At 59.7% G+C, this 55,177-nt stretch carries 61 protein-coding genes (2 of these 61 cut by a window edge); 29 read left to right on the forward strand and 32 right to left on the reverse strand.

Translation table 11 applies throughout. The annotated features are described in order from the left end of the window. The 3 genes from QE432_RS16480 to QE432_RS16490 form a co-directional block, all read left to right on the forward strand. On the forward strand, positions 1-944 hold the 3' portion of the coding sequence (locus QE432_RS16480; RefSeq protein WP_013635587.1) for a hybrid-cluster NAD(P)-dependent oxidoreductase. It extends 139 nt beyond the left edge of the window; only the last 944 of its 1,083 coding nucleotides appear in the window; the start codon falls outside the window, past its left edge; the stop codon is at positions 942-944. A 181-nt stretch (positions 945-1,125) separates the two neighbouring features. Beyond that, positions 1,126-1,590, forward strand: coding sequence for a BA14K family protein (locus QE432_RS16485; protein WP_003511718.1), 465 nt, complete (start codon positions 1,126-1,128; stop codon positions 1,588-1,590). 224 nt (positions 1,591-1,814) lie between these two features. Beyond that, a complete protein-coding gene (locus QE432_RS16490; RefSeq protein WP_003511720.1) occupies positions 1,815-2,339 on the forward strand; it encodes a BA14K family protein in 525 nt (174 codons plus the stop codon). A gap of 103 nt (positions 2,340-2,442) precedes the next feature. Here QE432_RS16490 and QE432_RS16495 read toward each other — a convergent pair whose 3' ends face one another. After that, positions 2,443-3,438 carry a transporter gene (locus tag QE432_RS16495; RefSeq protein ID WP_306624986.1) on the reverse strand — a complete coding sequence of 332 codons (996 nt, stop codon included), beginning with the start codon at positions 3,436-3,438 and terminating at the stop codon, positions 2,443-2,445. Positions 3,439-3,660: 222 nt separating this feature from the next. Between QE432_RS16495 and QE432_RS16500 the strand changes: the two genes are divergently transcribed. From QE432_RS16500 to QE432_RS16510, 3 genes are all read left to right on the forward strand, one after another. Then, positions 3,661-5,445, forward strand: a complete 1,785-nt coding sequence (locus QE432_RS16500) for an acyl-CoA dehydrogenase (RefSeq protein WP_080799261.1) — start codon at positions 3,661-3,663, stop codon at positions 5,443-5,445. Between the two features lie 10 nt (positions 5,446-5,455). Then, positions 5,456-6,214, forward strand: coding sequence for a crotonase/enoyl-CoA hydratase family protein (locus QE432_RS16505; protein WP_019564207.1), 759 nt, complete (start codon positions 5,456-5,458; stop codon positions 6,212-6,214). Positions 6,215-6,304: 90 nt separating this feature from the next. Continuing rightward, the gene (locus QE432_RS16510; RefSeq protein ID WP_111788323.1) at positions 6,305-6,619 is read left to right on the forward strand and encodes a hypothetical protein; all 315 of its coding nucleotides are present in this window, start codon (positions 6,305-6,307) and stop codon (positions 6,617-6,619) included. Here the strand turns inward: QE432_RS16510 and QE432_RS16515 are convergent, their stop codons facing one another. Both QE432_RS16515 and QE432_RS16520 read right to left on the reverse strand, forming a co-directional pair. Beyond that, positions 6,620-7,870 (reverse strand): class I SAM-dependent RNA methyltransferase, encoded by a 1,251-nt coding sequence (locus QE432_RS16515; protein WP_111783287.1) that lies wholly within the window; start codon positions 7,868-7,870, stop codon positions 6,620-6,622. Continuing rightward, positions 7,867-8,619: a TlyA family RNA methyltransferase gene (locus QE432_RS16520; protein WP_038490049.1), complete on the reverse strand. Its 753-nt coding sequence runs from the start codon at positions 8,617-8,619 to the stop codon at positions 7,867-7,869. The genes QE432_RS16515 and QE432_RS16520 overlap by 4 nt, the downstream gene beginning before the upstream one ends. A 276-nt stretch (positions 8,620-8,895) precedes the next feature. Between QE432_RS16520 and QE432_RS16525 the strand changes: the two genes are divergently transcribed. Together QE432_RS16525 and QE432_RS16530 are read left to right on the forward strand one after the other, a co-directional pair. Then, positions 8,896-10,917 carry a methyl-accepting chemotaxis protein gene (locus QE432_RS16525; RefSeq protein WP_111783286.1) on the forward strand — a complete coding sequence of 674 codons (2,022 nt, stop codon included), beginning with the start codon at positions 8,896-8,898 and terminating at the stop codon, positions 10,915-10,917. 126 nt (positions 10,918-11,043) lie between these two features. Beyond that, positions 11,044-11,427 (forward strand): ACT domain-containing protein, encoded by a 384-nt coding sequence (locus QE432_RS16530; protein ID WP_003511736.1) that lies wholly within the window; start codon positions 11,044-11,046, stop codon positions 11,425-11,427. Between the two features lie 80 nt (positions 11,428-11,507). Here the strand turns inward: QE432_RS16530 and QE432_RS16535 are convergent, their stop codons facing one another. After that, positions 11,508-11,963, reverse strand: coding sequence for an Lrp/AsnC family transcriptional regulator (locus QE432_RS16535; RefSeq protein ID WP_065661582.1), 456 nt, complete (start codon positions 11,961-11,963; stop codon positions 11,508-11,510). A 119-nt stretch (positions 11,964-12,082) separates the two neighbouring features. Here QE432_RS16535 and QE432_RS16540 point away from each other — a divergent pair, with 119 nt between their 5' ends. Continuing rightward, positions 12,083-13,045, forward strand: coding sequence for a nucleoside recognition domain-containing protein (locus QE432_RS16540; protein ID WP_306624990.1), 963 nt, complete (start codon positions 12,083-12,085; stop codon positions 13,043-13,045). Here the strand turns inward: QE432_RS16540 and QE432_RS16545 are convergent. Beyond that, entirely contained in the window at positions 13,026-13,379 is a 354-nt protein-coding gene (locus tag QE432_RS16545; RefSeq protein ID WP_306624992.1) for a putative quinol monooxygenase, read from the reverse strand. The two genes, QE432_RS16540 and QE432_RS16545, sit on opposite strands and share 20 nt — an antisense overlap. 6 nt (positions 13,380-13,385) lie before the next feature. Further along, entirely contained in the window at positions 13,386-14,180 is a 795-nt protein-coding gene (locus QE432_RS16550) for a helix-turn-helix domain-containing protein (RefSeq protein ID WP_306624994.1), read from the reverse strand. 107 nt (positions 14,181-14,287) lie between these two features. Between QE432_RS16550 and QE432_RS16555 the strand changes: the two genes are divergently transcribed. Further along, positions 14,288-14,650, forward strand: coding sequence for a nuclear transport factor 2 family protein (locus QE432_RS16555; RefSeq protein ID WP_111783283.1), 363 nt, complete (start codon positions 14,288-14,290; stop codon positions 14,648-14,650). A 43-nt stretch (positions 14,651-14,693) separates the two neighbouring features. Here QE432_RS16555 and dxs read toward each other — a convergent pair whose 3' ends face one another. From dxs to QE432_RS16590, 7 genes are all read right to left on the reverse strand, one after another. Continuing rightward, positions 14,694-16,613 carry a 1-deoxy-D-xylulose-5-phosphate synthase gene (dxs, locus tag QE432_RS16560; protein WP_003511745.1) on the reverse strand — a complete coding sequence of 640 codons (1,920 nt, stop codon included), beginning with the start codon at positions 16,611-16,613 and terminating at the stop codon, positions 14,694-14,696. 98 nt (positions 16,614-16,711) lie between these two features. Then, complete coding sequence (locus tag QE432_RS16565) at positions 16,712-17,635, reverse strand: pirin family protein (RefSeq protein ID WP_003511747.1); 924 nt, start codon at positions 17,633-17,635, stop codon at positions 16,712-16,714. Between the two features lie 102 nt (positions 17,636-17,737). Further along, positions 17,738-17,992 carry an exodeoxyribonuclease VII small subunit gene (locus QE432_RS16570; protein WP_003503059.1) on the reverse strand — a complete coding sequence of 85 codons (255 nt, stop codon included), beginning with the start codon at positions 17,990-17,992 and terminating at the stop codon, positions 17,738-17,740. A gap of 2 nt (positions 17,993-17,994) precedes the next feature. Further along, positions 17,995-18,930: a histone deacetylase family protein gene (locus QE432_RS16575; RefSeq protein ID WP_003511750.1), complete on the reverse strand. Its 936-nt coding sequence runs from the start codon at positions 18,928-18,930 to the stop codon at positions 17,995-17,997. Between the two features lie 26 nt (positions 18,931-18,956). Next, entirely contained in the window at positions 18,957-19,520 is a 564-nt protein-coding gene (locus tag QE432_RS16580; RefSeq protein ID WP_035197936.1) for a biotin transporter BioY, read from the reverse strand. Positions 19,521-19,551: 31 nt separating this feature from the next. Further along, entirely contained in the window at positions 19,552-20,157 is a 606-nt protein-coding gene (locus QE432_RS16585; RefSeq protein ID WP_306624997.1) for an energy-coupling factor transporter transmembrane component T family protein, read from the reverse strand. Further along, complete coding sequence (locus tag QE432_RS16590; RefSeq protein ID WP_306624999.1) at positions 20,154-20,834, reverse strand: energy-coupling factor ABC transporter ATP-binding protein; 681 nt, start codon at positions 20,832-20,834, stop codon at positions 20,154-20,156. Before QE432_RS16590 ends, QE432_RS16585 begins: the two co-directional genes overlap by 4 nt. A 115-nt stretch (positions 20,835-20,949) precedes the next feature. On the opposite strand from QE432_RS16590, the gene QE432_RS16595 reads away from it, so the two are divergent. After that, the gene (locus tag QE432_RS16595) at positions 20,950-22,143 is read left to right on the forward strand and encodes a winged helix-turn-helix domain-containing protein (RefSeq protein WP_306625001.1); all 1,194 of its coding nucleotides are present in this window, start codon (positions 20,950-20,952) and stop codon (positions 22,141-22,143) included. Positions 22,144-22,311: 168 nt separating this feature from the next. Here QE432_RS16595 and ribB read toward each other — a convergent pair whose 3' ends face one another. The 3 genes from ribB to QE432_RS16610 all read right to left on the reverse strand — a co-directional run bounded on the left by ribB (position 22,312) and on the right by QE432_RS16610 (position 24,935). Then, positions 22,312-23,412 (reverse strand): 3,4-dihydroxy-2-butanone-4-phosphate synthase, encoded by a 1,101-nt coding sequence (gene ribB / locus QE432_RS16600; RefSeq protein WP_003511757.1) that lies wholly within the window; start codon positions 23,410-23,412, stop codon positions 22,312-22,314. A gap of 12 nt (positions 23,413-23,424) precedes the next feature. Further along, entirely contained in the window at positions 23,425-24,522 is a 1,098-nt protein-coding gene (aroC, locus tag QE432_RS16605; protein ID WP_003511758.1) for a chorismate synthase, read from the reverse strand. A 137-nt stretch (positions 24,523-24,659) separates the two neighbouring features. Next, positions 24,660-24,935, reverse strand: a complete 276-nt coding sequence (locus tag QE432_RS16610) for a hypothetical protein (RefSeq protein ID WP_162686617.1) — start codon at positions 24,933-24,935, stop codon at positions 24,660-24,662. Between the two features lie 40 nt (positions 24,936-24,975). On the opposite strand from QE432_RS16610, the gene QE432_RS16615 reads away from it, so the two are divergent. Next, the gene (locus QE432_RS16615; RefSeq protein ID WP_003511760.1) at positions 24,976-25,236 is read left to right on the forward strand and encodes a DUF1344 domain-containing protein; all 261 of its coding nucleotides are present in this window, start codon (positions 24,976-24,978) and stop codon (positions 25,234-25,236) included. Between the two features lie 199 nt (positions 25,237-25,435). Here QE432_RS16615 and QE432_RS16620 read toward each other — a convergent pair whose 3' ends face one another. The 4 genes from QE432_RS16620 to QE432_RS16635 form a co-directional block, all read right to left on the reverse strand. Further along, entirely contained in the window at positions 25,436-26,029 is a 594-nt protein-coding gene (locus tag QE432_RS16620) for a histidine phosphatase family protein (RefSeq protein WP_003511761.1), read from the reverse strand. A gap of 31 nt (positions 26,030-26,060) precedes the next feature. Further along, the gene (gene fabI / locus QE432_RS16625) at positions 26,061-26,879 is read right to left on the reverse strand and encodes an enoyl-ACP reductase FabI (protein ID WP_003511762.1); all 819 of its coding nucleotides are present in this window, start codon (positions 26,877-26,879) and stop codon (positions 26,061-26,063) included. Between the two features lie 131 nt (positions 26,880-27,010). Next, positions 27,011-28,120, reverse strand: coding sequence for a DnaJ C-terminal domain-containing protein (locus QE432_RS16630; RefSeq protein WP_306625004.1), 1,110 nt, complete (start codon positions 28,118-28,120; stop codon positions 27,011-27,013). Positions 28,121-28,332: 212 nt separating this feature from the next. After that, positions 28,333-28,782, reverse strand: a complete 450-nt coding sequence (locus tag QE432_RS16635; protein ID WP_003511767.1) for an RT0821/Lpp0805 family surface protein — start codon at positions 28,780-28,782, stop codon at positions 28,333-28,335. A gap of 56 nt (positions 28,783-28,838) precedes the next feature. Here QE432_RS16635 and pdxH point away from each other — a divergent pair, with 56 nt between their 5' ends. Further along, positions 28,839-29,459: a pyridoxamine 5'-phosphate oxidase gene (gene pdxH / locus QE432_RS16640; RefSeq protein ID WP_003511768.1), complete on the forward strand. Its 621-nt coding sequence runs from the start codon at positions 28,839-28,841 to the stop codon at positions 29,457-29,459. 31 nt (positions 29,460-29,490) lie between these two features. On the opposite strand, the gene QE432_RS16645 is transcribed toward pdxH, so the two are convergent. Then, entirely contained in the window at positions 29,491-30,270 is a 780-nt protein-coding gene (locus QE432_RS16645) for a sulfite exporter TauE/SafE family protein (protein ID WP_162686620.1), read from the reverse strand. Between the two features lie 150 nt (positions 30,271-30,420). Between QE432_RS16645 and QE432_RS16650 the strand changes: the two genes are divergently transcribed. Next, the gene (locus QE432_RS16650) at positions 30,421-30,726 is read left to right on the forward strand and encodes a MazG nucleotide pyrophosphohydrolase domain-containing protein (protein ID WP_111783277.1); all 306 of its coding nucleotides are present in this window, start codon (positions 30,421-30,423) and stop codon (positions 30,724-30,726) included. Between the two features lie 267 nt (positions 30,727-30,993). On the opposite strand, the gene QE432_RS16655 is transcribed toward QE432_RS16650, so the two are convergent. The 5 genes from QE432_RS16655 to QE432_RS16675 form a co-directional block, all read right to left on the reverse strand. Further along, entirely contained in the window at positions 30,994-31,668 is a 675-nt protein-coding gene (locus QE432_RS16655; protein WP_111783276.1) for an HAD family hydrolase, read from the reverse strand. A gap of 6 nt (positions 31,669-31,674) precedes the next feature. After that, complete coding sequence (locus QE432_RS16660) at positions 31,675-32,112, reverse strand: bleomycin resistance protein (RefSeq protein WP_003511773.1); 438 nt, start codon at positions 32,110-32,112, stop codon at positions 31,675-31,677. A 275-nt stretch (positions 32,113-32,387) separates the two neighbouring features. Beyond that, positions 32,388-33,803 (reverse strand): metalloprotease TldD, encoded by a 1,416-nt coding sequence (gene tldD / locus QE432_RS16665; protein WP_111783275.1) that lies wholly within the window; start codon positions 33,801-33,803, stop codon positions 32,388-32,390. A gap of 79 nt (positions 33,804-33,882) precedes the next feature. Further along, positions 33,883-34,191 carry a hypothetical protein gene (locus QE432_RS16670; RefSeq protein ID WP_038490085.1) on the reverse strand — a complete coding sequence of 103 codons (309 nt, stop codon included), beginning with the start codon at positions 34,189-34,191 and terminating at the stop codon, positions 33,883-33,885. Positions 34,192-34,260: 69 nt separating this feature from the next. After that, entirely contained in the window at positions 34,261-34,785 is a 525-nt protein-coding gene (locus tag QE432_RS16675; RefSeq protein ID WP_003511775.1) for an invasion associated locus B family protein, read from the reverse strand. A 441-nt stretch (positions 34,786-35,226) separates the two neighbouring features. Here QE432_RS16675 and coxB point away from each other — a divergent pair, with 441 nt between their 5' ends. The 12 genes from coxB to QE432_RS16735 all read left to right on the forward strand — a co-directional run bounded on the left by coxB (position 35,227) and on the right by QE432_RS16735 (position 45,171). Then, a complete protein-coding gene (gene coxB, locus QE432_RS16680) occupies positions 35,227-36,090 on the forward strand; it encodes a cytochrome c oxidase subunit II (RefSeq protein WP_236762567.1) in 864 nt (287 codons plus the stop codon). A 17-nt stretch (positions 36,091-36,107) separates the two neighbouring features. Further along, complete coding sequence (gene ctaD / locus QE432_RS16685) at positions 36,108-37,817, forward strand: cytochrome c oxidase subunit I (RefSeq protein WP_003511781.1); 1,710 nt, start codon at positions 36,108-36,110, stop codon at positions 37,815-37,817. A 381-nt stretch (positions 37,818-38,198) separates the two neighbouring features. Beyond that, positions 38,199-39,152, forward strand: a complete 954-nt coding sequence (gene cyoE / locus QE432_RS16690; RefSeq protein ID WP_113555957.1) for a heme o synthase — start codon at positions 38,199-38,201, stop codon at positions 39,150-39,152. Beyond that, on the forward strand, positions 39,152-39,283 hold the full coding sequence (locus QE432_RS16695) for a hypothetical protein (protein WP_013635615.1): 132 nt from the start codon (positions 39,152-39,154) through the stop codon (positions 39,281-39,283). Before cyoE ends, QE432_RS16695 begins: the two co-directional genes overlap by 1 nt. Before the next feature lie 42 nt (positions 39,284-39,325). Beyond that, positions 39,326-39,955, forward strand: coding sequence for a cytochrome c oxidase assembly protein (locus tag QE432_RS16700; protein WP_003511786.1), 630 nt, complete (start codon positions 39,326-39,328; stop codon positions 39,953-39,955). 63 nt (positions 39,956-40,018) lie between these two features. Then, positions 40,019-40,894 carry a cytochrome c oxidase subunit 3 gene (locus QE432_RS16705; RefSeq protein WP_003511788.1) on the forward strand — a complete coding sequence of 292 codons (876 nt, stop codon included), beginning with the start codon at positions 40,019-40,021 and terminating at the stop codon, positions 40,892-40,894. 100 nt (positions 40,895-40,994) lie between these two features. Further along, the gene (locus QE432_RS16710) at positions 40,995-41,381 is read left to right on the forward strand and encodes a DUF983 domain-containing protein (protein ID WP_019564184.1); all 387 of its coding nucleotides are present in this window, start codon (positions 40,995-40,997) and stop codon (positions 41,379-41,381) included. A gap of 10 nt (positions 41,382-41,391) precedes the next feature. Next, on the forward strand, positions 41,392-42,126 hold the full coding sequence (locus QE432_RS16715; protein ID WP_306627079.1) for an SURF1 family protein: 735 nt from the start codon (positions 41,392-41,394) through the stop codon (positions 42,124-42,126). 63 nt (positions 42,127-42,189) lie between these two features. After that, entirely contained in the window at positions 42,190-43,236 is a 1,047-nt protein-coding gene (gene ispH / locus QE432_RS16720) for a 4-hydroxy-3-methylbut-2-enyl diphosphate reductase (RefSeq protein ID WP_019564182.1), read from the forward strand. 92 nt (positions 43,237-43,328) lie between these two features. Further along, positions 43,329-44,297 (forward strand): homoserine kinase, encoded by a 969-nt coding sequence (locus tag QE432_RS16725; protein ID WP_111789476.1) that lies wholly within the window; start codon positions 43,329-43,331, stop codon positions 44,295-44,297. Continuing rightward, entirely contained in the window at positions 44,294-44,734 is a 441-nt protein-coding gene (rnhA, locus tag QE432_RS16730) for a ribonuclease HI (protein WP_003511799.1), read from the forward strand. Before QE432_RS16725 ends, rnhA begins: the two co-directional genes overlap by 4 nt. 128 nt (positions 44,735-44,862) lie before the next feature. Next, positions 44,863-45,171 (forward strand): Dabb family protein, encoded by a 309-nt coding sequence (locus QE432_RS16735; protein WP_013635620.1) that lies wholly within the window; start codon positions 44,863-44,865, stop codon positions 45,169-45,171. 66 nt (positions 45,172-45,237) lie between these two features. On the opposite strand, the gene QE432_RS16740 is transcribed toward QE432_RS16735, so the two are convergent. Together QE432_RS16740 and QE432_RS16745 are read right to left on the reverse strand one after the other, a co-directional pair. Next, positions 45,238-45,723, reverse strand: coding sequence for a peroxiredoxin (locus QE432_RS16740; protein WP_003511803.1), 486 nt, complete (start codon positions 45,721-45,723; stop codon positions 45,238-45,240). Positions 45,724-45,846: 123 nt separating this feature from the next. Then, positions 45,847-46,695, reverse strand: a complete 849-nt coding sequence (locus tag QE432_RS16745) for a protein-disulfide reductase DsbD domain-containing protein (RefSeq protein WP_111798846.1) — start codon at positions 46,693-46,695, stop codon at positions 45,847-45,849. A 162-nt stretch (positions 46,696-46,857) separates the two neighbouring features. Between QE432_RS16745 and QE432_RS16750 the strand changes: the two genes are divergently transcribed. The 3 genes from QE432_RS16750 to QE432_RS16760 all read left to right on the forward strand — a co-directional run bounded on the left by QE432_RS16750 (position 46,858) and on the right by QE432_RS16760 (position 49,036). Then, the gene (locus QE432_RS16750) at positions 46,858-47,463 is read left to right on the forward strand and encodes a YqgE/AlgH family protein (protein ID WP_003511807.1); all 606 of its coding nucleotides are present in this window, start codon (positions 46,858-46,860) and stop codon (positions 47,461-47,463) included. A gap of 107 nt (positions 47,464-47,570) precedes the next feature. Further along, the gene (locus QE432_RS16755; RefSeq protein WP_003511808.1) at positions 47,571-47,762 is read left to right on the forward strand and encodes a CsbD family protein; all 192 of its coding nucleotides are present in this window, start codon (positions 47,571-47,573) and stop codon (positions 47,760-47,762) included. Between the two features lie 167 nt (positions 47,763-47,929). After that, entirely contained in the window at positions 47,930-49,036 is a 1,107-nt protein-coding gene (locus tag QE432_RS16760; protein ID WP_111803536.1) for a zinc-binding metallopeptidase family protein, read from the forward strand. 123 nt (positions 49,037-49,159) lie between these two features. Here the strand turns inward: QE432_RS16760 and QE432_RS16765 are convergent, their stop codons facing one another. The 4 genes in view from QE432_RS16765 to thrC are tightly spaced (at most 33 nt apart) and all read right to left on the reverse strand, a layout consistent with a single transcriptional unit that may run on beyond the window. Then, positions 49,160-52,075 carry an EAL domain-containing protein gene (locus QE432_RS16765; protein WP_003511812.1) on the reverse strand — a complete coding sequence of 972 codons (2,916 nt, stop codon included), beginning with the start codon at positions 52,073-52,075 and terminating at the stop codon, positions 49,160-49,162. Then, positions 52,072-52,671 carry a GNAT family N-acetyltransferase gene (locus QE432_RS16770; protein WP_003511814.1) on the reverse strand — a complete coding sequence of 200 codons (600 nt, stop codon included), beginning with the start codon at positions 52,669-52,671 and terminating at the stop codon, positions 52,072-52,074. The genes QE432_RS16765 and QE432_RS16770 overlap by 4 nt, the downstream gene beginning before the upstream one ends. Positions 52,672-52,704: 33 nt before the next feature. Then, positions 52,705-54,003 carry a M16 family metallopeptidase gene (locus QE432_RS16775; RefSeq protein WP_003511816.1) on the reverse strand — a complete coding sequence of 433 codons (1,299 nt, stop codon included), beginning with the start codon at positions 54,001-54,003 and terminating at the stop codon, positions 52,705-52,707. Between the two features lie 19 nt (positions 54,004-54,022). Then, positions 54,023-55,177 carry the 3' portion of a threonine synthase gene (thrC, locus tag QE432_RS16780; RefSeq protein WP_306625012.1) on the reverse strand. 243 nt of this gene lie beyond the right edge of the window, so the window shows 1,155 of its 1,398 coding nt (coding positions 244-1,398); its start codon lies off the right edge, out of view; it ends in the stop codon at positions 54,023-54,025.

The raw sequence follows: 55,177 nt of genomic DNA on the forward strand, positions 1-55,177 counted from the left end.
GGTTCCGTTATCTGCCGGGCCAGTTCGTGACGCTGGAATTGCCGGTAGGCAAGGAGCCGCTCTACCGCACCTACACATTGTCCTCCAGCCCGTCGCGGCCCTATGCGCTGTCGGTCACGGTCAAGGCGCAGGCCACCAGCATCGGCACGCGCTGGATGTTCGACAATCTGAAGCCCGGCATGAAAATCCGGGCACTCGGCCCGCTCGGCGATTTCTCTTATGTCCGGCATCCCGGCGACAAATACCTGTTCATCTCGGCCGGCTCCGGCGTGACGCCGATGATGTCGATGGTGCGCGACATGAGCGACCGCGCGCCGCAGAGTGACATCGCCTTCATCAATTGCTCGCGCTCGCCATCCGATATCGTGTTCCGTCACGAGCTGGAATATCTTGCCCGCTTCATGCCGAAACTGTCGCTCGGTTTCATCGTGGAAAATTGCGGCCGCACTGATCTCTGGTCCGGCTTGAAGGGCATGGTCGACAAGGCCAAGATTGCGCTTCTGTCGCCTGATTTCATGGATCGCACGGTGTTCTGTTGTGGACCGGAGCCTTTCATGGCCGCCATCCGCTCCATGCTGGATGCTTCCGGCTTCGACATGAGCCGTTACCACCAGGAAAGCTTTTCGCCAGCCGCCCCGGTTGCTGTGGGCGAGAGTATTCACACCGTGGCGGATGGCGAAGCACTCTCGATGGTGGGGTTTACGCTTTCCGGCAAGGAAGTGCCGTGCCAGCCCGGCCAGACCGTTTTGATGACGGCGCGCGCCGCCGGTGTGCGCATCGGTGCCGCCTGCGAATCTGGAATTTGCGGCACCTGCCGGGTGCTGAAGCTCTCCGGCGAGGTGGAGATGAACCACAATGGCGGCATTCTCGATGACGAAATCGATGAAGGCTATATTCTCGCCTGCTGCTCGCGGCCGTTGACCGACGTGAAGGTGGAAGCCTGAGCGCGCAAAATCCTGCGTCTTATGCGGGAATCTATTTTTGAACCGGAACCAAAGGTCTTAAAACTCGTTTGCACGTCATCGAATTCTTTTCGGGTGTTTCAATGGGGCTGCCCCTACCTCCGACAAGACCGAGTAGTTAGAAAGCGCGGTTCAACGCGCTACAGCAAACGGAGGAAAGATCATGATGAATTTCCGCACGACGAGCGTCGCTACGGCGGTTGTCCTGTTCCTGACAAGCTTCACGCCGTCGCAGGCGTTCCAGGCGCCTGTTCCGATGGCGAAGCCGGCAATCTCAACCGAGAATGTAGTGCCGGTGCAGTATCGTGAATGGGACCGCCGAGGTGACCGCAGATACGGCGACCGCATGTATCGTCCGCGCCCGTCGCGGGACGGATATTATAACGGCCATCGCGGCTATCGCGACCGCCGTCCGGGTTACCGCTATCACAACGGAATGTGGTTCCCGCTGGCGGCCTTCGCCACTGGCGCAATCATTGGCGGTGCCATGGCGCAGCCGAGACCGGCTTATGGCGGCAGCCATGTTGCCTGGTGCCAGAACCGTTGGCGCTCTTACCGCGCCTACGATAACAGCTACCAGCCGAACAGCGGTCCGCGTCGTGTATGCGTATCTCCATACAGCCGTTAAGCACGCCTTTCGAAAGCCCGGATCCGATCCGGGCTTTTGCTTTCGGGTGGCGAGTTTCGGTAACCGAAGCGTGACAACGCCGTTAATGCTGGGTTCAGGCGAAAGCGCCTAGCCTGCAACCTGTGATGTTCCAGCCAGCACCGACAAACTGGCTGGATAAAAAGAAAAAGGTGTTATTATTCACGTGCAACGGCCTGTCGACCGTCGTGAATGGAGGAAGTCAGATGAGAAGCTATGTGAAGAATATCCTGGCTGTCGGTCTTTCTGCAATCGTGGTTGCAGGAGCGATTGTTCCCGCCGAGGCAATGCCATTGCTGATGGCGCCGAAGAGTGTCGAGACCCTGGGTAACGATGCCGGCAAGAATGTCGTCAATGTGCAATACTGGCGCGATCGTGACAATCGTGGCGGCTGGGGCGGCGAACGCCGCGGCTGGTACGGCGGCCATCGCGGTTATCGCGACTACCGCCCGGGTTATCGTCACCACGACGGTTACTGGTTCCCGCTCGCAGCCTTTGCGACGGGCGCGATCATCGGCGGCGCACTGTCGCAGCCGCGCGAAGTCTACCGTCCGGTTCCGGAATATCGCCCGCGTCCGGTCTACCGCGAATATCGTCCGGTCCGTCGTGCCGGCATGAGCCAGGCGCATGTGAACTGGTGCTATGGCCGGTATCGGTCCTACGATGCCTATAGCAACACGTTCCAGCCCTACAATGGCCCACGCCAGCCCTGCTATTCGCCTTACAGCTGATAGCACTACTCCGTCACTCCGGCCTTCATCCGGCAAGACGGAGTAGCGATTGACCAGGCTGATAGTTATTACGAGCCGCCCGGATACGGGCGGCTTTTTGTTTTCACAGAATGCGCGCCCGCTTCAGCACGAACCAGGCAAGCATAACCGAAATCACGATGAAGATGCTGGCCGCCATCGTGCCGCCGGTGCCGACCGTAAATGGCAACTCATCCGTGTTCATGCCGAAGAAGCCGGTGACCAGCGATGGCGGCAGCAGGAATGCCGTCATCAGCGACAGGATATAGAGATGCCGGTTGGTTTCGGACGAGAGCTTGGAATCGATTTCCTCGTGCAGCAGCCTTGCGCGTTCCTGAAGGGCGTAGACATCGTGATCGACGGCCTCGAGGCGGCCCATCAGCCGCGAGGCGACATCCTCGAAACCGTCAGGCATCTCGTCCTCATCGGCGGCAGACGCCCGCCGCATCAGGGTGAGCACCGTGCGCAGATGCCGGTGGAGGCGAACGACCGTGCGCCTGAGCGGCGCAAGCCGCCGCCGCTCGTCGCGGTTTTCGCTGTCATAGACCAGGTCCTCGATGGCGTTCAGCTCTTCGGTCGTTTCCATCACCAGGCTGATCAGCGAACGCTGGAATTCCGCGACGAGGCCTTCGAAGACATGGGCCGGCGTGAGGTAGCGGTTGGAACTCTTGTCGACTGCCGCTTTCAGCCGGTCCACTGAGCGCAACGGTTGCAGACGGGTGGTAATGATGAAACGGTCGCTGACCGCGAAATGCAGCCAACCGAAATCACGCGTTTCCTGATCGAACTCGCGCTGGAAATCGACCAGCGTCCCATAAAGTGACTTTTCATCCACCGTGATGGACGGATGGGTTTCATGGGTGGTGAGGCTTGCCAGCGCTGCCGGATCGAGACCATCGATCGTTTCGAGAAAGCCAGCCACCCGCTGATCCGCGAGATTGAGGTGCAGCCAGAAGAAGCCCTCGCATTGCGCCATCTCGCCAAAGCCCGCATCGGGCGCAAGCCGCCGGCATGGCGCCGTTCCAGGGTGGAATTGATAGGCCCAGACAAGGCCGGGGATAGCGGGCGTTATGAGATCCATCGTGGCAGTCCTGACCGGCGGAATGGGAGGGAGGCGTCCGTCGCCCCAAGACGGAAACGGCAGCGGTGGCACGGCACCTGTCAGCGCATGCTGAGCAAATTCATATGACAGTTTTATAACAATCCCGCTTAAAAGGCGGGAATTTTCAAATTGACGTTTACGTAAAAATCATTTAGCCCGAAAGCAACAGCACGATAGGCAAGAGCTTCGGGAGGAGGCAGCATGTATACCGCGCCGGTGGATGATATCGCCTTTACACTCAAACATGTGGCGGGTCTGCAAGACGCGTTGTCCAGGGGTGCTCTGGGAGACCTCGGTGAAGATGTGGTCGATGCCATATTACAGGAGGCCGGCCGTTTCGCCACCGAGCAGGTCGCGCCGCTTGCCGATATAGGCGACCGACAGGGCGCGCGGCTGAGCGACGGCAAGGTCTCAACGCCGGACGGCTGGGCCGATCTTTACCGGCGCTGGGCTGAGGCCGGCTGGAACAGCCTCACCGCACCGGAAGAATTCGGCGGCCAGAACCTGCCGCATATGCTGAACGTCGCCGCACTCGAAATGTGGAATTCCGGTTCCATGGCTTTCGCGCTTGCGCCGACGCTCACCATGGGCGCGGTGGAAGCTCTCGTTGCCCACGGTAGCAACGACCTGAAGCGCATCTATCTTCCCAAACTCGTCTCCGGCGAATGGACCGGCACGATGAACCTCACCGAACCGCATGCGGGATCGGACCTTGGCGTGCTGAAAACCCGTGCCGAGCGTAATGGTGACGGCACCTACCGCATTTTCGGGCAGAAGATTTTCATCACCTGGGGCGAACATGACGCCGCGGACAATATCATCCACCTCGTTCTCGCCCGCCTGCCGGATGCGCCGGCCGGCACGCGCGGAATTTCGCTGTTCCTCGTGCCGAAATTCCTGCCCGAAGACGATGGCACGCCGGGCAGCCGCAACGACGTCTTCTGCCATTCGCTGGAGCACAAGCTCGGCATTCACGGTTCGCCCACCTGCACGATGATCTTCGGGGACGGAAAGTTTGGCGAAGAGAAGGGTGCCTTGGGCTGGCTGATCGGCGAGGAGAACAAGGGTCTCGCCTGCATGTTCACCATGATGAACAACGCCCGCCTTGCCGTTGGCATGCAGGGCGTGGCAATCTGCGAGGCGGCGACACAGAAGGCAATCGAATACGCCAGGGAACGCACGCAGGGCAAGGCGCCCGGCTGGCAGGGTTCGGGCATGAGCCCGATCATCGAGCATCCCGATATCGCCCGTACGCTGTTGACGATGAAAGCGCTGACGCAAGGTGCGCGCGCCATCTCCTTCAACTGCGCCCACGCCATCGATATGGCGCATGCCGCCGAGGACGTGGCTGAACGCGCTCACTGGCAGGAGCGCGCAGCTCTTTTAACGCCAATCGCCAAGTCCTTCTCTACCGATGCCGGTGTCGATGTCGCTTCCATGGGCATTCAGGTGCATGGCGGCATGGGTTTCATCGAGGAAACCGGTGCGGCGCGTTACCTGCGCGATGCCCGCATCGCGCCGATCTACGAAGGCACCAACGGCATTCAGGCGATCGACCTGGTGGTGCGCAAGCTGCCGCTTTCCGATGGCGCACAGGTGCGCGGTTTCATCGCAGAATTGCGTGAAATCGTCGCCCGAACTGCTGCCTCGAACCGCAGTGATCTCGGCGAGACTGCCCGTTATCTCGAAACGAGTCTCACCGATCTAGAAACGGCGACCGACTGGTTGCTGGAACGCCTGAAAGCGGGCGAAACCGAAACCGCGCTCGCCGGTGCCACGCCCTATCAGCGCCTCTTCGGGCTGGCGCTCACCGGAGCCTATCTTGCCAAGGGCGCCCTGGCCCAGGTGGATGACGGCAGGGGAGCGCATCGCGCATCGCTCTGCCGGTTTGCGGCGGAAAACCTGCTGGCGGAAACGGCAGCGCTGAGGGATCGCGTCATTGCCGGTGCAGCAAGCCTTGCCGCCGCCCGCGCCGTACTGGGTTAAGGAGAAAACCATGTCGGACGACCATATTTTAGTCGAGCGGGTCAGTCATGCGCCTGACGTTATGACCATCCGCTTCAACCGGCCGGAAAAGAAAAATGCCATCACCGATGCAATGTATCTGCGCATGGCAGAGGCTCTGAAGGCCGCCAATGCAGACCCGGATATCCGTGTCGTCGCGTTTCTGGGTACGGAAGGCTGCTTTTCCGCCGGCAATGACATGGCCGATTTTCTTGCCTTCGCCATGTCTGGTGCAAAGGGCAAGCTCGCGGTGCTCGATCTTCTGAAGGCGCTGGCAACCTTCGAAAAGCCGCTGGTTTCGGGCGTCGATGGGTTGGCCATCGGCATCGGCACGACGCTGAACCTGCATTGCGATCTGACCGTTGCCTCCAACCGCAGCCTGTTCAAGACGCCGTTTGTGGATCTGGCGCTGGTGCCGGAAGCTGCGTCCAGCCTGCTTGCGCCAAAGCTCATCGGCCATCAGCGCGCCTTTGCCCTGCTGGCCATGGGCGAAGGTTTTACCGCCGAACAGGCCTTGCAGGCCGGAATGATCTGGAAAGTCGTGGCGCCGGAACATGTCGAAAGCGAAACGCTGGCGCTTGCCACGCGGCTTGCCGCCAAGCCGCAGCAGGCGCTGAAGATTGCCCGCGATCTCGTGCGCGGCAATCCGGCAGATGTGCTGGCCCGCATCGATGAGGAAGCCCGCCATTTCACCGCGCAATTGCAGAGTGCCGAGGCGCGGGCCGCTTTCGAGGCATTCATGCGGCGTTAAGCGTTCCGGCAGGAATTCCTTGCGGTTAAGGAACCGGGTAATATGGCTTGGGTTAGATAACGCAACGTCATCCTTCGAAGGCCACCCGCCATGCGTCTTTTTGTTTTCGCCCTGACCGTCCTCCTCTCCGCTGCGACTGTCGCAGAGGCGGCGGCGACCGTGCCTTTGCCGGGTTCGAGCAATAACGTCATTTTGGCGCAGTCCACGCAAGAGGACAGCCCGAATTATTACTCCGGCAATTCCCGCGATCGCCAGCGCCGCGCGCGTTTCGTTTGCGTCATCACTCCACCGGACAGCGCCAATCGTCGTCGGCCCTATGTCTGCCCCATCGAGCAGGGCCGCGTTGGCGGCGCCTGCCGTTGCTCGGGCGTGGTCGGCAACGGCACTGTTGACACCGCCTGGTGATTATTTCTCCAGCGTCGCCACCGCTTCCACATGCGGCGACCACAAGAACTGGTCGACCGGCGTGACGCGCGTGACGCGATAGCCGCCCTCCACCAGAATGGCGAGGTCGCGCGCAAGCGTCAGCGGATTGCAGCTGACGGCTACGATTTTCTTCACCGCGCTGCGCGCAAGTTCCTTGCACTGGACTTCCGCACCGGCGCGCGGCGGATCGAACACAACGGCATCGTAATTCTTCATTTCGCTCGTCATCAACGGCCGGCGGAAAAGATCACGCTTTTCGATGCTGACGGGTTTCAGGCCCTGCGTGTTGCGCGCGGCGAAATCGAGCGCTTTCAGCGGCTTGTCCTCTGCCTCAACCGCATGCACGCGGCCGACGCGCGCAAGCCGCAGCGCAAACGTGCCGGAACCGCAGAAGAGATCGGCGATGCGTTTGGATTTGCCAACATGGGCAAGCACCAGTTCCGCCATGGCGTCTTCGGCCTGTTTGGTTGCCTGCGTGAAACCGCCGGCCGGTGGGGAAACCGGAATGCCGCCGAATTCGATGATCGGCTTTTGCGGTTCGATCAGGATTTCGCCTGATAGCGCGACACGGGCGATGCCACGCATTGCCAGCACCGTTTCCGTCAATGTGCGCCGCTGTTTGTCGCCGACGGATTTGATGCCTTCGACGGAAATGTCGAGGCCCGAAAGCGTTTCAAGAACGGTCATGCGGAACGGTTCGGCATTCGACGCAAGGGAAAGGCCGATTGCGCGCACGGCGTCCAGCCGCGCGACGATACCGGGCGAGGTGACGGGACATTCCTCGATGGCGACGATGTGATGGCTGTTTGCCTGGCTGAAGCCGAGCAGCAGGCCCTTTTCCGTCTTGCGGGCGGCAAACACCGCGCGGCGGCGCTCGCCGGGGCGACAGATGACGAGATCGTCTACTGGCGGCGTCAGGCCTTTCGATCTCAGCGCCGAAACCACCAGCTCCCGCTTGAAGGCGTGGTAGGGCTGGTCGGCAAAATGCTGCAGCGAACAGCCGCCGCAGGTGCCGTTAACGCCCTCGGGGCCGAAGTGGCGGCACACGGGTTCGCGGCGATCCGCGGAGGCTTCCGCAATCGAGATGATGGTGCCGGTATCCTTGACCTTGGCGATGGCCACCGTTTCGCCGGGCAGGGCGAAGGGCACATAGACCGGGCCGTCGGGACAGTGCGCAATGCCGTCGCCCTGGGCGCCAAGGCTCTTGATGCTGACGGTCTGCGTGCTCATGGCTTTTCGCCTCCGAGAAGAAATTCGATATTGCCATCGCCGCCGGAAATCGGCGAGGGGATGAGACCGAGGCTCTTCCAGCCCATGTCTTCAACGAGCCAGCGTTCCAGTTCGGCAGCAACGGCAGGCGCCGTTTCCGGCTCTTTCAACAGCCCGGCCTTGCTGATGGCATCACGGCCTGCCTCGAATTGCGGCTTGACCAGCAGAACCGCGTGCGCGCCGGAGGCGGCAAGTGCGAGTGCCGGGGCAAGGGCGAGCTTTATGGAGATGAAGGACACGTCGGAGACGATGAAGTCCACGGACCGGTCATCAATGTCGTCGGTTGTCAGGAAGCGCGCATTCAGCCCTTCCAGATTGGTCACGCGCGGATCGTTCTCGATCCGTGGATGCATCTGCCCGTGGCCGACATCGATGGAGGTGACGTGTTTTGCGCCGCGATGAAGCAATACCTCGGTGAAGCCGCCGGTGGAGGCGCCGACGTCGAGGCATTCATGGCCCTTCGGATCGAGCCCGAAGTGATCGAGCGCGGCGGTAAGCTTGAGGGCGGCGCGGGAAACGTAGGCCTGCGCCGGATCGGTAATGGCGATCTTGACGTTTCCGGCAACGGTTTGGCTGGGCTTCGTGGCCGTTTTCCCGTTGACGCTCACGGTGCCGCGCGCAATCGCATCGCGCGCACGCGAGCGGCTGGCAAAGTGGCCGAGCGAAACAAGAAGCTGGTCAAGCCGTTCATTTTCAGGTGTTTTGGACATGGTCCCGTGTCAATGACCGCCAAACCCCGCAGATGCAAGCGATTTATCGCGCGCAAGGCTTCGCAACGGCACCATTTGCCGCAGCGCAGGGTCGTTTCGTGGTCTTTAACAGCATATGCGATTAATCCAATATAAAGGCTTGTATTGCACTTTGTCTGCAAGGCCCGTGCGGCCAGTCGGAACCTGCCATGACGGCATCTCCTCCCATTTCCAAAATTGCGACCGTTGCAGCGCAGACGCTTGCTCCGTGGCATCAGGTCGCCGAGAGAGTTTGCGATGTCGCTAAAAAATTTCCCCATCAACATTAAGCTCATTGTCACCTTCTGCGTCTTGATGGGCGTTTGCCTGCTCGCCTCGGCGGTGGTCTTCTGGCAGACGCTGGGGAGCGAGCACGTCACGGTCCAGAACAACAAGGCCAACAACATCCTGCATGCGGTTGACGGTGCGACGGCCGCAATGCTGGAACAGGCCGTCAACCAGCGCGGCTTTCTGCTGTTTCGCAGCGACAGCACCTACAACGATGTTTTCGCCCAGCGCGATCTGATGCTGAAGAAGCTTGGTGAAGCCCGTGCGCTTGCCGCCGGCCAGCCGGACATTCTGAAATCCATCGATGACATGCAGGCATCCGCCACCGTGTTCTTCAAGGAACTGGCGGAACCGCAGCTTGCCGCCCGCAAGACGACCGAAGCACCGATTTCCGAAATCATCGAGATCGGTCGCAATCAGGCCAAGGGTCAGCTCGACGGTTTCCGCGCCTCCGCCGCCAAGATCAAGGACCAGCTGAACGGCTTGTCGGCAAGCTACGCCGCACAGCAGGACGCTGCCGCACTCAACCTCAAGCTCGCACTTCTGGGTGGCGGCGCGGTTGCCGGTCTCCTGGCCGTGGCCCTCATCTGGGCGCTGTCGCGCTCCATCGTCACGCCGATCGTCGGTATGACGGCGGCTATGAGCAGGCTTGCCGATGGTGACATGACCACGGAAGTTCCGGCTCTCGACCGCAAGGATGAAGTCGGCAAAATGGCGAAGGCCGTTCTCGTCTTCAAGGAAGCCGGGCTGGAAAAATCCCGCCTTGCCAGCGAAACCGAGCGCATGCGCTCCGCAACCGAGACCGAGCGCCGCCGCAACGAAGAAGAGAAGGCCCAGGACGAAGCCGCCAACGCCCTTGCGCGTGACGAGCTTGGCAAGGGTCTTGCGGCTCTGGCGGAAGGCGATCTCGCCTACCGTATCGAAACGCCGTTCGCCTCCTACATCGACCCCATCCGTATCGACTTCAACAGCGCTGTCGAAAAGCTGCAGCAGGCCATGCGCGCAGTTGGCGAGAATGCCGCTGCAATCAATGCCGGGGCTTCGGAAATGCTCTCTGCTGCCGACGACCTGTCTCGCCGCACCGAACAGCAGGCCGCTTCCATAGAGGAAACCGCCGCAGCACTGGAAGAAGTCACCACCACGGTGCGTGACAGCGCAAGGGGTGCTGAGGACGCTGGCAATCTGGTTCAGCGCGCCCGCAGCGGAGCGGAAAAATCCGGCGTTGTGGTCCGCAAGGCGGTTGCCGCCATGCGCGAGATCGAAAAATCATCAGGCGAAATCGGCAATATCATCGGCGTCATCGACGATATCGCTTTCCAGACCAACCTGCTTGCGCTGAACGCAGGCGTCGAAGCCGCCCGTGCGGGTGATGCGGGCAAGGGGTTTGCCGTCGTCGCGCAGGAAGTGCGTGAACTCGCCCAGCGTTCCGCCAATGCCGCAAAGGAAATCAAGACGCTGATCGGCGCTTCCAGCCAGCAGGTGGAAAACGGCGTCAACCTCGTCGACGAGACCGGCAAGGCGCTCGAACTCATCGTGGCGGAAGTCGAGGAGATCAACACCCATGTCAGCGCCATCGTCGTCGCTGCCCGCGAACAGGCGACTGGTCTGCAAGAAATCAACACGGCCGTGAACACCATGGATCAGGGCACGCAGCAGAATGCCGCAATGGTTGAGCAGCAGACCGCTGCCAGCCATTCGCTCGCCCGTGAAGCGGAAGCGCTCAATAGCCTGCTCGGCCAGTTCAAGGTGGGCGGCGTTCGAGGTGCCGTTGCCGGCGCCGGCGGATATTCTGCTCCTCGCCAGTCCTCGGTGAAGCCTGTCTACCAGTCCGCACCCGCAGCACCAGTCAGAAAAGCCGCAGTGAAGCCTGCCTCCACAACCGCAAGGCCGGTCGCTTCACCCGCCCGCGCCCTTGGCCAAAGCCTCGCCCGCGCCTTTGGCGGCAAAGCGGAAGCGCCAGCTGCCAAGGATCAGGACTGGACGGAGTTCTGAGCCTGACGGTCACGATCATCAAGCGTGAATCAGGGGGCTGTGAAGCCCCCTTTTTGTTGCTAGATTTACGGCGCGAGCACTCAACCACGCGTTCTGTCGCAGTTTCCCAACAAAGGTGATTTCGAGATGGCACCTAGGATCAAGTTGAAAGTTCTGGATGGTGCATATGGGGTGGCCCGACTTGAGGCATCTGAAGCCATTCCGGCCTGGGCCGATGGCGGTGGCTTCGTCAGTATCACCCGGACCGATGATGAGCTTTCCATCGTCTGCCGGGAAGATCGTATACCTGGGCATGTCAGATCTGATACGGGTTGGTCCTGTCTAAAGCTACAGGGGCCATTTGCCTTCGATGAAACGGGCATCGTCTTGTCCGTTATCGAGCCGCTCTCGACCAATGAGATCGGTATATTCGTGGTTTCGACTTTCGATGGCGACCACCTGCTTGTGAAATCGAACGATCTGGAAAAAGCTTTCGTTCTGCTGAAAAATGCAGGACATTCGCTCATTTAGAGGTCCATCTGCCATGACGACGTCTCCAAGGAGGAGCGTTGTGAAGCGGACCTCCAGGCGCATGGTTCAAAAGCTGCAATTCAATCGAGCCGAATGGCTGTTTCCTCTTTCGCCGTTCGTATGACGACCATGGTGAAGAAGCGTGCGACATTGTTCTGGTCGCGGAACAGCCTGTCGCATAGCGCGTCGAACTCCTCCATGTCGCGCAAGCGCAGCATCAGGACGACATCGGTGGCTCCGGTAACGGAATAGGCGTGTGAAACCGCGTCCTCGGCGCTCGCCAGGTCGAGAAAACGGCGCATTTGCTGCTCGCCGTGCAATTTCAGTTCCACCGTCACCAGCGCCTTGATTGCCCGTCCGGCTCTGGCGGGATTGAGGATCGCGACAATGCGGTCGATCACGCCCGATTTGCGCAGCCGCTGCAGACGGCGCAGGCAGCTGGATGGCGACAGCCCCACCTCCTCGGCCATGTCCACATTGGTACCCGATGCATCGCGCTGCATGAGGTTTAAAAGTTTGCGATCGATACGGTCCATTCCCGCAGCATAATCTCCCATGGTCAACTTGCAATAAAATTGCACAAAGCTGCAATCTTTGACCACAAATGCGAACCGGCTCGAGCTAGTGGATTGAGACAATCCTTAAGGAGTTTCAGATGCCATTGCTGATGCCGGTCTGGCGTAAAACGCGGGAAACGCTTGAAATCTATTGGGTGCTTGTCCGGATCACCGTTCCGATTGCGATCCTCACCGAACTGTTGTCGAGAATGGGCGCGATCGAGGCCGTGGCCCCGGTCTTTGCGCCGGTCATGAACCTGATCGGGCTTCCGCCGGAGCTGGGTCTGGCCTGGCTGACGGGAATGCTGGTGGGAATATGGGGCGCTGTGCCGCTGGTTTTCACGCTGGTTCCGGTATCCTCGCTCAGCGTAGCGGATGTCACGGTTTTCTCGGCCCTCATCCTGTTCGCGCATGGGCTGCCCATTGAGCAGAAGATCATTGAAAAGGCCGGTCCCGGCGTGATCGCAACGACGCTGCTGCGTATCGGGGGCGGATTGCTCTATGCCTTTCTCCTGCACCATTTTCTGGAGGTGACAGGGTGGCTGTCGGCCCCGGTGAACCCGGTCTGGACTGCCATGGGCGCCACACCCGACTGGGCGGACTATTTTTGGGGCCTTGGCGAAACCATGCTTTCGATGCTCGTCATCCTTCTGGTCCTGTCCTTTGGCCTTGAAATCCTCAGGCTGACCGGCGTCCTGGCCTTGATGATGAAAGCGCTTTCGCCCGTGCTGCGTCTTGCCGGCATTCGCGGCGAGGCCGAACATCTCACCGCCATCGGATTGTTCCTCGGTATCTCCTATGGCGCCGGTCTTCTGATCCGCGAGGCGCAGTCGGGAGCGATATCGCCGCGTCAGGTCTTTCTGTCATGCGTGTTCATGGGGTTTGCGCATAGCGTCATTGAGGACACCATTGTCGTGATATCGCTGGGTGCAGATGTCTACGGTGTTCTGGTCGGGCGGCTCGTTTTCGCCATTGTAGCAACCGCCGCTATTGCCGCACTGCTGCACCGCCTGTCCGACAAAGTGTTCTTTGCACGGATGTTCAGGCCACAGGGTACATAGACGAAGACACGCCAGGTTTCGCCGCGGGGCCGGCGTGATCAGCCCGCATGGGGTGCCAGACGGAAATGTCGCGCGGGGCATCTAGAAGCTCGGGCAGGGCATCGTGCCACGCCTGCCGATAGGGACGATGGATCTGAACGTCTAGGACATCCTGATGGTCGCTCCAGGTCTCATGCAGCAGGAAGTGGTTTTCGTTTTCGCCGTCCCGATGCAGGGTTGCGTTCACAAAGGTGTTCTCGTGTCGCATGGCGTCGAGCAGATCATTCAGCAATCCTAGAAAACGTTCGCGCTGATCGGCACGGACCTTGAAGCCGATGAGATAGGTGGTGTGCATGGATAGTTACTCCTTTGTACCGTTCATCAGGGCGGCGCGGGTCTCGGCGTCGGCCGGGTAGAAACATTCCAGCACCAGCTCGGACAACGTCACATCCGTGGCGGTTCCGAAAACCGTGGTGGTCGAAATGAAGCGCAGCACGCCTCCGGACAACGGATCGCGTAGTTCGAGCGGTATCGCCAGCGGATCGGCCCCGGCGGAATGCCGTGGAGCTGCAGGCGCGGGATAGGCGGAAAGTTCCGCATGCAGCCGGGAAAGCGTCTCGTCTCCGGTATCTTCGACTTGGCGGCGTAGGCGATCCAGCAGGTGATGCCGCCATTCGGCAAGATTGACGATGCGTGAACTCAAGCCATCAGGATGCAGGCTCAGCCGCAATACATTGAGGGGCGGGTGAAGCAGGTCTTCGGATATGCCGGCGAGAAGCGATTTGATCGCATCATTGGCAAGAACCAGATTCCAGTGGCGGTCGACGGCAAGTGCCGGGAAGGGCATGTGGCCCTGCACCACGGTTTCGACGGCCTTACGAACGGCCGTCATATCAGGCGCATCCAGTGATCGTTCGGAATGGATCGGCGCATAGCCTGCCGCCAGCATCAGCCGGTTGGCGGCGCGGGCTGGCATGGAAAGCTGCTCTGCCAGCCTCGCCAGCATTTCACGGCTGGGCGAAGATCGCCCGCTTTCCACAAAACTCAGATGGCGCGCCGATATCTCGGCATCGGACGCCAGATCGAGCTGGCTCAATCTGCGGCGCGCCCGCCATTCCCTAAGCACCTGGCCGACATGTTCTTGATGATGTGTCATGCCCCGCAGCCTAGCAGAAGATATCGGCAATGCGATTACCTCGCAGGTAATTGTTCTGCGTCACAGCCCCCGGCATGCTCAGGCCGTCAACCAAAAGGAGCGCAATCATGACGCAACATCTCAAAGTCGCCGAAACCTACCTCGCTGTCTGGAACGAGGAGAACGATGAACGCCGCCAGCGCCTCGTCAGCCAAGGCTGGGCTGAAATGGCGTGCTATACAGATCCTTTGATGCAGGGTGAGGGGCAGCAGGGGATTGCCGCGATGATCGAGGCGGCGCGGCAGAAATTTCCGGGATATCGCTTTGTGCTCACAGGCACCCCGGATGGCCACGGCAACTTCACCCGTTTTTCATGGCGTCTCATTTCGCCTGACGGAGAAGATGTCGCCGGCGGAACCGATGTCGTCAGCCTGAATGCCGAGGGGCGGATTGAAAATGTCGTCGGTTTTCTCGATGGCGCCGCATCCTGAGGCAGAGGCGGGTCGTCCCCCGCCTTCTGTCCCGGTAATGCTGTCAGCCGGCGAAACCGACGCCGGCCTGACGCTGGCCGAGCGCATTGAACACGGTGGAAACGATGCCGGCGCGGTCGAGGCCGGCATTGGCATACATGGTCTCCGGCTTGGCCTGCTCCACCCAATGGTCAGGCAGGGTCAGGGTCCGAACCTTCGGGCCGTGGTCGAGCAAGCCTGCGCTTGCCATGAAATGCAGCACATGTGCACCGAAACCGCCGACAGAGCCTTCCTCGATCGTCACCAGAACCTCATGATGAGCCGCAAGCTGGCGGATGAGGTCGAGGTCGAGCGGCTTGGCGAAGCGCGCATCGGCAACCGTGGTCGAAAGTCCGGCCGCATCGAGGTCCTCGGCCGCCGCCAGGCACTCCGCAAGGCGTGTGCCGAAGGAAAGGAGTGCAACCTTGGTGCCTTCCTTGATGATGCGGCCCTTGCCGATCTGCAAAATCTCACCGCGTGCGGGCATCTCAACGCCCACGCCTTCTCCGCGCGGATAACGGAAGGAAATCGGGCCTTCATCATAGGCTGCGGCTGTGCGAACCATATGTTTCAGCTCGGCCTCGTCGGACGCCGCCATAACCACCATGCCGGGCAGGGTGGCAAGGAATGTGGTGTCGAAAGAGCCGGCATGGGTCGGTCCGTCTGCGCCGACGAAACCGGCGCGGTCGATGGGGAAGCGCACGGGCAAGCTCTGGATCGCCACATCATGCACCAGCTGGTCGTAACCGCGTTGCAGGAAGGTGGAATAAAGCGCGCAGAACGGCTTGTAACCGTCAGCCGCAAGCCCCGCCGCGAAGGTGACGGCGTGCTGCTCGGCAATGCCGACATCGAAGGTGCGGGCCGGGAAAAGCTCGGCCATCTTGTCCAGCCCGGTACCATTAGGCATGGCGGCGGTGACGCCGATGATCTTGTCGTCGAGTGTCGCTTCCTGGATAAGCGCTTCGGCAAACACGCTGGTATAGCTCGGCGCATTCGGCTTGGCTTTCGCCTGTGCGCCGGTAATGACATCGAACTTGTTGACGCCGTGATATTTGTCCGCTGCCGCTTCCGCCGGCGCATAACCCTTGCCCTTCTGCGTCACCACATGGATGAGAACAGGGCCTTTCTGGTTGTCGCGCACATTGCGCAGCACCGGCAGCAGGTGATCGAAGGAATGACCGTCGATCGGGCCGATGTGATAGAAGCCAAGCTCCTCGAACAGCGTGCCACCGGTCACGTAACCGCGCGCATGGGTCACGGCGCGGGTAATGGCGCGGTCGATGGTCTTGCCGAGATAGGCGGTGAGTTTCTTGCCGAAATCGCGAAAGCCCATATAGGTGCGGCCGGAGGCCAGCCGCGCGAGATAAGCGCTCATCGCGCCCGTCGGCGGCGCAATCGACATGTCGTTGTCGTTGAGGATGACGATCAGCCGCGCGTCGAGCGCACCGGCATTGTTGAGCGCCTCAAACGCCATGCCCGCAGACATGGAGCCATCACCGATGACGGCGATAACCTTGCGGTCGCTCTGATCCAGCCCCGCAGCCACCGCCATGCCGAGACCGGCGGAAATGGAGGTGGAGGAATGGCCGGCGCCGAAATCGTCATATTCGCTCTCGGCCCGACGCGTGAAACCGGAAAGCCCGCCTTCCTGGCGCAGCGTGCGGATGCGCTCGCGACGGCCGGTCAGGATCTTGTGCGGATAACATTGGTGGCCAACATCGAAGATCAGCCGGTCTTCAGGCGTGTTGAACACCTTGTGGATGGCAATCGTCAGCTCCACCACGCCCAGACCGGCACCCAGATGCCCGCCGGTGCTCGACACCGCGTCGATCATCTCGTCGCGCAACTCCCTTGCCAGTTCCGGCAGGTCGCGATCGTCGATCTCCTTGAGATCGGATGGAAAATTCACCCGGTCAAGCAATGGGGTCTGTGGCATTCCGGTCAATCGTTCGGCCTTTTCTCGTGTCAGCGGCGGGCACCAGTGCGTCTTTCATATAGAAAGCCAGTAGTTAAGCCCTGCATGTCGTTCACTTCTATAGAATTTCAACCCTCCGGCAAAGGGACAAACTCTTCTTCGTCGCCGGGAACGATATCGAAGCGTCCGGTTCTCCACTCCTGTTTGGCCTGCTCTATGCGTTCTTTTGATGACGAAACGAAGTTCCACCAGATGTAACGGCGCTGGTTGAGTGCCGCACCGCCGAAGATCATGATGTGACAGCCGCCACTGCCGCTCTGCAATGTGATGTCGTCGCCGGGCCGGAAGACGAGCAACTGGTCGGCGGCAAAAACGTCACCCGCGACATCCAGAGAGCCGGAAAGAATGTAGATCGCCCGTTCCTCATGGTCGGCAGAGAACGGGAATTTCACACCCGGTTCCAGCGTCAGGTCAACGTAAAGCGTGTCAGTAAAAGCCGAAACGGGGGAAGTGAGGCCTTCGAAATCACCGATAACGACCCGGCCGGATGCGCCCTTGATATCGATCAGAGGCATGTCTTCCCGGGCGGTATGGGAAAAGGCCGGAGCGATTTCCTCCATATGATCGGGGAGGGCAAGCCAGGTCTGCAGGCCGGACATGGAAAGCGGATGGCCGCGCAGGTTTTCCGGCGTGCGCTCCGAATGCACGATTCCGCGCCCCGCCGTCATCAGGTTGATGTCGCCGGGCCGGATGACCAGTTCGGTGCCGAGACTGTCGCGATGCTTGATTTCGCCGTCAAACAGATAGGTAACGGTGGAAAGCCCGATATGCGGATGCGGCTTGACATCCAGCGCCTCGCCCGCCTTCAGGATGGCCGGACCCATGCGGTCGAAAAAGATGAAGGGGCCGACAAGACGCCGCTGCCGCGTCGGCAGCGCCCGCCGCACGGCGAAGCCGCCAATATCGCTGGTGCGCGGAATGATGAGGTTTTCGATGGCGTCGCAGGCGAAAGCATCACCCGCGACAGGATCGTTGCCGGGAAAGAAGGACATCCGAAGCTCCTCGTATCGTGACACGCAAGCTTACCACGAACGATACGACGTGGGAGCGCCGTAATGTTGAACGCTGTGTCGCCCCCGTTCAACAGGACGTGTTTATTCCCCGTCCAGCGGCTCCACGCCCTGTGGTTTTCCGGCGCGGTCGAGACGGATTTTCTCGATACGCTTTTCGGCGGCGTTCAACAGCGTCTCGCAATGTTTTTTCAGGGCTTCGCCGCGCTCGTAGATGGCGATCGACTCGTCCAGCGCCACGTCTCCGCGCTCCAGGCGTGCAACAATGCTTTCCAGCTCGGCGACGGCCTTTTCGAAGGAATAACCGCTGACATCGGCTGTGTTGGCATTTTCCGTCATTTTCAACCCTTCATCATTCTCAAAATATGCATGGCCGCCGATTCCGCCAGCCCTTCCAGATCATAACCGCCTTCAAGCAGGCTGACGACCCGGTTCGAGGCGTATTTGTCCGCCATTTCCAGCAGCCGCCCCGTCGCCCAGTCGAAATCCTCGCCCACCAGATTGATCTGCGCAAGCGGATCGCGGTGATGCGCGTCGAAACCGGCGGAGATGATGATGAGATCGGGCGAAAAATCGGCAATCGCCGGCAGGACTCGGGATTTGAACGCCTCGCGAAAATACTCGCTGCCAGTATTGGGGGAAAGTGGCGCGTTGACGACATTGTTCTTCACGCCGGTTTCGTTTTTATCGCCGCTCCACGGGTAAAGCGGCATCTGGTGGGTGGAACAGAACAGCACTGACGTGTCGTTCCAGAAGATATCCTGCGTACCGTTGCCGTGATGCACGTCCCAGTCGATGATGGCGACGCGCTCTGCGCCGTGCACCTTCTGGGCGTGACGTGCGGCGATTGCTGCATTGTTGAAGAGACAGAACCCCATTGCCTTTGCGGTTTCCGCATGGTGGCCGGGCGGGCGGGACGCAACGAAGACGTTGTCGGCGGCACCCGTAAACACGTCATCTACCGCCACCATCGCAGCGCCTATACCGGTCAGCGCCGCCTGCAGGCTTTTCGGCGAGACATAGGTGTCGGCCTCGACGCGGTTGATCTCGCCATCTTCCTCGGGAATCTGGCGCATGACGGACAGCAGATGCTCCTCCGGATGCGCCAGAAGCACGGCATCCTCGTTGGCCTGCGGTGCTTGCTTGCGGACCAGTCGCTCGAAATTCGGATGTTCGAGCGCAATGTTCAGAGATCGCAGCCGATCCGGCCGCTCGGGATGGCCTTCCGGCGTGATGTGTTCAAGGAAGATCGGATGTTCGTAAAGACGGGTCGCCATTCTCTAATCCTCCCGAAATAAGCTGATCAAGCGCGCTGCGGCAAAAGCGGATAACCGACCATCACAGCGCGGCCGGCAAGGGCGGCAAGCACGGCCTTCAACGCATCGCCAGGAATGAAAGCGAGCGAACCCATGAACGCCTTTTCAAACCCGAGCCCTACCACCAGCGCCAGATAGGAGATGCCGAAGGCATAAAGCACGACCACGCCGCCGGCGAGGCTGGCGATGAAGAAACCGATACCCTGCGTCAGAGCCGACTGGCCGCGATTGACGAGTTTTTCCGAGAGCGTGCCGGTGACGAAAGCGGCAGCAATCCAGCCGATCAGGAAGCCCGTGGTCGGCGTGGTGAAGATGGAAAGGCCGCCGCGTCCGCCTGAGAGGACTGGCAGGCCGATGGCGGCGATGAGGATGGTCAGAAGAACCGCGAGCGTGCCGCGTTTCGCCCCCAGCACGACACCGGCCAGCATGACGCCAAGTGACTGCGCGGTGATGGGCACCGGAATGAAACCAAGCGTGATCGGCGGCAAAAGTCCGAGTGCGATGATGATGGCGGAAAACAGCGAGATCAGCACAAGGTCGCGGGTCGTCATGGCTCGGGAACTCCGGGTGGTTGTTTTGCCGTCAGCTTTGGCCTCTGAAACCGCGCGCGTCAATGGCGTCGGCGATGGCATCCGCATCCTTCAACGTCATAATGACGAGCGGCACGATGATCGCGGCCAGCCGAACGGGGAGGCCGCGCGCCCGGTGCGCATCGCGCACGGCATGGTAACGATTGACGATCTCAGGCACGAACCGCACGACGAGCCCGACCGCAAGCCCGATATCGGCCGCCTTGACCAGCCCCAGCCTTTCCAGCGGGGCGGCGGCAAGCGCGATTTCGTCCATGAATTGCGAAATGCTGACGGTGATGGTGACGGCGGTGGCGAGAAGCGCCAGTGCAGTCAGCCGCAGAAGATTGACACTCGCATCGTGTACGGGAAGCAGCAGATAGCTGAAGGCGGCAACGAGGAGAATGGTCAGCATCACCGGGCGTAGCCGCAGGCCGATCTCGCGGAATTGCAGCCGCGTCTCGCGCAGAATGGCGGCGGCCACAACGACGGCGCATCCCAGCAAAAGCAGATCGCGGGTGAGAAATAGCGCAATGCTGAAAACCATCAGCGTCACGAGCTTGAGGCGCGGAGAGACGCGGTAGAGCCAGCCCGTACCTTCGACATGCAGGGACTTCATCGCGACGCAACCTCCAGATAACGTGCCACCGCCTCTTCGGGGTTGGCGTCTGCAACAAGCTCGCCTTCGTGAAAAACCAGTACGCGATCGAAGCCGGAAAGCAGCGGCAGATCGTGGGTGATGACGACAAGCGCCTGCGACAGCGCAGCCATTGTCTTTTCAACGATCGCGCGGTTTTTGAGGTCGAGCTGATTCGTCGGTTCATCGAGAATGAGGATTTGCGGTTCAGTGACCAGCAGGGCGGCCAGCGCCGCCAGCTGCAATTCGCCGCCGGAAAGCTCGTGCGCGCGCCGTTCTTCCAGATGAGCGATACCGAGCCGGGCAAGCACGGCCTTGACCCGCGTTTCTGTCTCCGTCTTGCCGATACCGAGTCGCTTGAGGCCGAAGGCGACATCGTCGCGTATGATCGGCAGGATGATCTGGTTCTGCGGATTCTGGAAGATGAAACCGACTGCCTGTACTACCGCTCTCGCATCTTTGACGGTGTCGAGACCGTTCACCGACACCTTGCCGTGCGTCGGCTTTGTCAGACCATTGATCAGCCGCGCAAAGGTGGTCTTGCCCGAGCCGTTGAGGCCGATGACGCCGATACGCCGTTCAGTCAATGTCAGGGACACGGGCTGTAAAGCCTGCCTGCCCTCGAAGGTGACGCCTGCGGTGTCGAAACGGATTTCCAAGATTGATGCATCCCTCTATCGCTTTCCGGTTCTATATCGTGTCATCAACAGAAGTGAAACAAAGAACAAAAAAAGAACATTGCAATCCTGAAAAAGCCGTCATACCTTCTGCTTTATGACGATCAAGGTTTCAAACGAAGCGGCAAGGCGGATTTTTTTGGCGCGGCAGGGGCTTTGCTCTCCGCCCGGAAAGGCGCTTTCCAAGGATGGCCTGCTGCAGCTCATTACCGATATCGGTTTCGTGCAGGTGGACAGTATCGGCACGGTGGAGCGCGCCCATCACCAGATAATATTCTCCCGAAACCAGACCTACAGGCGCGAACATCTGACAGCACTGCTGGAAAAGGACCGCGCGCTGTTCGAGCACTGGACGCATGATGCCTCCATCGTGCCGACCGAATTTTACCCCTATTGGAAGCACCGCTTCCGCCGCCGCGAGCCGATCATTCAGGAGCGCTGGCGCAAATGGCACGGTGAGGGGTTTGATGCGGCTTTCGCCGAGACGCTGGAGCGCATCGCCGCCACGGGTCCGGTTCTGGCGCGTGAGTTGAAGGAGGAGGGGCATCAGTCCGGCGGCTGGTGGAACTGGCATCCTTCCAAGACCGCACTCGAATATCTGTGGCACACCGGCAAGCTTGCCATATCCGGCCGCGTGAATTTCCAGAAGGTCTATGATCTGGCGGAGCGGGTCATTCCCGGCGAGCACCACGAAAGCGAAGTGGAGCATACGCAATTCGTCGACTGGGCCTGCCGGCAGGCGCTCACCCGGCTGGGTTTTGCCACCCATGGCGAAATCGCCGCCTTTTTTGATCTCGTTACCCCGCAGGAGGCGAGGGACTGGGTCAAGAGCCACCGTGACGAACTGTGCGAGGTCTCGCTTCTCGCAAGCGATGGCGGTGCTGCCCGTCCGTCCTATGCCTTTGCGGATTTCAGCGCCGATGTCGCCAACCTGCCGGAACCGTCGTCCCGCGTCCGTGTGCTGAGCCCCTTCGATCCGCTGTTGCGCGACCGCAACCGCACGGAGCGGCTGTTTGGCTTCTATTACCGTATCGAGGTCTTCGTACCCGAGCCGAAACGGCAATATGGCTATTACGTCTTCCCGCTTCTGGAAGGCGACCGGCTGATCGGCCGTATCGACATGAAGGCAGACCGCAAGCGCAGCACGCTGGATGTGCGCCGCCTGTGGCTGGAACCGGGCGTGCGCGCCTCAGCAGGAAGGCTCGAGAAACTAGACGCGGAATTGTCGCGGCTTGCGAAGTTTACGGGAGTGGAGAGTGTGAATTATCTGGAGGGGTGGCAGGATGTGTAATTGCGCCTTGAGCCGGCGACTGCCTCTTCCGTCATGCTCGGGCCCGTCCCGAGCATCTGCAACGGAAAATGTATAGGATGCGTCTGCAGATCCTCGGCACAAGACCGAGGATGACGCCGGACGGGCGGAGAGGACGCCAAATCGAAGCGCCCTCGCGACGTCCCTAAATCACCCGATATCCGTTGCCGAAATCTTGATCCCAAAGCCTTCCAGCCCGACATAGTGGCGCTCGCGGGTCGTCATCAGCTTGATCGAGCTGATGCCGAGGTCTTTGAGAATCTGCGCGCCGAGGCCGATTTCCAGCCACTCATTTTCGCGGGAGCGGGCCTGTGCGTGCGCTTCGTCGGGATCACGCGCCTTGCGCCGTCCGTCCACCTGGCCGACGCCGACAGAACCTTCGCGCAGATAGACGATGACGCCGCGGCCTTCTTCGGCGATCTTCTGCATATAGTGCTGCACCGGCTGGCGGTCGCCGAACACGTCGTCAGCAACGTTTTCAGGGTGCAGGCGGACGGGAATATCGACGCCATCGCGGATATCGCCGAAAATCACCGCCATATGCTGCATCCGGTCCCATGGCAGGGAATAGGTATGCGCCTTGGCCGGTCCGAACGGGGTTTGGATGGTGAAGGAGGATTCCATCTCCACCAGCGTTTCCTTGCGCTGGCGATAGGCGATCAGATCGGCGACCGAAACATGCTTCATGCCGTGTTTTTCGGCGAAATCCAGAACCTGCGGACCGCGCATCACCGTGCCATCGTCATTGACCAGCTCGCTGATGACGCCGATGGGCGGCAGGCCGGCGAGTCGGCAGAGATCGACGGCCGCTTCGGTATGGCCGGAACGCATCAGCACGCCGCCTTCGCGGGAAATCAGCGGGAAAATGTGGCCTGGCCGGGTGAAATCCGACGCGCCGACATTCGGGTTGGCGAGATTGCGCACCGTCAAGGTGCGGTCATCCGCGGAAATACCGGTCGTCGTGCCATGCTTGAAGTCGACGCTGACGGTGAAGGCGGTGGTGTGGGCGCTGTCGTTTTCCGCCACCATGGCGTTGAGGTTCAGCCTCTTTGCCTCGTCACGCGGCATGGGCGCGCAAACGATGCCGGATGTGTGGCGCACGATCAGCGCCATTTTTTCCGGCGTGCAATGAACCGCCGAAATAATCAGATCGCCTTCGTTTTCACGGTCGTCGTCGTCGGTCACGACAACGATCTCGCCAGCTTCGAAAGCGCGGATAGCGTCGACGACACGTTTCTGATCATAGGCCATTTCGGATTTACCTCACTTCAACCGGCCGGTCTGGCCACGATCTCTCAAATAATGGTCGGCAACGGTGCAGGCCACCATCGCCTCGCCGATCGGCACGGCGCGGATGCCGACGCAGGGGTCGTGGCGGCCCTTGGTGCGCACATCCACATTGCGGCCGTCGGTGTCGATGGACTGGCGCTCCGTCAGAATGGAGGAGGTGGGCTTGATGGCGAAGCGAGCGATGACGGGCTCGCCAGTCGCGATGCCCCCCAGAATGCCGCCGGCATGGTTCGACAGGAAAATCGGTTTGCCGTCATTGCCCATGCGCATCTCGTCGGCATTCTCCTCGCCGGAAAGCTCAGCCGAGGCAAATCCCTCGCCAATCTCCACGCCCTTGACGGCGTTGATCGACATCAGGCTGGAGGCAATATCCTGATCGAGCTTGGCGTAGATCGGCGCGCCGATGCCGGCCGGAACACCTTCCGCCACGACTTCGACGACCGCGCCGATCGACGATCCCGCCTTGCGGATGCCGTCAAGATATTCTTCCCACACCGGCACCATCGCCGGATCGGGGCAGAAGAACGGGTTCTGATCGACCTGGTCCCAATCCCAATTGTCACGGTTGATCTTGTGTTTGCCGATCTGCACCAGCGCACCACGCACGTTGAGGCTCGGTACCACCTTGCGGGCGATTGCGCCTGCGGCAACACGCGCCGCCGTCTCGCGGGCGGAAGAGCGTCCGCCGCCGCGATAATCGCGAATGCCGTATTTCAGGTCATAGGTGAAGTCGGCATGGCCAGGGCGGAAGCTGCGGGCAATCTCGCCGTAATCCTTGGAACGCTGGTCGGTATTTTCGATCAGCATGGAGATCGGCGTGCCGGTGGTTATCATCGTCTCGCCGTCCTCATCCAGCATCACGCCGGACAGGACTTTGACAATGTCATCTTCACGGCGCTGGGTGACGAAGCGGCTTTGGCCGGGCTTGCGCTTGTCCATCCAGTGCTGCACCTCGGCAAGCGTGAAGCGAATACCGGGCGGGCAGCCGTCCACCACGCAGCCCAAAGCGGGCCCATGGCTTTCGCCCCAGGTGGTAACGCGAAAAAGATGACCGAAGCTGTTATGCGACATATTTCTCTAGACCGGAAAACGAGGGCGCGCCTGCGGACAGGGGCCGTTTAAAACAAGCGGATTTGTCATAGTAGAAAATCGGACCAAGGCAAAAGCCTTTCTTTCATCGCAAGTCCGATAAGACGGTGACGCACCGTTCACGACGCCGAGCAGTCCGGAAAACGACAGGCGTGACGATGGCTGACGACTGGCCGGATGAATGATTCGGCGGAAACGGCGCAGGGTTTTCCAGGTGACAAAAGTGTAAAGGTGCTGGTGTTTTCCACGCTGTTTCGCGGTTTTCCAATATTGCCGGGAAATGCGGTGTAAAAATCACTAACGACTTGAACGTGATCCAAAATCCGTTCATCAATTGGGCCGAAAATGTCATGGTTGCGGGCAATTTCCGCCACATTCGAAAGGCAATTCTTCATGCATGTAAGGTTTTCACGCAAATTCACGAAAGCTAGATCGATGCGTATGATGATTGCCGCCCTTCTGGCCACCGCCAACTTGCTTATGCCTATCAACAGCTACGCCCAGAGCGTCGATGTCGAGGGAACGATCAGCAAGATCGACGTGAATGCGCTGACCATTACCTTGAACGACGGCAAGAATTACCGTGTGCCGGAAGAGTTCAATTTTGAAGGCCTGAAGGCAGGTGTGAAGGTCGTTGTTTTCTACACGGAAGTGGACGGAAAACGCGTGGTCGATGATCTCGAGGTCGTGCAGTAAACTGCGGTTTCGGCTCTGCCTGTTGTCGAGGCGGACCTCTTTAGTCCCGGTCGGGAAGCTCCAGAATTTCCATTATGCCGGACTTGATCCGACATTCAGCCGACGAGCGCCTGCGTGGCGGGATTGGTTTTTCAGCCTAAAGATTTGGGCTGGCCGGGTTCCGGCTCGAGGCCGGAATGACAGAAGAGGATCGGTACCCTCACGAAATCCACTCAGCACTGTTCCTGTCGATCTCGACCTTCAAAATCCGGTCCTGCGGGATCTGCGTCGTAGAGGCTTCATCCTTGTCCATGCCGGAAACCAGGCGGAAGATCGAGCGGATCACGCCGCCGTGGCAGACACATACCGTCGGCACCTCGACTGAGGAAAGCCATGCGCCAATACGCCAGGACAGGATTTCATAGCTTTCGGCATGCTGACCTGGGGGAATGAAGTCCCACTTGTTGGCCTTGCGCGCTTTCACCCGGTCGGGAAATTCTTTTTTCAGTTCCGGCAGGGTCTGGCCTTCCCAGTCGCCGAAGGAAACTTCGACGAGGCGGTCATCGGTACGGTATGCGTGGGGATCGAGCCCCATCGCCCCGCGCATCAGCTCCATGGTCTCGCGCGTGCGCCCGAGCGGGCTTGCCACGTAATCGAAATCACGCGCGGAGTCGCCGAGAATTTGCGCCAGAACCTTGCCGTTGCCGACCGCTTGCGCGCGGCCGAAATCATTGAGCGGAATGTCTTTCTGGCCCTGAAGCCGGCGTATCGCATTCCAGTCCGTTTGTCCGTGCCGGATCACATAGACGAGCAAGGCGATACCCCTGTTTCAAAGTTCGGTCGGCTCAGTCCTTGACCACCGAAATATCCGGCGCGTCAACGGCCTTCATGCCGATGGTGTGATAACCGGAATCCACATGGTGGATTTCGCCGGTGACAGCCGTCGAAAGGTCGGACAGCAGGTAAAGCGCCGACTTGCCGACTTCTTCGATGGAAACGGTGCGCTTCAGCGGCGCGTTGTATTCGTTCCATTTCAGAATGTAACGGAAATCGCCGATACCGGAAGCCGCAAGCGTCTTGATCGGGCCAGCGGAAACCGCGTTGACGCGGATGCCGCGACTGCCGAGGTCTACCGCGAGATAACGAACGCTGGCCTCGAGTGCAGCCTTGGCCACGCCCATGACGTTGTAGTTCGGCATGACCTTCTCGGCACCGTAATAGGTGAGCGTGATGATCGAACCGCCATCATTCATGATCGGCTCTGCCCGCTTGGCAACGGCGGCCAGCGAGAAGACGGAAATGTCCATGGTACGGTTGAAGTTATCGCGGCTGGTGTCGAGATAACGGCCGGTCAGCTCGTCCTTGTCCGAAAAGGCGATGGCGTGCACGACGAAATCGATCTTGCCCCAATGCTTTTCCAGCCCGGCAAAAACCGCATCGATCGTCTCGAGGTCGGTCACGTCACAGTGGCCGGCCATGAAGGCGCCCAGTTCCTGCGCCAGCGGTTCAACACGCTTCTTCAGCGCGTCGCCCTGCCAGGTGAGCGCGATTTCCGCGCCCGCGTCCGCGCAAGCCTTGGCAATGCCCCAAGCGATTGAACGATTATTGGCGACACCCAAGATGATGCCGCGTTTGCCAGCCATAAGGCCGGATGCCTGAGCCATTGTATGCTCCCTGATACTTTCGATTGATCCTGCCTATGGCATAGGCTGCAATCCTGTTCAAGATTGCCGAGGATCATCTACTGTTAGGGAACGTAACAAAGGGTGCGTTGTCCCACCTATTCGCAAAACTTTTACAAATAAAGGCCTTCGCGCATGTGGCGCATGAGGTCAGTCACCTTCTCGTCCGGCTTTTCGAGCAGGATGATGCGCAATTCGATGACGAGATCGCCATATCCACCCTTGCCGTCCGCAAGCCCCTTTTCGGCAAGCCGCAGCTCGCGATCGGAGCCGGACCAGGCAGGAATGGTCACGGTTTCCTCGCCAAGCGGCGTCCGGATACTCGTCTCGCAACCCAGAACCGCGTCACTGAGAGAGATTGGCAGCGTCGTATGAATATCGAAGCCGCGAAGGGAAAATGCGTCGTCGCGCGCCGCCAGCAACGTGACGGCCAGATCGCCGCGCGCAATGTTCGGCAGCTTCAGCCCTTGGCCCTTTAGCCGCACCACATGACCGTCCGTCATGCCGGGTTCAAGCTGGAAGCGAACCTCGCGTTCGTCGGCAAGGGATACGGTGATCCATTTGCGCTCCAGAAGTTCGGTGACCGTAACGGTGGCTTCCGCCGTGATGTCAGGTGCCTTTTCCGGCGGTGTCTGCGGGGGGCGGAAGCGGCGCACGAGAGCGCTGAAGAGATTGGCGGCGAGCGAGGCAGCTGCGGTTTCGCTTGCAGACGCCTGCGTGGTCTCGCCAGCACCGGGCGCGTCGCCCTTAACGCCCGTGGCTGCGGCTTTCGCCGCTTCGGCTGCCTGCTGCACCTTGGGGTCGTTCTGCGCGTCTGCGCCGAAAATCCGCTCGACGATATCTTCGGCCGTTTCGGGTTTTGCGTCGGCTTTCTGGCCGGTTTGCGCCCTGTTGCGGGCATCCGCACGGGCCAGTTCCTCCATCAGCTTCTCAGCGGCCCTGGCGCGCTCGGCGGCCTCGCGCGCCGCCTCCCGCTGCTGCATGATTGTTTCGCCGCGCTGCTTTTTCTCGGCCGCCTTGCGGGCCTGGTCGTAAAGATCGCGCTTTTTGGGGTCTTTCAGAAGATCGTAGGCCTGCCCGACCTCGGCGAATCGCGCCGACGCGTCGGGGTCATCGCGATTGGCGTCCGGATGGACGGTTTTTGCCTTCGTGCGCCAGGCAGCCTTGATGTCTTCGTGACGGGCGTCACGTTTTAAGCCGAGGATAGAATACGGATCGCGCATGCGAAACACCAGTTACGTTGGCTCAGGCACGTGCAGCCGCTCATGGCGCAATCCTGAAACAAACCCCTCCGAAAAGGGATGCCTGCGATCATTCGCATGCATGCCCTCGGTTCAAACAACGTCGACTGTGGCAATAAGTTGCTAAGCAGTTGTTTACGGGGAATGCGCGCCGCCATGCGGCCGGATTAATTCCGCGCGCCAGGGTAAACAGTTTATTTCTGTTCGAAGCGGGTGAGTAACCATTCGCCGGTTTCCGACAGGCAGGCCTGTCCGGCATAACTCGCCACACCTTCGAAAGAGTGGCGCGTCGTCTTGAAATCGCGGCAGACGAAACCGCTGGACTTGTCTTCGTGAATGGTGGTGACGACACCAGCGCTGCCGGTTGCGGCATTGGCCCAGGGCAGGGGCTGTTCCGCGAGTTTGGTGAGATCCGCCGATGTGACCGCATTGCGGATGGTCGCGTCGTCGGTCTGCGGGTTATTATTGGGCTGGTTGGGAACGGAGGCGGTGGAAAGCGAGCGATCGACCTTGTCGCCGCCGAACAGGTCAAGGCTGACGCATCCGCTCAGCACCACAAGCATTGACACGATGGCGGAAACTTCCGCTATCGATGAAAGGAGGCCCTTTGTTCGACTGTTCGACTTTGCTATGACGGTCACCATCTTTCGCCAGAGATCATCTCTGGGGTCCAAATCAGCTCGGGAGCATTTTAGTCAATATGTCGGAAACGGGGTTAACATCCAGTGACTTCACTGAAGAAAATGAACCGTTCACGCTTTTTGCCGAATGGCTGAAGGACGCGACGGCCTCCGAAATCAACGATCCGAACGCGGTAGCACTCGCAACCGTCGATGAAAACGGCCTGCCGAATGTGCGCATGGTGCTGCTGAAGGACGTCGACGATCGCGGCTTCGTTTTCTATACGAATTTCGAAAGCCAGAAGGGGCGTGAGATCCTGGGCCAGAAAAAAGCGGCCATGTGTTTCCACTGGAAAAGCCTGCGCCGGCAGGTGCGTCTGCGCGGCGAGGTGGAGATCGTTACCGACGCAGAAGCGGATAGCTATTACGCCTCGCGTCCGCGCGGAAGCCGCATCGGCGCCTGGGCGTCGAAGCAGTCGCGGCCGCTGGAAGGCCGGTTTGCGCTGGAAAAGGCGGTTGCCGAATACACCGCGAAATATGCGATCGGCGATATTCCGCGCCCCTCCTACTGGTCCGGTTTCCGCATTCGCCCGGTCAGCATCGAGTTCTGGCACGACCGCAAGTTCCGCCTGCACGACCGTGTCGAATTCCGCCGCGAGACGCCGGATGAACCGTGGTCCAAGGTCCGCATGTATCCTTGAAAGCTGCAGGGGGCAGGCCGTCCTTGCCTGCCTATTTCAGCAGCGAATCAAATAGCGGCAGGCCGATGACGGCGGAAATGGCGATCAGGCCGTAGCAGATGCGCCTGAACGCCGCCTCGTCGGCAAGCCCGTGCAGCCGCGCACCGGCATAAAGACCCGCCCCGTAAAACGGCAGGGCCAGCAGGAAAAAAACAAAGACGTCAGCGGTGAACAGGCCACCAAAAAAATAGCTGGTGGCGGATATCACGGTCGAAATCGCGAAATAGAGAATGACATTGGCGCGCACGAAAGCGCCCTTGAGGGCGCCGCCAAGCCAATAGGCGACGATGGGTGGACCGCCCAGTTGCGCCGCACCTGAAAACAGCCCGGCAACAAGCCCGGTGAACAGGGTGAGCGGCGTTTTCGGCCGGCCGCTGTAACGCCAGCCGGAAACGAGAAATAACAGCAGCACGACAACCACGATGGAAATGATCCAGCGCAGGGTGAGCGGATCCCCGCCGGAAAGCAGCAGCGTTCCAAGCGGGACACCGACAAGCGCACCGGCTGCCATGGTGAAGACTTCACGCCGGTCGGCCATGCGCCAGGCCGGCGGTATCATGCCGAGCGTCAAAACGCCGTCCACCATAAGAAGAACCACCGAGGCGATGCGCGGGCCGACAATGGCGCTTGCCAGCGGAATGAAGATGAGGGCCGCACCAAAGCCGGAAAAGCCGCGGGCAAGTCCGGCGAGAAAGGCGGCGCCCGCAAACAAGGCGAGCAGCGTCGGACTATGCGCGGTGATGAGAGCCGGGAAAAAATCGAGGAGAGGCATGGGTGACTGCATGGGTTTCGAATACCTCTTTATCCCGCATGCAGGCACCTGTCGCGGAAATTTCAGCTGATTATCGCACGATATGCTTTCGAATCGACGCCGCCGGAGAATCGTGATCAGACTTGTATCTCACGAACAAAGGATGAACAAATGCTTGCTGTCTTGATGCGCCAGTTTGAAGCTGCCTCACAGAAATACGCTGAGGAAAATGGGATCGTCCGCGATCCCGACTGGTATATGCTGAAGCTCCAGGAGGAGGTTGGTGAGGTCACGCAGGCCTGGAACCGGCTGACGGGGCGTGGGCGCAGCAAAGACAGAAGCGAAGAGGAGATGAAACTCGATCTTGCCGACGAAACCGCCGATCTCCTCGGCCACGTTTTGCTGCTCGCCCATTATAACGGTCTCGACATCGAAGCATCGATAGAGCGCAAGTGGCGTTTTACACCGTCGGTTTGACAGTTTGCGGGGAGGGACGCGACCCTAGCGCTGCGGCTCTGCCGCTGCCGCGATTATGAGAGCGAAACGATAGAGAGCAGAGCTGCGAGAATGGCGGCCACCGGCGTCATGACCTGCCGCAGGGTAATCTGAAATGCGCAAAGAGCGAGCAATATCAGCGCCGCTCCGTTTATGGATGTGCCGATAATTGAATTCGGGCAGGATCGGCCTGCCAGCCTATATGTGAGGCACCATAAAGACCAATGGCTAAAGGCATGCGCCGCGCCTTCATGCCTCTGATAACGGCGCCTCTTGCAGGAGACCGGCAACCGCATGAAGATCGCTTGAAACGGCGATACATTTTTCCCGCATTTCCTCGGTCGGCGGCGCGACATCCGGCACCATGATCGTCATCATGCCCGCCGAGGAGGCGGAGCGCACGCCGTGCCAGGAATCCTCCAGCGCCAGGCAACGACCCGGATCGATGCCGAGACGTTTTGCGGCAGTAAGATATGGCATGGGCGACGGCTTCGGCTCCGAATAGTCGCCGCGGGCGACGATGGTATCGAAACGTTTGAGCAGGTCATAGGGGCCGAGATGGCGCGTGACGGAATCGTGCCTCGAGGAGGTGGCGATGGCGCGGCGTATATCGAGCCTGTCGAGAAGATCGAGGATTTCGACGACGCCGGGTTTCAGCGCCACGCCTTCCGCCATCATCACGGCAAGATGCCGGAGCCAGGCGTCACGGAAGCTGTCGATCGGAAAATCCGCGCCATAATCGGCGAAAATGGTGCCGGTAATGACATCCCACGGGCTGCCGCAGACCTTCTGATAGGTCTCGACCCGCATTCCGTGGCCGCCCTCATCTGACGCGGCCAGAAAGGAATCGCGATAAAGCGTCTCGCTTTCGATCAGCAATCCATCCATGTCGAAAACGACTGCATGCGGGAGAAAAGGCAGCATGGCGGCTCAACCGAACCGGAAGGGGCGTTCGCCGAGGCTTTCGAACGGGCGGAGCAGGTAACCGTCCGGATCGGCAACGATGAATTGCCGGTTACCGACCTCGACTGTGCCGCGCCTGTACCATTTTTCCTCTGACGGCAGGACAAGATCGATCGAGGCCCGCTCAAGCCGCGCGAGGATGGGCAGCAGGGAAGGAACGGCAAGTTGCAGATTCATGCCGCGGCCCAGCGGAAATTCAAGCGCTGCATTTTCCGCCACGAAGGTCCGGGTCGCACCGATCTGGTCGATCATCAGCTGCGCATCACCCAGCGCCAGATAGGCAAAGCCCTCTTCGGCGCGCTCATAAACCACATGAAAACCGATCAGGTCGCAATAAAAAGCGCGGCTTTTCTGCCAGTCGCTGACGGCTAGTTCCGGGACGAGGGCATTTCGTATGATGGTCATGGTCTCCTTTGCCGCGCAGGCCCGGCGACGGGAGGCGTGGCCTGCGGTGATGGGGCGATATTATCGTCTTCCGGGTGACTTGCCAGAGGAATCCTCATCATGGCAGCCATGTGCGGAGTTGTGGGCTGAAGCAGGTTCAACTTTTCGCCCTGCCACAGCTTTTCTCACCTCATGCCGGGCATGATCCGGCATCCAGTCAGCCCAGGTCCTTGGGCTGAAAAGACTCATCTCGCCAAGCGGACGCGGATAGGCTGGATTCCGGCTCGAGGCCGGAACTACGCCTTCGTGCCGCCGACGGTGATCTGGTCCATGCGCAGATGCGGCTGGCCGACGCCAACCGGCACCCATTGCCCGGCCTTGCCGCAATTGCCGATGCCGGTGTCCAGTTTCGAATCGTTGCCGATCATCGAGACGCGCTTCATTGCGTCCGGCCCGTTGCCGATCAGCATTGCACCCTTCACCGGCGCGCCGATCTTGCCGTTCTCGATGAGATAAGCCTCGGTGCAGCCGAACACGAACTTGCCTGATGTGATATCCACCTGACCGCCACCGAAGGAAACGGCATAGATGCCCTTCTTGACGGAGGAGATGATCTCCTCGGGCGTCTTGTCGCCTGACAGCATGTAGGTGTTGGTCATGCGCGGCATCGGCACATAGGCATAACCCTGCCGGCGGCCATTGCCTGTCGCCTTTGCACCCATCAGCCGGGCGTTCTGGCGGTCCTGCATGTATCCCACCAGCCTGCCGTTCTCGATCAGCACATTATAGGCCGACGGTGTTCCCTCGTCGTCGACGGTGAGCGAACCACGGCGGCTGTCGATGGTGCCGTCATCCACCACAGTAACACCCGGGGCTGCCACCATCTCGCCCATCAGGCCGGCAAAGGCCGAGGTTTTCTTGCGGTTGAAATCGCCTTCGAGGCCATGGCCCACAGCCTCATGCAGCATGACGCCGGGCCAGCCGGAGCCGAGAACCACATCCATGGTGCCGGCCGGCGCATCGACGGCGGTCAGGTTGACGAGCGCCTGGCGCAGCGCTTCGTCCGCACCGCGCTGCCAGTTCTCCGTGGTAATGAAATCGCCAAAGCCGACGCGGCCGCCAATGCCGTAGGAGCCGCTTTCCTGCCTGTCGCCTGCACCTGCGACCACGGAAATATTGATACGGGTCATGGGCCTGACATCGCTGACGCGATGGCCATCGGCGCGCAGAATATCCACTACCTGCCAGCTTGCGGAAATCGTCGCCGTCACCTGTCGGACATTCGCGTCTTTGTCGCGCAAATAGGCGTCGATATCGGTGAGAAGTTTCACCTTCTCCTCGAAGCTCGGGCTGCCGATCGGGTTTTCGTCGCCATAGAGCTTTTTGTTAGTGCGCTGCGGGGCTGCGGCATAGGAACCGGAATACCCTCTGGTCACGGCGCCAACCGCATCCGAAGCTCGCTTCAGCGCAGCCTGCGACAGCTCGCCCGCATGGGCGTAGCCAACGGTCTCGCCGGCAACGGCGCGCAGGCCAAAACCCTGGTCGGTATTGAAGGAGCCGCCCTTGAGGCGGCCGTTGTCGAAGGTCAGCGATTCGGCCTGCGCATGTTCGATGAACAACTCGCCATCGTCTGCGCCGGTGAGCGCTTCCGCGACCAGCTTGCGCAACTGCGTCTCGTCGCAATCGAAGAGATTTACAAGGTCGTTGGTCATGGGAGGCTCCAAACTGAATAGTGTCTGGCAAGCATGTAGGATTGTGGGGCGTCGGTGGCAAGCCAAAGCGTGATTTGGCTCAAGTCAGCTTGAATATGAGATGCACGAAAAAAGCCATGGCCACATAGACAGGGACGCTATGGAGAAGAACCAGCAACGTCAGACGTCCCCAGTGCTCAGGCGGATTCGGCACGACGCGTTCCCAGTGGAACTGCGACAGAATATTCCCAGTGACAATCATAATCAGCATTTGCGGCTGCGCGTTTCCTACCATGAAATCGGGCAAGAGGCCACTTTCATGAGCAAAGCTCACCGCAAAAGCAAATAGTAGAAGTACCAGAAAAACGCCGCAAAACTGACGGAGGGTTACCGGTTTTCTATATTTCATGATATCCGAAAATAGTTAAAACAATACTTTCATGGTAGAGTTTTAGTCTCTCGGATTCAACCTTATTGCTTAAGGAAGCGCGTCGTAGCCTTCGGCAAAGCCGGTGAGCTCGATCGGAATACCGACACGATCCTGATCGACGGATTCACGCAGCGCGAAAACCGCGTTCTTGCCGGCGCGCAGAACCTTCAGCAGCTCGTCGTCAATATCGACCTCGACATAGCAGCCTTCGGAGAAGCAGCGGGTGAAATAGGCGCGGCCAATATTGTTGTTGTCGATATAAAGCTCCATGCCGTCCTTCAGGAGCACGCCAAGCGGTGCGAGGATACGCAGGATGCGCGACTTGCGGTCCGCGGTTTTCAGGACCACCACCGAAAGCCCCACTTCTGGGCGGTCGTCGGCAATCACGTTCTGCATCAGGGCGCATTGATCTTCGGATGCGCCTGCCGGCTTGTCGCAGATCACCGACCATGCTCCATGCGTCGACTTCGGCGTTCCGGGCGGCTGCTGTTGCGCCAGCGCCGCTGCGGCGGGAGCGATGATGGCAAGACCGGCGGCGGCAAGAAAAGTGCGCGCGAGCGGGGAAAGACGCATGGATACCTCTGGGATTCGAATCAGTGCGGCTATTTTGACGCCATAATCCGGAAAAAAAAGCCTTGGTACCTCAATTCCAGCCGAGTTGGGCGGAAATAGGACCTGTTGCCGGGTGCAGGCGCCTGATTTGACCGTGCGGCAGCCGGTGCCTGTTGGCTGAAGCCTGCTGCAAAAGCGCTGCCAGCAGGGGCTGCGCCGGATTTTGACCATTGCCAAGCGCGCCTGAAATATCTTGCAGGATACGGGACATGGGAAACTCGGCTGCGACGAACAATGGTGAAATTGGCTGACATCCGTGTCCTTACGCATATTGCGGCAGAGGACAAACTGTGGTTTGAAGTTAGTACCATAAGCATGGATTCTGCGTCTGTAATTGATCAAGATCAGACGCGTGAGGGAGAGGGTACCGTGACGAATAGGATTTACGCAGCATTGGCGGGGATGACCTGTCTGCTCACGGCTGTCGGCGCCCACGCCGATCAGCCGGTGCATTGGCAAATGGGCATGCAGGAGGCCGCCACGCCGATCATGCACGAAATACGCTGGTTTGAACAATATACGCTCTGGTTCATTGTTCCGGTTACGCTTTTCGTTCTTGCGCTGCTCATTATCGTCGCCTTGAAATTCCGTGCAGCGAAAAATCCGGTGCCGTCCAAGACCAGCCACAACACCGCGATCGAAGTGGTGTGGACGCTTGCGCCGGTTCTCATTCTCCTGTTCCTCGCTTTCCCGTCGTTCAATCTTCTGAACGCGCAGCTGACGCAGCCGGAAAACCCTGATCTGACGCTGAAGGCGACTGCGACGCAATGGCTCTGGAACTACGAATACAAGGCTGCCGAGGGCGCCGAGCCGCTCGCCTTCGACAGCTATCTGCTTAAAGAGCAGGATCGTGCAGCTGCAGGCAAGGAGGACAAGGCCCGCTACCCGCGTCTTCTCGCGGTAGACAATGAAATGGTCGTTCCGGTCGGCAAGACCGTTCGCCTTCTGGTGACGGCGGCGCCTACGGATGTCATCCACGCCTTCGCCATGCCCGCTTTCGGTGTTAAGATCGACGCCGTTCCGGGCCGCCTCAACGAAACTTGGTTCAAGCCGGAGAAGGAAGGCCTTTATTACGGCCAGTGTTCCGAGCTTTGCGGCAAGGACCACGCCTTCATGCCGATCGCCATTCGGGTGGTTTCCGAACAGCAGTACAGTGCCTGGCACGCCGCCGCCGCTTCAGATCTGAACGGCGCGAACCGGGCACTGATGGCCTCCGTCGATGGCGCTCCGCGCACGGTCGACGTTGCCGCCAACGAAACCAACTGAGACCTGGAGTGACGACAATGGCTGGACCTTCCGCACACGACGATCATCACTCGCATGGTCAATCCGCTCATGATGGGCACGCGCATGATGATCATTCGCATGATCATTCCCACAAGCCGGGCTTTTTCGCCCGCTGGTTCCTGTCGACCAACCATAAGGACATCGGCACGCTCTACCTGATCTTCGCCATCATGGCGGGCATCATCGGTGGCGGGCTTTCGGTTGTCATGCGTATGGAGTTGCAGGAGCCGGGCATCCAGATCTTCCACGGTCTGGCCTCCATGGTCTACGGCTTCGAGGGTGATGCTGCCATCGACGGCGGCAAGCACATGTTCAACGTGTTCACGACAGCGCACGCGCTCATCATGATCTTCTTCATGGTCATGCCGGCGATGATCGGCGGCTTTGCCAACTGGATGATCCCGATCATGATCGGCGCTCCTGACATGGCTTTCCCGCGCCTCAACAATATTTCCTTCTGGCTGATCGTTCCGGCGTTCATCCTGCTGCTCCTGTCGCTTTTCGTCGAAGGTCCGGCGGGCGGTTACGGCGTGGGTGGCGGCTGGACCATGTATCCGCCGCTTTCGACCAACGGCATGCCGGGACCGGCGGTGGATCTTGCGATCTTCTCGCTGCACGTTGCCGGCGCGTCCTCGATCCTTGGCGCCATCAACTTCATCACCACCATCCTCAACATGCGCGCTCCGGGCATGACGCTGCACAAGATGCCGCTTTTTGCCTGGTCGGTTCTGGTCACCGCATTCCTGCTGCTGCTTTCCCTGCCGGTTCTGGCTGGTGGCATCACCATGCTTCTGACCGACCGTAACTTCGGCACGGCATTCTTCTCGCCGGAAGGCGGCGGTGATCCGATCCTCTACCAGCACCTGTTCTGGTTCTTCGGCCACCCGGAAGTGTACATCCTGATCCTGCCCGGCTTCGGCATCATCAGCCACATCGTGTCCACCTTCTCCAAGAAGCCGGTCTTCGGCTATCTCGGCATGGCATACGCCATGGTCGCCATCGGCGCTGTCGGCTTCATCGTGTGGGCGCACCACATGTACACGGTCGGCCTTTCGCTGGAAGCGCAGCGTTATTTCGTCTTCGCAACCATGGTCATCGCGGTGCCGACGGGTATCAAGATCTTCTCGTGGATCGCGACGATGTGGGGTGGTTCGCTGACCTTCTCGACCCCGATGGTCTGGGCAATCGGCTTCATCTTCCTGTTCACGGTCGGCGGTGTCACCGGCGTCCAGCTCGCCAATGCCGGTCTCGACCGTTCGCTGCACGACACCTACTACGTCGTGGCGCACTTCCATTACGTTCTGTCGCTCGGCGCGGTCTTCGCGATCTTCGCCGGCTGGTATTACTGGTTCCCGAAGATCACCGGCTACATGTACAACGAGTTCATCGGCAAGCTGCACTTCTGGGTGATGTTCGTTGGCGTGAACCTGATCTTCTTCCCGCAGCACTTCCTCGGCCTTGCCGGCATGCCGCGTCGTTACATCGATTATCCCGATGCCTATGCCGGCTGGAACCTGGTGTCTTCCTATGGTTCCTATATCTCGGCCGTTGCCGTGTTGATCTTCCTCTTCGGTGTTTGGGAAGCCTTCGCCAAGAAGCGGATCGCTGGCAACAATCCCTGGGGTGAAGGTGCGACGACGCTCGAATGGCAGCTGTCCTCTCCGCCGCCATACCACCAGTGGGAACAGCTTCCGCGCATTCGCTGAATGCCGGACCGGAGTGCGCAGGCAGGGCTTGCGAACTCCGGAAGCTGAAAAGAGGGGATGGTGTGGGCTTATCCGCGCCGTTTCCCTTGAGGCGGACGGAGTCTGCTGCTGCGTGAGGCATTTTGTCCAAGCGAAGCTTTTCGTGCGACATGATAAAAGCCAAGTACTGCCACTATGAATGGGCAGACGTAGCAGGGCGACGGAACGGGCGTGGCGATATGCCAGGCGCATGGCATCGGGTCTTTGACCCCGGTGCTGCCCGTGCCGGAACGTTCGGACCAATGAATTGACGCACCGTGCACGCCGAAAACGACACTCTGTTTTCGGGCTGGTGCAAGGGATGCCGCGGCAAGCGGCATCTGAAGAAAAACAGGATACGAAATGACCGTCATCGACAATCGCGAATTGCTTGGCCTGGAAAGCTCCGAACTTTCGGAAGCCGGCGCGCGCGATTATTTCGAGTTGCTGAAACCGCGCGTCATGTCGCTCGTCGTCTTCACGGCGTTTGCGGGCCTCGTGCTGGCGCCGGGCCACATCAACCCGGTCCTCGGCCTCATCGCCATTCTCTGTATTGCCGTCGGTGCCGGCGCATCCGGCGCGCTCAACATGTGGTACGATGCAGACATCGACGCCGTGATGAGCCGCACCGCCAAGCGGCCGATCCCGTCCGGCCGCGTAGCACCTGGCGAGGCGCTGGCCTTCGGGCTGACGCTCTCGGCCTTTTCGGTGGTCATCCTCGGGCTTGCGGTCAACTGGTTCTCCGCCGGACTGCTCGCCTTCACCATTTTCTTCTACGCCGTCGTTTATACGATGTGGCTGAAACGCTCGACACCGCAGAACATCGTCATTGGTGGTGCTGCCGGCGCTTTCCCGCCCATGCTTGGCTGGGCTTGCGTCACCGGCGGCGTTTCGCTTGATAGCGTCATCCTCTTCCTCATCATCTTCTTGTGGACACCAGCCCATTTCTGGGCGCTGGCGCTGTTCAAGATGCGCGACTACGGCTCCGTCGGCATTCCGATGATGCCGAATGTGGCGGGCGAGCGCTCCACCAAGAACCAGATGATCGTCTACGCGGTGCTGACGGCTGCAGTTGCGGTCGCGCCGTATTTCACCGGTCTGGCGAGCCTCGGTTATGGCATTTTCGCCGCCGTGCTGAGCGCGATCTTTGTGTACTGTTCGCTCGATGTCCGGCGCATGCCTGACGGTGACGAAAAAATGCTGCCCGCCAAGAAGATGTTCGCCTATTCGGTGCTTTACCTCTTCGCCATCTTCTCCGGCCTTTTGGCCGATCATTTCGCTCCGGCCCTGAAAGCCGTGATTTCGGGAGTTTTTTGATGGAAACCGTGGAACTGAGCGCGGCGCAGAAAAAATCGAGGCGCGGGCGCAACGTCGCGCTCGGCGTCTTGCTCGCCGGTCTGGTGGTGCTGTTTTACGTCATCACCATCATCAAGATCGGCTCGCATTGACGGCCTGACAGTGAGGGCATGATCGGAGGAGAGGAGGGGGACATGGCGAATACTGGGGCAAATATCGGGGCAGACAAGGCAACGGCCGGCACGCAGCGGGTGAGCAATCGCTCCATCCTCGTGCTCTGTCTCGTGTTTTTCTGCGCTATGATCGGCATGGCCTACGCCGCCGTTCCGCTCTACAGCCTGTTCTGCCGCGTCACTGGCTATAACGGCACGACCCAGCGCGTCGAGCAATATTCCGACGTCATTCTCGACAAGACTATCAACGTCACCTTCGACGCCAATACGTCGAATGGCCTCAACTGGGATTTCCGCCCGGTCGACAAGCTGGTCACGCCGAAAATCGGCGAGACGGTACAGATCAATTTCAAGGCGACGAACCGCTCAGCGGTGGCAACCACGGGCACGGCGGTCTTTAACGTCACGCCCATGGAAGCAGGCGCTTATTTCAACAAGGTGGAGTGTTTCTGCTTCACCGAAACGACGCTTCAGCCGGGCGAAACGCTCGAAATGCCGGTGGTGTTTTTCATCGATCCGGATATCGCCACGGCGCGCGAAACGAAGAACATTCATACTTTGACGCTGTCCTATACGTTTTATCCGGCCAAAACCGAAAAACCGGTTGCGTCCTTGCCGGTAAAGACTGAATCTGGCGAAAGCAAATTGTGAGAGGAGACTCGGGCCTTTTGAGCAGGGCCGGGTCTGGGAAGAGATACCAGGGGATTGTCACACATGGCAGATACGCATCAGAAGAACCACGACTACCACATCATAGATCCAAGCCCCTGGCCGCTTCTGGCCTCGATCGGCGCCTTCATTCTGACCTTCGGCGGCGTCTGTTACATGCGTTACCTGTCGGCTGGCTCCTTCAAGCTGTTCGGCATGGAACTGGCCAATCCCTGGCTGTTTTATATCGGTCTCGTCATCGTGCTTTACACCATGTACGCATGGTGGGCAGACACGATCAAGGAAGCCAATGAGGGTAGCCACACCCGCGTCGTTTCGCTTCACCTGCGTTACGGCATGATCATGTTCATCGCCTCTGAGGTGATGTTCTTCGTCGCGTGGTTCTGGGCCTATTTCGATGCCAGCCTTTATCCGCACGAGGCCATTCAGGCGTCCCGCCTCGAATATACCGGCGGTCAGTGGCCGCCAAAGGGCATCGAGGTCATCGATCCCTGGCACCTTCCGCTCTACAACACCGTCATCCTGCTTTTGTCGGGCACCTGCGTCACCTGGGCGCACCATGCCCTGCTGCACAATGACCGCAAGGGGCTGATCACCGGTCTCGTCCTCACCGTTGCGCTCGGCGTCCTGTTCTCGACCGTGCAGGTTTACGAATACATGCACGCCCCGTTCGACTTCAAGAACTCGATCTATGGCGCGACCTTCTTCATGGCGACCGGCTTCCACGGTTTCCACGTTTTCGTCGGCACGGTTTTCCTGCTGGTCTGCCTGCTGCGCGCCATTGCCGGCGGTTTCACGCCGAAACAGCATTTCGGCTTCGAAGCGGCTGCCTGGTACTGGCACTTCGTTGACGTCGTCTGGCTGTTCCTGTTCTTCGCGATCTACATCTGGGGCGGCTGGGGCGCGCCGCTGGCGGAGTGATGCGGTTTGTTTTCTGACTCGGAGGGCGGCATCTGCCGCCCTTTGTGTTTAAACAGGCGGGCCGGACGGAGGTTTAACCGGCCCAAGGCGGGAGGCCATCATGTCTGAACCCGGAAACGGCGGCTTTGCGCCGGTGGACCCAATAAAAGTCGGGCTGAAGGGCTGCTGCCCGCGTTGCGGCAATGGCAGGCTGTTCGACGGCTTCCTGACCCCGAAACCCGCATGCAGTGCTTGCGGGCTGGATTACGGCTTTGCCGATGCGGGTGAAGGCCCGGCCGTCTTTGTCATGCTGATCGTCGGTTTCCTTGTCGTCGGGCTGGCGCTTTGGTTCGATCAGCGTTTTGCGCCGCCCGTCTGGGTGCATGTCATGCTCTGGTTGCCTTTTGCGGTGATCGTCTCCCTCGTGCTGCTACGCAAGATGAAGGGCATCATGATTGCGCTGCAATACCGCAACAATGCAAGCGAAGGCAGGCTTGATCGTGAATGAGGTTTCCCACATGAAGGCGGCGGAAAGACGCATCTGGTTTGCCGCGCCGCTCGTCCTTTTGGCACTTGCCATCCTTCTCGGGCTAGGCACATGGCAGGTGAAGCGGCTTTACTGGAAAGAAGCGCTGATTGCCGATATCGAGGCGCGGCGCAACGCAAGTCCGGCCACGCTCTCGCAGATCGAAGCCATTGCCAAAAGCGGCGACGAAATTGAATATCGCAGGGTCAACGTTTCCGGCGTTTTCGATCATGCCCGCGAGCGGCATTTCTTCGCCACCCACCAGGGCAGAACCGGCTATTACATCTATACTCCGCTGTCGCTTGCCGATGGCCGCATCCTCTTCGTCAATCGCGGCTTCGTGCCGTTTGAGATGAAGGAGGCGACGAAGCGGCCTGAAGGGCAGGTCGCTGGCGAGGTGGAGATCAAGGGGCTGGCGCGCGCGCCGCTCGTTGCAAAACCGTCTTCCCTGCTGCCGGATAACGATATCGCCAAGAACATCTTCTACTGGAAGGATCTGGCGGCCATGGCGTCGAGCACCGATATCCCGCCCAACAGGCTGGGCAACCTGTTCGTGGATGCCGACGATGCGCCGAACCCCGGCGGCTGGCCACAGGGCGGCGTGACGCTGATAGATTTGCCCAACAATCACCTGCAATATGCGATAACGTGGTATGGTCTGGCGGCGGCCCTTGTCATCGTCGCCGGTTTTGCCTATTTCCGGAACGGTAAGGCGCAAGGTGAATAACGCGCGCCCTGTCCGGTAAGGCTGGCTACCGGGCAAGGGCAAGGAGCACGCCAAGGAGCACGAATGAACATCGCCGTTTCCAAACCCCCTTTGACGATAAGGCTGTGCGGACCGCGCGGCTTTTGCGCGGGCGTGGATCGGGCGATCCAGATCGTCGTGCTGGCGCTGAAAGCCTATGGCGCGCCGGTCTATGTCCGCCACGAAATCGTCCATAACCGATACGTGGTCGAGGGGCTGGAAGCCAAGGGCGCTATTTTCGTCGAGGAACTGCACGAAATCCCCACCGAGCATCGCGAGCAGCCGGTGGTCTTTTCTGCCCATGGTGTGCCCAAATCCGTGCCGGAGGATGCGCAGGCGCGCAACCTGTTTTATCTCGATGCCACATGCCCGCTCGTCTCCAAGGTCCATAAGCAGGCCATGCGCCACCAGCGCCTCGGCCGTCATGTCGTGTTGATCGGCCATGCCGGTCACCCTGAGGTCATCGGCACCATGGGCCAGCTGCCCGAAGGTACTGTTTCGCTTGTCGAGACGGTGGAGGATGCCGGCACCTATGAACCGGTGGACCGCGAAAACCTCGGTTTCGTTACCCAGACAACGCTGTCTGTCGATGATACCGCAGGCGTTATTGCCCGGTTGCAGGAACGTTTTCCGGCCATTCAGGCGCCAGCCGCCGACAGCATTTGTTACGCCACCACCAACCGTCAGGATGCGGTGAAGCAGGCGGCCCCCGGCTGCGATCTCTTCATCGTGGTCGGCGCGCCCAATTCGTCAAACTCGAAGCGGCTGGTGGAAGTGGCGCTGCGCGCTGGCGCCAAACATTCGGTTCTGGTGCAGCGTGCGGCGGAAATCGACTGGGATGCGATCGGCGATATCCGCACCGTCGGTCTTTCGGCGGGCGCTTCTGCGCCGGAGGTCATCGTTGATGAGATCATCGAAGCATTTAAGGCGCGTTTCGATACGACGCTCGATCTGGCCGTCACGGTGGAGGAAACGGAACATTTCCTCGTCAACCGCGAACTGCGCAGCATCGAGCTGACGACGGACGACATGGCTTTCGTGAACGGCAATGCCAGCAATGCCCTGCCACCGAAAGCCGCGACTGGCGCCTAGACCGGGATGGCGAGATATGTGAGTGGTTCCTACCGCGCATATGTCATCCCCTCTCCAGATTTTCACTCCATCCTTCATCAAGAGATTTGAAATTGGCAGTTTATACGGACATCACCGAAGATGATCTGAGGAATTTCCTCATACAATACGACGTTGGCAGCCTCACATCCTATAAGGGCATTGCCGAAGGCGTCGAAAACTCCAATTTCCTGCTGCATACGACGAAGGATCCGCTGATCCTGACACTTTACGAAAAGCGCGTGGAAAAATCCGATCTGCCGTTCTTCCTCGGTCTCATGCAGCATCTGGCCGCCAAGGGTCTGTCCTGCCCCTTGCCGCTGCCGCGCAAGGACGGGGAACTGCTGGGCGAATTGTCCGGCCGCCCGGCGGCGCTGATCTCCTTCCTCGAAGGCATGTGGCTGCGAAAACCGGAAGCGAAACATTGCCGGGAAGTCGGCAAGGCGCTGGCCGCCATGCATCTTGCCGGTGAGGGGTTCGAGATCAAGCGCCCCAATGCACTCTCCGTCGATGGCTGGAAGGTGCTGTGGGACAAGTCTGAAGACCGCGCCGACGAGGTGGAGAAGGGCTTGAAGCAAGAGATCCGCCCGGAAATCGATTATCTGGCCGCCCATTGGCCGAAGGATTTGCCCGCGGGCGTCATCCATGCGGACCTGTTTCAGGACAACGTTTTTTTCCTCGGTGACGAGCTTTCCGGCCTGATCGATTTTTACTTCGCCTGCAACGACCTGCTCGCCTATGACGTGTCGATCTGCCTCAATGCCTGGTGCTTCGAGAAGGATGGCTCTTATAACGTCACCAAGGGCAAGGCGCTGCTGGAAGGTTACCAGTCAGTGCGTCCGTTGAGCGAGGCGGAACTGGATGCCTTGCCGCTTCTGGCACGCGGCTCGGCGCTGCGCTTCTTCCTGACCCGCCTCTATGACTGGCTGACGACGCCGGCGGGCGCGCTGGTGGTGAAGAAAGACCCGCTGGAATATCTGCGCAAGCTGCGGTTCCACCGCTCCATCAGCCATGTCGCCGAATACGGGCTGGTTGGCGAATGAAACATGTCGATATCTTTACCGACGGCGCCTGCTCCGGCAATCCCGGTCCGGGCGGCTGGGGTGCCGTGCTGCGATATGGCGAGACCGAAAAGGAATTGTCCGGCGGTGAGGCCGATACCACCAACAACCGGATGGAACTGCTGGCGGCCATCTCGGCGCTCAACGCGCTGAAAAGTCCCTGCGAAGTCGATCTCTATACCGACAGCGCCTACGTCAAGGATGGCATCACCAAGTGGATTTTCGGCTGGAAAAAGAAGGGCTGGAAAACCGCCGATAACAAACCGGTCAAGAATGTGGAGCTGTGGCAGGCGCTGGAGGCGGCGCAGGAACGCCATAAAGTGACGCTGCACTGGGTCAAGGGCCATGCCGGCCACCCGGAAAACGAGCGCGCCGACGAATTGGCACGCAAGGGCATGGAGCCTTTCAAACGCCGGTAACGGAAGACTGATTTCTTCCATTCGGCCCTGATCCGGGCCAACCGTGATAAGGGATTGTGAAAACTGAAACCCGATCTATCTTGTCGTCAAACAGTTGGACGATGTTCCAGCGGAGGAGAGACATTCAGATGATCCTGCATTGTGTATTTTTACGGTTCAAGGCTGCAACGGCATCCTCTGAAAAACACGCGGTGTTTGAAGCAATTGCGGCCCTCAAGGACGTGATACCCGGCATAATCGACGTGAAATACGGCCAGAACGTTTCGCCGGAAGGCCTGAATGGCGGTTTCGTCGATGGCTTCATCGTGACGCTGGACAGCCCGGAAGCCCGCGACGAATATCTGGCGCACCCGCAACACATGGAAGTCGGTCAACGTCTGGTCTCGCTGACCGATGGCGGTCTGGCCGGGCTTCTGGTGTTTGATATGAACGTGTGAAAAAAAGGGCGGTTTTACCGCCCTTTAATGGATACTGTACTTCATTCGCGACGACAGAGAGGTGGCTTAAAGCTGCTCGATCATCGCTGCAGCGGCCGAGACCGTCGCCTGGCCGGGATTTTCTTCCACGTTGAGCGATGTAACCACGCCGTCTTTCACCAGCATCGAATAGCGCTTGGAGCGCACGCCGAGGCCACCGCCGGAGAGGTCGGCATCGAGGCCGAGCGCCTTGGTGAAGGCGGCGTCCCAGTCGGCGAGGAAGTGAATTTTGCCCTGGCCGCCGGACGATTGTGCCCATGCGCCCATGACGTGCCAGTCGTTGACGGAAACGACGGCGATGTCATCCACGCCCTTTGCGAGAATGGCGTCGCGGTTTTCGAGGTAGCCCGGCAGGTGGTTCAGCGAGCAGGTGGGAGTGAAAGCGCCGGGTACGGCGAAAAGAACCACCGTCTTGCCGCCAAAAAGCGCATCGGTGGTGGTTTCCACCGGGCCATCGGCGGTCTTTTCCTTGAAGGTTGCGGAAGGCAGTTTTTCGCCGATCTTGATAGTCATGTCCATGCTCCTATGGCCGTTTGGTTCGCGTGACTATAGAGCAAGGAAAAGAAAACTGTCATACGGTTTTCGGCGGGAAATTCCATGGCTGAGACAGCCCTTCGGGATATGCCGCCTGAACGGTCAGGGCTTTGGAAAATTGAGCATGGTCTCCATGGTCCGATCGCCGGATTTGACAAGAATGGGCCAGCTGTTGCCCTGCACCTGATAGGTTTTTGGCAAGCCCTTGATGTTCATGTAGAAGGAGAGCTTGCGCTTGTCTCGCACCAGGTTCTGCGGCTCATAATAGGCAAAACCGGAGGGGCCGGCGATGAATATCTCGGTCTCTTTCGGCGCGTTTTCCGGCAGCTGCAATTGCACGCCAAGCATGGTCTTGTCGGGCGTGATGTGGAAATCGACAACCTTGAAATCGTCGGATGCAGCCTCTGGCAGCGTCTCGCGCGCCTCTTCCAGCAATCGCCGCTCTTCGTGGTCGTCATCGCCCGCATTGCCGCGGCTGATCGAAAACGTCGCCTCAAAGGGAATGCAGATATTCTGGCAGACGCCGATGAAGGCGGTGAGGTCGATATTGCCTCCCGCTTTGGCGTCCACGGCTTTCAACTGAAAGGGAATGCTGACAGCGTGATCGTAGCCGATATCGGTGATATCGCCGTTCTCGATGAGCTTGGGAACAGGATAGGCCATCGATGTCAGGCTTACACCGCTTGCCGGATCAAGCGTGATCTTGGGTGGTATTCCAGCTTCGCCCGGTTCGCGCCAATAGGTTATCCAGCCGTCTTTCGGCTCGATCTGCAACACGCCGCGCACCACGCCGTCCGCATCCATGGCAAGGCTTGCCACACGCATCTGGCCGCCTTCACTTCTCGCCCAGTCGGTAATTTCGGCCTGCGCTACTTGCCCGCTACCGAGAAGGGCGGCGAAGGCAACGGCGAGGCGAAGATGTGAAAATCGAAAGAATGTCCTGACGCTCATTCTTTCCGTCTAACCCAACATCGCCTGATGGACCAGTTACGAATTCGTGCGGTTCATCATTTTCGGTTGATTGATCGGGCGCGATGCCGCATCCTGTGCTTTGTCGAAGTGCGAACGCCGCTTTCCCGTTCAATGATGGAATTCGGCAAGCTGGAGGCGCCGGTGAGCTTTTCAACCCTGATGGACAAACGCGAACGTGGCTTTTTTGACAGCCAGTTCCTCATTGCGATGCCGGGGCTGGACAATGGCAATTTTGCCCGTTCGGTGGTCTATATCTGCGCCCATTCGGATGCCGGAGCCATGGGTTTCATCATCAACCGGCCGCAACAGATCACCTTCACGGATATTCTGCTGCATCTGAAGCTGGTGGACAGCAACGACGCCATCATGCTGCCCAACCGCACCCGGGAATTTCCGATCCAGTGCGGCGGCCCGGTCGAATCCGGCCGGGGTTTCGTGCTGCATTCCGATGATTATTTAAGTGAATCGAGCATTCCGGTCAGCGACGACATTTCCTTGACGGCGACGCTGGATATCGTGCGCGCCATTTCCAACGGTCGCGGCCCGCAAAAGGCTACCATGATGCTGGGTTATGCCGGCTGGGGTCCGGGTCAACTGGAAAACGAGATCGCCAATAATGGATGGCTGAATTGCCCGGCGGCGGAAGAGCTGATTTTCGACCGTGGACTGGACAACAAATACGAGCGGGCGCTTGCGCTTATGGGTGTGGATGCTCGCATGCTTTCTGCGGAAGCCGGCCACGCCTGATTTTTTCGTGATGCTCCTTTTGTCGACTGCTGGAACCAATCCCAATCCCTGACGTTAACAATCCCGAAAGCCGCACAGACAGTACGGCTCAACTAGGGAGCAGTAACATGGGTAGCACATCAGACAAGATCGCCGGTACAGCCAAGGAAGTTGCTGGCAAGGTCAAGAAAAACGTCGGCGAAGCAACCGGCAACAACGAGCTGCGCGCCAAGGGTGCCGCTCAGGAAACCGAAGGCAAGGTACAGAAGAACGTCGGCAAGGCCAAGGATGCGGTCAAGGGTGTCGTTGATCGTATGTAATGCCGCCTGACGGGCTCCCGTGTCTTTGATGCGGTGCTTTGGAGCGCATGTGTTATCGCACATGCGCTCTTGTCGTCTGGGGGCCTGAAGGGCGGGTTTGTTACGCCTTTCACCTTTGTCTCTTATATTCGCCTTCACCCAATTCATCCACCGCAAGGGTTTCATGAATGAAGCTTTTTTCCTGCGCTTCCTGTGGCCAGCCGGTCCACTTCGACAATCGTTTCTGCGTCTCTTGCGGCCATCGTCTGGCCTTCGTGCCGGAGCGCCTTTGCATGGAAGCGCTGGCGCCTGCGGGTGAGCCGAATTGGCAACTCGTAGCCCAGCCGGAAAGACAGGTGCGGTTCTGCGCCAATGAGGTGAACGACATCTGCAACTGGTCTGTGCCGGCGGAAAGCCAAAACGCCTTTTGCCCGGCCTGCAGCCATAACCGTCTCGTGCCAAATATCGCGACGGATAAGGGCATCGAACAATGGCGCGGCATCAGCCAAGCACAGCGGCATTTGTTCTATTCGATATTGCGTCTCGGCCTGCCGCATCCCAACCGCGATGCCGATCCTGTCGGCGGGCTAGTCTTCGACTTTCTGGTCGACGAGGTCGCACCTGACGGTTCCGTCATTCCCGCCATGACCGGCCACGACGAGGGCCTGATCGCCATTCGCGCGGCAGAGGTGGATGATGCGACGCGCGAGCAGGTGCGCGCCAACATGAACGAGCCCTATCGCACCATGCTTGGCCATTTCCGCCATGAGGTCGGGCATTTCATCTGGAACAAGCTGGTTCGTGATGAGAACCGACTGGAGGCCTGCCGCGCGGTATTCGGCGATGAGCGCGAAGACTATGCCGCGGCGCTACAGCGCAATTACGAGCAGGGGCCGCGCCCCAACTGGCAGGAAACTTTCATAAGCGCCTATGCCTCCGTGCATCCCTGGGAGGATTTTGCCGAGTGTTTCGCGCATTATCTTCACATCGTCGATACGCTGGAAACCGCGCGCGCCTTTGGCGTGGCGATAGACCCCGATGGACATGAGGAAATGGCGGCGGAGGTCACTTTCGATCCCTATAATGCCCGTAGCGCCGCACAACTGGTCAAGGCCTGGATTCCGCTCAGCGTCGCCATCAACTCGATCCAGCGCAGCATGGGGGAGGCAGACCTTTATCCCTTCGTGCTGGCCCCGCCTGTTGTGAGCAAGATGGAATTCATCCACGACCTGCTACACGGCAGGATCGACGCGATGCCTCAACAGCAGATGCAGCAGTTCTCGATGGCGCAGTGAATACGAGACACAAGAAGTCATAGTCAGGAAACGCGTCGTTTCCTTCTCCCGTCATTCCGGCTCAATGCCGGAATGACGGCGGTGGATGGAGTAGCCCTTTACCACCCCATATCCAAATACCTCTTACGAAGCTCGCTTCGTCGGCTGGAACCGCTCCCGCAGAAGCTTCAGCGCCGCATCGCCGGAAACCGGTGTGCCGAACAGGAAGCTCTGGCCGAAATGGCAGTTCATGCGTGAGAGTTCCGCCGCATCCTCAGGCGTTTCAATGCCTTCCGCCACCACCTGCATATCGAGAGCGCGCGCCATGGCGATAACGGAGCGCAGCAGCACGTTGCGCTTGTCGCTGGTATTTGCCACCAGTGCCTTGTCGAGCTTGATCGTGTCGAAGGGGAAGCGGGTGAGATAGGCAAGTGACGAATAGCCGGTGCCGAAATCATCCATGGCGAGGCTGATGCCCGTTTCCTTCAGCTTGGAAAGCACCAGCCGCGCCTGTTCCGGGTTTTCCATCACCACGGATTCCGTCAGCTCCAGCTTCAGCTGCTGCGGATTACAGCGCGTTCGCGTCAGCATGCCGCGCACGTCGTTATACAATTCGTTATTCAGCAACTGCGCGCTGGAAATATTGACGGAGATGAATATCGGCATCTTCTCGATGGAATGCTGCCAGTCCATCAGGTCGGTCGCTGCCCTTTCCAGCGCGAACATGCCGAGCGGTTCGATCAGGCCGGAGGCTTCCGCGATGGGGATGAATTCGCTCGGCGGAATGTTGCCGCGTTTGGGGTGTTCCCACCGCATCAGCGCCTCGAAACCGGCCAGCGCGCCATCGTCAAGCTTGACGATGGGCTGATAGGCGAGCGACAGCTCCTTGCGCTCGATGGCGCGGCGAAGATCGCTTTCCATTTGCAGGCGGTCGGTGCCGGACGTGCGGAAAGCGGGACGGAACGGCTCGACGCGGTTTCCGCCAGCGCGCTTGGCGCGGTACATCGCCAGTTCCGCATCGCTCAAGAGACCTGCGGCACTTTCCTGCTGGTCGATCCATGAAACGAGGCCGATGGAGGCGGTGAGGATGATTTCGCGATTGGCGAAATTGATCGGCACCATGATTGCCTTGTTCACCGCATCGGCGAAATCGGCCACCCGCTGCGGATCGCGCTCCGAGGTCAGGATCAGGCCGAATTCATCGCCGCCGAGACGCGCCAGCGTATCCTGCGGTTTCAACAGGCGGCGCAGACGCCGTGTCAGCGCGATGAGAATATTGTCGCCTGCAGCAATGCCGAGCGTATCGTTGACCAGCTTGTAACGGTCGATATCGATCGCCATCACCGTCGGGCGCACGCCGTCGCTTTCAGGAGAGAGGTTGAGGATCGATTGCAGGCGGTCGAGGAAGACCTGCCGGTTCGGTAGCCCGGTCAGATTGTCATTCATCGCATCCTGCAACAGCCGCTCCACCGAGTTCTTCTGCTCGGTGATGTCGGTGATGGTGCCGACGCAGCGGATGATTTCGCCGTTAGAGCCGAGAACCGGGCGGGCGCGGATTTGCAGCCAATGGAAATGTCCGTCTTCAGCGCGAATGCGGAATTCGTGATTGAGGCGGCCCTTGCGATGGTCGAGCAGCACGTCGAGCGTTGCCTTGAACCGGTCGCGATCGTCAGGATGCAGGCGCGGCAGCCAGTTGCGCGCAGCACCATGCATCGTGCCGGGCTCCAGCCCCAGACGGTTGGAAATGTCAGGTGTGGTGACGATGCGGTCGCGCGTCACGTCCCAGTCCCACACGGTATCGCCGCTGCCCGTCAGTGCGAGAGATTGCCGTTCGAGATCGGAAAACAGGCCCTGCTGATAGGCGCTGCCGGCAAAGGCATGCTGGATGACTGTGAAGCCGATCAGAAGCACGATCAGCACCAGCCCGCCGCCAAGCGCCGGCTGAACGATGTCGTTGTCCAATTGTCCGGTCACCGTCAGCCAGCTGCCGAACAGCCAGACGAGGATGAGCGCCCAGGACGGAACGAGCAAAATCGCCCGGTCGTAACGGTTGAAGCCAAGATAGATGATGAGTGCGATGCCGGCCGTCGCCGTCAGCGCGAAGGAGACGCGCGCGATACCGGAGGCGACCGAAGGATCGTAAATCGCGACGCCGAACAGCAGCGCCAGACCCACCACCCAGGCAAAGGTCGCATAACCCAGATGCGCGTGCCAGCGGTTTAGATTGAGATAGGTGAACAGGAAGACCACGAAGCTGGAGGCGAGAGCCACTTCGGCGCCCGCCCTCCATATTCGCTGATCGCTGGATGTGACGGTGATGAGTTTTTCAAGGAAGCCGAAATCGACGCAGATATAGGCGAGCACCGCCCAGGCGAGCGCGGCCGACGCCGGCAGAACCGAGGTTCCCTTGACGACGAACAGGATGGTCAGGAGCACGGCCAGCAGGCCGGCAATGCCGAGAACGATGCCGCGATAGAGCGTGAAGGCGTTGATCGTATCCTTGTAGGCTTCCGGTTCCCACAGATAGATCTGCGGCAATTGCGGGGTCGACAGCTCGGCGACGAAGGTGATGACGGAGCCGGGATTGAGCGTGATGCGGAAGACGTCGGCATCCGGGCTTGGCTGCCGGTCAAGCGCAAAGCCTTCGCTCGGTGTGATCGCGATGATGCGCTGCGAGCCGAGATCGGGCCAGAACAGCTTGGAATTCACCAGACGGAAATGCGGTGCGACGATAACGCGCTCCAGCTGCTCTTCCGAGACGTTGGCGAGCGCGAAGACGGCCCAGTCGCCCTGATGGTCGGTGGAGCTGGCGCGCACCTCGATACGGCGGCGGATGCCATCCGGACCGGGCGCGGTCGAGACCTGAAAGGCTTCACCCTGATTGGCATAGATATCGGTTGTCGCGGTGAGATCGAGCGCCGTATCGTCACGGGAAATCTTCACCGGCTCGAAGGCGTAGGAAAGAGACGAAAAAAGCAGGAAAAACAGGAAGAACGGCGCAGCCAGTGCAATTGCCGCCAGACGTTTCGACAGGCACGGCGCAGAGTGAGTGTAAGTCATGTATCGTACTTCGTTCCACTGGAGCTTTGCTTGTCGGCAAGAAGGGAAAACATCGTATGATCCCGCCATTGGCCGTTGATTTTCAGATATTCCCGCAAGAGGCCTTCCCGCTGGAACCCGGCATTTTCGAGAAGCCGGATGCTTTTGAAGTTTTCCGGAATACAGGCTGCCTCGATACGGTGCAACTGAAGTCCGTTGAAGATATAGGGTATTACCAATTTTAATGCGGCAGACATATGGCCTTGCGCGGCGTAGCGTTCGCCCACCCAATATCCTATCATGCAGCTTTGTGCAGCACCCCGCCTGATATAACCGATGGTGATGCCGCCAACGAGCAACGTCTCCTTCTCGAATAGCAGAAACGACACGGCGGTGCCGGAGGAAAACTCCTGGCCGTTGCGCACCACACGCGTGCGGAAGGAGCCTTCCGTCAGTTCGTCCGGGCGCCAGGTGGGTTCCCATGGCTGGAGAAACTGACGGCTTTCCGAGCGCAGAACGTGCCACTGCTTGAAATCGCCATAGCGCGGCAGTCTGAGAAGATGGTTGGCGCTGCGCAGTTCCGGGGTGTCGTTATGTCGGGAAAGAAAACGCAGCATTCACCATCCCTGTACGGAAAGAAACCGCAACCCTCAGCCGTTCGCCTTTATCCTTGCGGGCTGCTGCGCGGAAAGCGCGGCAGTAATGTCTGAAAGAGGCGGCAGCTGTTCGAGCGGACCAATTGCAGACAATGTCGGAACTGTATCGAAAAACAGCCGTCCTGCAAGATCGGTCAGGCGTTCCCGCGTGATGTCGTTCAGGCGCTCCATCATCTCCTCATTGGGGATGGGCCGACCGTAAAGCATCATCTGCCGTGCCATCTGGCCGGCACGGGCTGCCGGGCTTTCCTGACCCATCAGCAGTTGCGCGCGGATTTGTGCGCGGGCGCGGTCGATTTCTTCCTGATGAATGGTCTGGGAAGACTTGCGCAACTCGTCGACGATGACGGGCATCAGTTCCGGGAGGTCGTTGCCGCCGGTCGCCGCATGCACGCCGAAAATGCCGGTGTCGGAAAAACCCCAATGGAAGGCATAAACGGAATAACAAAGGCCGCGGGACTCTCGCACTTCCTGGAACAGGCGCGATGACATGCCGCCCCCAAGAATATTGGCGAGAATTTGCGAACAGTAGAAATCGCGGGCGTGATAGGCCTTGCCCTCGAAGCCGAGAAGCACCTGCGCGTCCATGAGGTCACGGGTCTCGCGGATTTCCCCGCCGGTATAGATCGCCTTTTCGAGAACCGGCGTGGTGACCGGCAGCTGCGGCAGAGAGGCAAAGCGTTCTTCCACCTGCTTCACAAAGCTCTGGTGATCGACAGCACCCGCTGCAACGACGAAGATGCGATCCGTCGTATAGTTGCGAGCGAGATAATGCCTGATCTGGGCGCTGGTGAAGGATTGCACGGTTTCCGGAGTGCCGAGGATCGGGCGGCCGATGGTCTGGTCGCGATAGGCGACGCCGGAAAAATTGTCGAAAATCACATCGTCAGGCGTATCGGTGGCGGCACCGATTTCCTGGAGGATGACGTTTTTCTCCCGCTCCAGCTCGTCTTCGTCGAACAGCGACTCCGTCAGGATGTCTGCAAGAATATCGACGGCGAGCGGAACGTGGTCTTTCAGGACGCGGGCGTAGTATGAAGTTGTTTCCGTCGATGTCGCGGCGTTGACTTCGCCGCCGACATTTTCGATCTCTTCGGCGATCTGCCGGGCGGTGCGGCGCGCCGTACCCTTGAAGGCCATATGCTCGAGAAGATGGGCGATGCCGTGCTCGGCAGTCGTCTCGTTGCGGGACCCGGATTTGATCCACACCCCAAGAGCAACGCTTTCGAGATGCGGCATTCTTTCCGTGACAACGGTCAACCCGGACGAAAGCCGGGTCACATTAACTCTCATATCAAGTCTTTCCGCGTCTCTATTTGCCGGCGCGTGCGTGGCTGCCGATGAAGGTTTCCACCGTCTTCAGCTCTGCGTCCAGAATGTCGAAACGCTCCTCCCGGTTCATAATGTCAGCTAGCCATACTGGAAGCGCCGGGTCGATTGCGCAAGCGGATTTTACGGCGGCCGGGAATTTAGCCGGATGGGCAGTGGACAGGACCACCATCGGGCTTGATGCCTTTTCGTGTTTTTCCGCCACAAAAACGCCGGTCGCCGTATGCGGATCGATCAGGTAACCGGTTTTCTCAAGCGTATCGCGGATCGTCGCCGCCACCTGCTTTTCGGTGGCACGGCCGGCGCGGAAATCCTTCTTGATGAATTTCAGCGCATGCGGCGGGATTTCAAACGCGCCGGATTGCTTGAGGCCATCCATCGATGCCTTTACCGCAGCGGAATCGCGGCCATAGGCCTCAAACAGCAGCCGCTCGAAATTGGACGAGATCTGGATGTCCATCGAGGGCGAGGTGGTGGGCGTGACGCCGCGCATCTCGTAACGGCCGGTCTTCAGCGTGCGCGCCAGAATGTCGTTGTCGTTGGTGGCGATGACAAGCTTGTCGATCGGCAGGCCCATCTTCTTGGCGACGTAACCGGCGAAGATATCACCGAAATTGCCCGTTGGAACTGTGAAGGAAATCTTCCGGTCGGGACCGCCAAGCGACAGGGACGCCGTGAAATAATAGACCACCTGCGCCATGATGCGCGCCCAGTTGATGGAGTTGACGCCCGAAAGCTTGACGCCGTCGCGGAACTTCGCGTCGTTGAACATTTCTTTGACGAGGTTCTGGCAATCGTCGAAATTGCCGTTGATCGCCAGCGCATGCACGTTGGAGGCGGTGGAGGTCGTCATCTGGCGCTGCTGCACCGGAGAGACCTTGCCATTGGGGAAAAGGATGAAGATGTCGGTGCGCTCGCGCCCGGCAAAGGCGTCGATGGCTGCGCCGCCCGTGTCGCCGGAGGTGGCGCCGACGATGGTGGCGCGCTCTCCACGCTCAGCCAGCGTATAATCCATCAGGCGGGCGAGAAGCTGCATCGCCACGTCCTTGAAGGCAAGCGTGGTGCCGTGGAAAAGCTCCAGTACGAAGGTGTTCGGCCCGGTCTGCGTCAGGGGTGCTACGGCCGGATGGCGGAACGT

The sequence above is a fragment of the Agrobacterium sp. SORGH_AS_0745 genome (assembly GCF_030818995.1).
Lineage (GTDB): Bacteria > Pseudomonadota > Alphaproteobacteria > Rhizobiales > Rhizobiaceae > Agrobacterium > Agrobacterium tumefaciens.

Coding starts and splice junctions, on each gene's coding strand:
- QE432_RS16485 (WP_003511718.1), top strand. CDS start 1,126: ATGATGAATTTCCGCACGACGAGCGTCGCTACGGCGGTTGTCCTGTTC.
- QE432_RS16490 (WP_003511720.1), top strand. CDS start 1,815: ATGAGAAGCTATGTGAAGAATATCCTGGCTGTCGGTCTTTCTGCAATC.
- QE432_RS16495 (WP_306624986.1), bottom strand. CDS start 3,438: ATGGATCTCATAACGCCCGCTATCCCCGGCCTTGTCTGGGCCTATCAA.
- QE432_RS16500 (WP_080799261.1), top strand. CDS start 3,661: ATGTATACCGCGCCGGTGGATGATATCGCCTTTACACTCAAACATGTG.
- QE432_RS16505 (WP_019564207.1), top strand. CDS start 5,456: ATGTCGGACGACCATATTTTAGTCGAGCGGGTCAGTCATGCGCCTGAC.
- QE432_RS16510 (WP_111788323.1), top strand. CDS start 6,305: ATGCGTCTTTTTGTTTTCGCCCTGACCGTCCTCCTCTCCGCTGCGACT.
- QE432_RS16515 (WP_111783287.1), bottom strand. CDS start 7,870: ATGAGCACGCAGACCGTCAGCATCAAGAGCCTTGGCGCCCAGGGCGAC.
- QE432_RS16520 (WP_038490049.1), bottom strand. CDS start 8,619: ATGTCCAAAACACCTGAAAATGAACGGCTTGACCAGCTTCTTGTTTCG.
- QE432_RS16525 (WP_111783286.1), top strand. CDS start 8,896: ATGTCGCTAAAAAATTTCCCCATCAACATTAAGCTCATTGTCACCTTC.
- QE432_RS16530 (WP_003511736.1), top strand. CDS start 11,044: ATGGCACCTAGGATCAAGTTGAAAGTTCTGGATGGTGCATATGGGGTG.
- QE432_RS16535 (WP_065661582.1), bottom strand. CDS start 11,963: ATGGACCGTATCGATCGCAAACTTTTAAACCTCATGCAGCGCGATGCA.
- QE432_RS16540 (WP_306624990.1), top strand. CDS start 12,083: ATGCCATTGCTGATGCCGGTCTGGCGTAAAACGCGGGAAACGCTTGAA.
- QE432_RS16545 (WP_306624992.1), bottom strand. CDS start 13,379: ATGCACACCACCTATCTCATCGGCTTCAAGGTCCGTGCCGATCAGCGC.
- QE432_RS16550 (WP_306624994.1), bottom strand. CDS start 14,180: ATGACACATCATCAAGAACATGTCGGCCAGGTGCTTAGGGAATGGCGG.
- QE432_RS16555 (WP_111783283.1), top strand. CDS start 14,288: ATGACGCAACATCTCAAAGTCGCCGAAACCTACCTCGCTGTCTGGAAC.
- QE432_RS16565 (WP_003511747.1), bottom strand. CDS start 17,635: ATGTCCTTCTTTCCCGGCAACGATCCTGTCGCGGGTGATGCTTTCGCC.
- QE432_RS16570 (WP_003503059.1), bottom strand. CDS start 17,992: ATGACGGAAAATGCCAACACAGCCGATGTCAGCGGTTATTCCTTCGAA.
- QE432_RS16575 (WP_003511750.1), bottom strand. CDS start 18,930: ATGGCGACCCGTCTTTACGAACATCCGATCTTCCTTGAACACATCACG.
- QE432_RS16580 (WP_035197936.1), bottom strand. CDS start 19,520: ATGACGACCCGCGACCTTGTGCTGATCTCGCTGTTTTCCGCCATCATC.
- QE432_RS16585 (WP_306624997.1), bottom strand. CDS start 20,157: ATGAAGTCCCTGCATGTCGAAGGTACGGGCTGGCTCTACCGCGTCTCT.
- QE432_RS16595 (WP_306625001.1), top strand. CDS start 20,950: ATGACGATCAAGGTTTCAAACGAAGCGGCAAGGCGGATTTTTTTGGCG.
- ribB (WP_003511757.1), bottom strand. CDS start 23,412: ATGGCCTATGATCAGAAACGTGTCGTCGACGCTATCCGCGCTTTCGAA.
- aroC (WP_003511758.1), bottom strand. CDS start 24,522: ATGTCGCATAACAGCTTCGGTCATCTTTTTCGCGTTACCACCTGGGGC.
- QE432_RS16610 (WP_162686617.1), bottom strand. CDS start 24,935: ATGAAGAATTGCCTTTCGAATGTGGCGGAAATTGCCCGCAACCATGAC.
- QE432_RS16615 (WP_003511760.1), top strand. CDS start 24,976: ATGCGTATGATGATTGCCGCCCTTCTGGCCACCGCCAACTTGCTTATG.
- fabI (WP_003511762.1), bottom strand. CDS start 26,879: ATGGCTCAGGCATCCGGCCTTATGGCTGGCAAACGCGGCATCATCTTG.
- QE432_RS16630 (WP_306625004.1), bottom strand. CDS start 28,120: ATGCGCGATCCGTATTCTATCCTCGGCTTAAAACGTGACGCCCGTCAC.
- QE432_RS16635 (WP_003511767.1), bottom strand. CDS start 28,782: ATGGTGACCGTCATAGCAAAGTCGAACAGTCGAACAAAGGGCCTCCTT.
- pdxH (WP_003511768.1), top strand. CDS start 28,839: ATGTCGGAAACGGGGTTAACATCCAGTGACTTCACTGAAGAAAATGAA.
- QE432_RS16645 (WP_162686620.1), bottom strand. CDS start 30,270: ATGCCTCTCCTCGATTTTTTCCCGGCTCTCATCACCGCGCATAGTCCG.
- QE432_RS16650 (WP_111783277.1), top strand. CDS start 30,421: ATGCTTGCTGTCTTGATGCGCCAGTTTGAAGCTGCCTCACAGAAATAC.
- QE432_RS16655 (WP_111783276.1), bottom strand. CDS start 31,668: ATGCTGCCTTTTCTCCCGCATGCAGTCGTTTTCGACATGGATGGATTG.
- QE432_RS16660 (WP_003511773.1), bottom strand. CDS start 32,112: ATGACCATCATACGAAATGCCCTCGTCCCGGAACTAGCCGTCAGCGAC.
- tldD (WP_111783275.1), bottom strand. CDS start 33,803: ATGACCAACGACCTTGTAAATCTCTTCGATTGCGACGAGACGCAGTTG.
- QE432_RS16670 (WP_038490085.1), bottom strand. CDS start 34,191: ATGAAATATAGAAAACCGGTAACCCTCCGTCAGTTTTGCGGCGTTTTT.
- QE432_RS16675 (WP_003511775.1), bottom strand. CDS start 34,785: ATGCGTCTTTCCCCGCTCGCGCGCACTTTTCTTGCCGCCGCCGGTCTT.
- coxB (WP_236762567.1), top strand. CDS start 35,227: ATGACCTGTCTGCTCACGGCTGTCGGCGCCCACGCCGATCAGCCGGTG.
- ctaD (WP_003511781.1), top strand. CDS start 36,108: ATGGCTGGACCTTCCGCACACGACGATCATCACTCGCATGGTCAATCC.
- cyoE (WP_113555957.1), top strand. CDS start 38,199: ATGACCGTCATCGACAATCGCGAATTGCTTGGCCTGGAAAGCTCCGAA.
- QE432_RS16695 (WP_013635615.1), top strand. CDS start 39,152: ATGGAAACCGTGGAACTGAGCGCGGCGCAGAAAAAATCGAGGCGCGGG.
- QE432_RS16700 (WP_003511786.1), top strand. CDS start 39,326: ATGGCGAATACTGGGGCAAATATCGGGGCAGACAAGGCAACGGCCGGC.
- QE432_RS16705 (WP_003511788.1), top strand. CDS start 40,019: ATGGCAGATACGCATCAGAAGAACCACGACTACCACATCATAGATCCA.
- QE432_RS16710 (WP_019564184.1), top strand. CDS start 40,995: ATGTCTGAACCCGGAAACGGCGGCTTTGCGCCGGTGGACCCAATAAAA.
- QE432_RS16715 (WP_306627079.1), top strand. CDS start 41,392: ATGAAGGCGGCGGAAAGACGCATCTGGTTTGCCGCGCCGCTCGTCCTT.
- ispH (WP_019564182.1), top strand. CDS start 42,190: ATGAACATCGCCGTTTCCAAACCCCCTTTGACGATAAGGCTGTGCGGA.
- rnhA (WP_003511799.1), top strand. CDS start 44,294: ATGAAACATGTCGATATCTTTACCGACGGCGCCTGCTCCGGCAATCCC.
- QE432_RS16735 (WP_013635620.1), top strand. CDS start 44,863: ATGATCCTGCATTGTGTATTTTTACGGTTCAAGGCTGCAACGGCATCC.
- QE432_RS16740 (WP_003511803.1), bottom strand. CDS start 45,723: ATGACTATCAAGATCGGCGAAAAACTGCCTTCCGCAACCTTCAAGGAA.
- QE432_RS16745 (WP_111798846.1), bottom strand. CDS start 46,695: ATGAGCGTCAGGACATTCTTTCGATTTTCACATCTTCGCCTCGCCGTT.
- QE432_RS16755 (WP_003511808.1), top strand. CDS start 47,571: ATGGGTAGCACATCAGACAAGATCGCCGGTACAGCCAAGGAAGTTGCT.
- QE432_RS16760 (WP_111803536.1), top strand. CDS start 47,930: ATGAAGCTTTTTTCCTGCGCTTCCTGTGGCCAGCCGGTCCACTTCGAC.
- QE432_RS16765 (WP_003511812.1), bottom strand. CDS start 52,075: ATGACTTACACTCACTCTGCGCCGTGCCTGTCGAAACGTCTGGCGGCA.
- QE432_RS16770 (WP_003511814.1), bottom strand. CDS start 52,671: ATGCTGCGTTTTCTTTCCCGACATAACGACACCCCGGAACTGCGCAGC.
- QE432_RS16775 (WP_003511816.1), bottom strand. CDS start 54,003: ATGAGAGTTAATGTGACCCGGCTTTCGTCCGGGTTGACCGTTGTCACG.